Annotated in this window: 43 protein-coding genes (2 of these 43 running past the window's edge); 25 read left to right on the forward strand and 18 right to left on the reverse strand. The window is 45.2% G+C overall.

What is annotated here, in order from left to right; all coding sequences use genetic code 11:
- From AAFP11_RS00340 to AAFP11_RS00350, 3 genes are all read left to right on the forward strand, one after another.
- Nucleotides 1-1,314: the 3' portion of an FAD-dependent oxidoreductase gene (locus AAFP11_RS00340; RefSeq protein WP_341735210.1), read on the forward strand. It extends 339 nt beyond the left edge of the window; only the last 1,314 of its 1,653 coding nucleotides appear in the window; the start codon falls outside the window, past its left edge; its stop codon occupies nucleotides 1,312-1,314.
- Between the two features lie 218 nt (nucleotides 1,315-1,532).
- Complete coding sequence (locus AAFP11_RS00345; protein ID WP_341735211.1) at nucleotides 1,533-2,570, forward strand: helix-turn-helix transcriptional regulator; 1,038 nt, start codon at nucleotides 1,533-1,535, stop codon at nucleotides 2,568-2,570.
- A gap of 79 nt (nucleotides 2,571-2,649) precedes the next feature.
- Nucleotides 2,650-4,203 carry a CHRD domain-containing protein gene (locus AAFP11_RS00350; RefSeq protein ID WP_341735212.1) on the forward strand — a complete coding sequence of 518 codons (1,554 nt, stop codon included), beginning with the start codon at nucleotides 2,650-2,652 and terminating at the stop codon, nucleotides 4,201-4,203.
- A 478-nt stretch (nucleotides 4,204-4,681) separates the two neighbouring features.
- On the opposite strand, the gene AAFP11_RS00355 is transcribed toward AAFP11_RS00350, so the two are convergent.
- Nucleotides 4,682-5,059 (reverse strand): GxxExxY protein, encoded by a 378-nt coding sequence (locus tag AAFP11_RS00355; protein WP_341735213.1) that lies wholly within the window; start codon nucleotides 5,057-5,059, stop codon nucleotides 4,682-4,684.
- Nucleotides 5,060-5,213: 154 nt separating this feature from the next.
- Between AAFP11_RS00355 and AAFP11_RS00360 the strand changes: the two genes are divergently transcribed.
- Nucleotides 5,214-7,997 (forward strand): valine--tRNA ligase, encoded by a 2,784-nt coding sequence (locus AAFP11_RS00360; protein WP_341735214.1) that lies wholly within the window; start codon nucleotides 5,214-5,216, stop codon nucleotides 7,995-7,997.
- Nucleotides 7,998-8,196: 199 nt separating this feature from the next.
- Entirely contained in the window at nucleotides 8,197-8,652 is a 456-nt protein-coding gene (locus tag AAFP11_RS00365) for a hypothetical protein (protein WP_340519734.1), read from the forward strand.
- Between the two features lie 65 nt (nucleotides 8,653-8,717).
- Here AAFP11_RS00365 and crtB read toward each other — a convergent pair whose 3' ends face one another.
- The gene (crtB, locus tag AAFP11_RS00370) at nucleotides 8,718-9,647 is read right to left on the reverse strand and encodes a 15-cis-phytoene synthase CrtB (RefSeq protein ID WP_341735215.1); all 930 of its coding nucleotides are present in this window, start codon (nucleotides 9,645-9,647) and stop codon (nucleotides 8,718-8,720) included.
- 93 nt (nucleotides 9,648-9,740) lie between these two features.
- Nucleotides 9,741-11,114 (reverse strand): 15-cis-phytoene desaturase, encoded by a 1,374-nt coding sequence (pds, locus tag AAFP11_RS00375; RefSeq protein ID WP_340519740.1) that lies wholly within the window; start codon nucleotides 11,112-11,114, stop codon nucleotides 9,741-9,743.
- A 400-nt stretch (nucleotides 11,115-11,514) separates the two neighbouring features.
- Here pds and AAFP11_RS00380 point away from each other — a divergent pair, with 400 nt between their 5' ends.
- Entirely contained in the window at nucleotides 11,515-12,156 is a 642-nt protein-coding gene (locus AAFP11_RS00380; protein ID WP_341735216.1) for a restriction endonuclease subunit R, read from the forward strand.
- A 141-nt stretch (nucleotides 12,157-12,297) separates the two neighbouring features.
- Here AAFP11_RS00380 and AAFP11_RS00385 read toward each other — a convergent pair whose 3' ends face one another.
- Nucleotides 12,298-13,236 carry a ribonuclease Z gene (locus AAFP11_RS00385; protein WP_341735217.1) on the reverse strand — a complete coding sequence of 313 codons (939 nt, stop codon included), beginning with the start codon at nucleotides 13,234-13,236 and terminating at the stop codon, nucleotides 12,298-12,300.
- A 420-nt stretch (nucleotides 13,237-13,656) separates the two neighbouring features.
- On the opposite strand from AAFP11_RS00385, the gene AAFP11_RS00390 reads away from it, so the two are divergent.
- Complete coding sequence (locus AAFP11_RS00390) at nucleotides 13,657-14,832, forward strand: SpoIID/LytB domain-containing protein (RefSeq protein WP_341735218.1); 1,176 nt, start codon at nucleotides 13,657-13,659, stop codon at nucleotides 14,830-14,832.
- 25 nt (nucleotides 14,833-14,857) lie between these two features.
- A complete protein-coding gene (locus AAFP11_RS00395) occupies nucleotides 14,858-15,217 on the forward strand; it encodes a hypothetical protein (RefSeq protein WP_341735219.1) in 360 nt (119 codons plus the stop codon).
- A gap of 148 nt (nucleotides 15,218-15,365) precedes the next feature.
- On the opposite strand, the gene AAFP11_RS00400 is transcribed toward AAFP11_RS00395, so the two are convergent.
- A complete protein-coding gene (locus tag AAFP11_RS00400) occupies nucleotides 15,366-16,676 on the reverse strand; it encodes a hypothetical protein (RefSeq protein WP_341735220.1) in 1,311 nt (436 codons plus the stop codon).
- Between the two features lie 403 nt (nucleotides 16,677-17,079).
- On the opposite strand from AAFP11_RS00400, the gene AAFP11_RS00405 reads away from it, so the two are divergent.
- The 6 genes from AAFP11_RS00405 to AAFP11_RS00430 all read left to right on the forward strand — a co-directional run bounded on the left by AAFP11_RS00405 (nucleotide 17,080) and on the right by AAFP11_RS00430 (nucleotide 20,849).
- Complete coding sequence (locus AAFP11_RS00405; RefSeq protein WP_341735221.1) at nucleotides 17,080-17,601, forward strand: photosystem I assembly protein Ycf3; 522 nt, start codon at nucleotides 17,080-17,082, stop codon at nucleotides 17,599-17,601.
- A 152-nt stretch (nucleotides 17,602-17,753) separates the two neighbouring features.
- Complete coding sequence (gatC, locus tag AAFP11_RS00410) at nucleotides 17,754-18,035, forward strand: Asp-tRNA(Asn)/Glu-tRNA(Gln) amidotransferase subunit GatC (RefSeq protein WP_341735222.1); 282 nt, start codon at nucleotides 17,754-17,756, stop codon at nucleotides 18,033-18,035.
- 166 nt (nucleotides 18,036-18,201) lie between these two features.
- Nucleotides 18,202-19,713 (forward strand): serine/threonine-protein kinase, encoded by a 1,512-nt coding sequence (locus AAFP11_RS00415; protein WP_341735223.1) that lies wholly within the window; start codon nucleotides 18,202-18,204, stop codon nucleotides 19,711-19,713.
- A 408-nt stretch (nucleotides 19,714-20,121) separates the two neighbouring features.
- A complete protein-coding gene (locus AAFP11_RS00420; protein ID WP_325315589.1) occupies nucleotides 20,122-20,367 on the forward strand; it encodes a hypothetical protein in 246 nt (81 codons plus the stop codon).
- Nucleotides 20,368-20,506: 139 nt separating this feature from the next.
- A complete protein-coding gene (locus AAFP11_RS00425; protein WP_341735224.1) occupies nucleotides 20,507-20,647 on the forward strand; it encodes a DUF559 domain-containing protein in 141 nt (46 codons plus the stop codon).
- A 16-nt stretch (nucleotides 20,648-20,663) separates the two neighbouring features.
- Entirely contained in the window at nucleotides 20,664-20,849 is a 186-nt protein-coding gene (locus tag AAFP11_RS00430; protein ID WP_341735225.1) for a DUF559 domain-containing protein, read from the forward strand.
- A 217-nt stretch (nucleotides 20,850-21,066) separates the two neighbouring features.
- On the opposite strand, the gene AAFP11_RS00435 is transcribed toward AAFP11_RS00430, so the two are convergent.
- Nucleotides 21,067-21,216 carry a hypothetical protein gene (locus AAFP11_RS00435; RefSeq protein WP_341735226.1) on the reverse strand — a complete coding sequence of 50 codons (150 nt, stop codon included), beginning with the start codon at nucleotides 21,214-21,216 and terminating at the stop codon, nucleotides 21,067-21,069.
- Here AAFP11_RS00435 and AAFP11_RS00440 point away from each other — a divergent pair.
- Nucleotides 21,202-22,422, forward strand: coding sequence for a protein kinase (locus AAFP11_RS00440; protein WP_341735390.1), 1,221 nt, complete (start codon nucleotides 21,202-21,204; stop codon nucleotides 22,420-22,422). The genes AAFP11_RS00435 and AAFP11_RS00440 overlap by 15 nt on opposite strands.
- A gap of 106 nt (nucleotides 22,423-22,528) precedes the next feature.
- On the opposite strand, the gene AAFP11_RS00445 is transcribed toward AAFP11_RS00440, so the two are convergent.
- From AAFP11_RS00445 to AAFP11_RS00475, 7 genes are all read right to left on the reverse strand, one after another.
- A complete protein-coding gene (locus AAFP11_RS00445) occupies nucleotides 22,529-23,809 on the reverse strand; it encodes a glycosyltransferase family 4 protein (RefSeq protein ID WP_341735227.1) in 1,281 nt (426 codons plus the stop codon).
- Between the two features lie 108 nt (nucleotides 23,810-23,917).
- Nucleotides 23,918-25,576, reverse strand: coding sequence for a class I SAM-dependent methyltransferase (locus AAFP11_RS00450; RefSeq protein WP_341735228.1), 1,659 nt, complete (start codon nucleotides 25,574-25,576; stop codon nucleotides 23,918-23,920).
- 27 nt (nucleotides 25,577-25,603) lie between these two features.
- On the reverse strand, nucleotides 25,604-30,907 hold the full coding sequence (locus AAFP11_RS00455; RefSeq protein ID WP_341735229.1) for a glycosyltransferase: 5,304 nt from the start codon (nucleotides 30,905-30,907) through the stop codon (nucleotides 25,604-25,606).
- Nucleotides 30,908-30,961: 54 nt separating this feature from the next.
- A complete protein-coding gene (locus AAFP11_RS00460) occupies nucleotides 30,962-32,503 on the reverse strand; it encodes a methyltransferase (protein WP_341735230.1) in 1,542 nt (513 codons plus the stop codon).
- Nucleotides 32,504-32,517: 14 nt separating this feature from the next.
- Nucleotides 32,518-33,933, reverse strand: a complete 1,416-nt coding sequence (locus tag AAFP11_RS00465; RefSeq protein WP_341735231.1) for an ABC transporter ATP-binding protein — start codon at nucleotides 33,931-33,933, stop codon at nucleotides 32,518-32,520.
- An 80-nt stretch (nucleotides 33,934-34,013) separates the two neighbouring features.
- On the reverse strand, nucleotides 34,014-34,853 hold the full coding sequence (locus tag AAFP11_RS00470) for an ABC transporter permease (RefSeq protein WP_341735391.1): 840 nt from the start codon (nucleotides 34,851-34,853) through the stop codon (nucleotides 34,014-34,016).
- 244 nt (nucleotides 34,854-35,097) lie between these two features.
- Nucleotides 35,098-35,661: a hypothetical protein gene (locus tag AAFP11_RS00475; RefSeq protein ID WP_341735232.1), complete on the reverse strand. Its 564-nt coding sequence runs from the start codon at nucleotides 35,659-35,661 to the stop codon at nucleotides 35,098-35,100.
- A gap of 71 nt (nucleotides 35,662-35,732) precedes the next feature.
- Between AAFP11_RS00475 and ruvB the strand changes: the two genes are divergently transcribed.
- Nucleotides 35,733-36,848 carry a Holliday junction branch migration DNA helicase RuvB gene (gene ruvB / locus AAFP11_RS00480; RefSeq protein ID WP_341735233.1) on the forward strand — a complete coding sequence of 372 codons (1,116 nt, stop codon included), beginning with the start codon at nucleotides 35,733-35,735 and terminating at the stop codon, nucleotides 36,846-36,848.
- Between the two features lie 206 nt (nucleotides 36,849-37,054).
- Here the strand turns inward: ruvB and AAFP11_RS00485 are convergent, their stop codons facing one another.
- Nucleotides 37,055-37,255: a hypothetical protein gene (locus AAFP11_RS00485; protein ID WP_341735234.1), complete on the reverse strand. Its 201-nt coding sequence runs from the start codon at nucleotides 37,253-37,255 to the stop codon at nucleotides 37,055-37,057.
- Between AAFP11_RS00485 and recN the strand changes: the two genes are divergently transcribed.
- From recN to AAFP11_RS00515, 6 genes are all read left to right on the forward strand, one after another.
- Nucleotides 37,254-39,029: a DNA repair protein RecN gene (recN, locus tag AAFP11_RS00490; RefSeq protein ID WP_341735235.1), complete on the forward strand. Its 1,776-nt coding sequence runs from the start codon at nucleotides 37,254-37,256 to the stop codon at nucleotides 39,027-39,029. The genes AAFP11_RS00485 and recN overlap by 2 nt on opposite strands.
- 647 nt (nucleotides 39,030-39,676) lie before the next feature.
- The gene (locus AAFP11_RS00495; protein WP_341735236.1) at nucleotides 39,677-42,922 is read left to right on the forward strand and encodes an adenylate/guanylate cyclase domain-containing protein; all 3,246 of its coding nucleotides are present in this window, start codon (nucleotides 39,677-39,679) and stop codon (nucleotides 42,920-42,922) included.
- 427 nt (nucleotides 42,923-43,349) lie between these two features.
- Nucleotides 43,350-43,895 (forward strand): inorganic pyrophosphatase, encoded by a 546-nt coding sequence (locus AAFP11_RS00500; protein WP_341735237.1) that lies wholly within the window; start codon nucleotides 43,350-43,352, stop codon nucleotides 43,893-43,895.
- Nucleotides 43,896-44,091: 196 nt separating this feature from the next.
- Nucleotides 44,092-44,604 carry an inorganic diphosphatase gene (locus tag AAFP11_RS00505; protein WP_340521403.1) on the forward strand — a complete coding sequence of 171 codons (513 nt, stop codon included), beginning with the start codon at nucleotides 44,092-44,094 and terminating at the stop codon, nucleotides 44,602-44,604.
- A 287-nt stretch (nucleotides 44,605-44,891) separates the two neighbouring features.
- Nucleotides 44,892-45,800 (forward strand): MBL fold metallo-hydrolase, encoded by a 909-nt coding sequence (locus AAFP11_RS00510; protein ID WP_341735238.1) that lies wholly within the window; start codon nucleotides 44,892-44,894, stop codon nucleotides 45,798-45,800.
- Between the two features lie 72 nt (nucleotides 45,801-45,872).
- Nucleotides 45,873-46,439, forward strand: a complete 567-nt coding sequence (locus AAFP11_RS00515; protein ID WP_341735239.1) for a diheme cytochrome C — start codon at nucleotides 45,873-45,875, stop codon at nucleotides 46,437-46,439.
- A 90-nt stretch (nucleotides 46,440-46,529) separates the two neighbouring features.
- Here AAFP11_RS00515 and AAFP11_RS00520 read toward each other — a convergent pair whose 3' ends face one another.
- Nucleotides 46,530-46,754 carry a hypothetical protein gene (locus AAFP11_RS00520; RefSeq protein WP_341735240.1) on the reverse strand — a complete coding sequence of 75 codons (225 nt, stop codon included), beginning with the start codon at nucleotides 46,752-46,754 and terminating at the stop codon, nucleotides 46,530-46,532.
- Between the two features lie 121 nt (nucleotides 46,755-46,875).
- Here AAFP11_RS00520 and AAFP11_RS00525 point away from each other — a divergent pair, with 121 nt between their 5' ends.
- Nucleotides 46,876-47,544, forward strand: a complete 669-nt coding sequence (locus AAFP11_RS00525; protein ID WP_341735241.1) for a Uma2 family endonuclease — start codon at nucleotides 46,876-46,878, stop codon at nucleotides 47,542-47,544.
- Nucleotides 47,545-47,908: 364 nt separating this feature from the next.
- Here the strand turns inward: AAFP11_RS00525 and ppc are convergent, their stop codons facing one another.
- Together ppc and AAFP11_RS00535 are read right to left on the reverse strand one after the other, a co-directional pair.
- Nucleotides 47,909-51,013 carry a phosphoenolpyruvate carboxylase gene (gene ppc / locus AAFP11_RS00530; protein WP_341735242.1) on the reverse strand — a complete coding sequence of 1,035 codons (3,105 nt, stop codon included), beginning with the start codon at nucleotides 51,011-51,013 and terminating at the stop codon, nucleotides 47,909-47,911.
- 130 nt (nucleotides 51,014-51,143) lie between these two features.
- Complete coding sequence (locus AAFP11_RS00535) at nucleotides 51,144-51,368, reverse strand: hypothetical protein (RefSeq protein ID WP_341735243.1); 225 nt, start codon at nucleotides 51,366-51,368, stop codon at nucleotides 51,144-51,146.
- Between the two features lie 686 nt (nucleotides 51,369-52,054).
- On the opposite strand from AAFP11_RS00535, the gene AAFP11_RS00540 reads away from it, so the two are divergent.
- A complete protein-coding gene (locus tag AAFP11_RS00540) occupies nucleotides 52,055-55,582 on the forward strand; it encodes a hypothetical protein (RefSeq protein ID WP_341735244.1) in 3,528 nt (1,175 codons plus the stop codon).
- Nucleotides 55,583-55,914: 332 nt separating this feature from the next.
- Here AAFP11_RS00540 and AAFP11_RS00545 read toward each other — a convergent pair whose 3' ends face one another.
- A complete protein-coding gene (locus AAFP11_RS00545; protein WP_341735245.1) occupies nucleotides 55,915-56,076 on the reverse strand; it encodes a hypothetical protein in 162 nt (53 codons plus the stop codon).
- Between AAFP11_RS00545 and AAFP11_RS00550 the strand changes: the two genes are divergently transcribed.
- Nucleotides 56,063-57,671, forward strand: partial view of a zinc-dependent metalloprotease gene (locus AAFP11_RS00550; protein WP_341735246.1) — the 5' portion only. The gene runs 1,196 nt beyond the window's last position; 1,609 of the gene's 2,805 nt are visible here — the first part of the coding sequence; the start codon lies at nucleotides 56,063-56,065; the stop codon falls past the right edge of the window. The two genes, AAFP11_RS00545 and AAFP11_RS00550, sit on opposite strands and share 14 nt — an antisense overlap.

A 57,671-nucleotide genomic window follows, 5' to 3' on the forward strand; every position in this document is an offset into this window, starting at 1 on the left:
ACCCGCGGCGGCTTAGGCTACGTCGATTTAGATAAAATCCCCGATTGGTACAACCAACCCTACGCCCAATGCTTCCGGGAATTCTTAGACAAAGCGAAAGTTCCCGAATCTTGCATAGAACCAAAAACGGCAGATAAAGCACTGAAAGATATGCTTTCAGAGGCAGATGTTCAACTTATTTCCAACTCCACTCTTGTTCCCCACGTAGTCGATCGCAAAATTGAATATGCCGAAGTAAAAGACAGTGGAGTTAAAATCAAAGCTAACTCTTACATAGACGTAACTCAAGATGCCGAATTCGCCAGAAAAGCCGGATTATCCTATTATACAGGATATGAATCGCAAAACATCAAATCCAAAAATGAAACCTTAGCGATATCCATAGTTCCGACAATTACCGGCTTAACGATGTCCGACCTCCGCAGAATGGAAGATGACATTCTTTACAACACCCCTTTAGTAGAAAAAATTAAATCCAGCATTACCAAATATAAAGATGATGCCAGTACCGAATTTTGGATGAGGAATTTCCTAAGCACGATTTATCAAGCCTACCGAGACGGCTACAATATCAGAAGCGTAGCCCTCGGAGCGGCCTATCATGTAGACAGAAATTTGCCCTTTACTCAAGACAAAGGCTTCTTTTTTGACAAAGCCAATATTTGCGTTTATCAAGACAATTCTATGTCATGGAACGGCTTCCTATTTAAATATCAAGTTGACCAACTGATAAAGATGGAAGCTAACGACAGAAAACCGACTCCTGAGATGCTAAAAGAAATGTCATATCTGCAAGAATGGCTACAAAAAAAATCGGGTAAAGATGTGAGAGTATTTATTCCAGATGAAGCTTACATCAGACAAACTTTGAACGTTCGCGATGTGGTAGCACCGCTGACAGGACAGGAAATTATTAAAGGAGGAACAGAGGCCGAAAAGTCGATCGGCAGTTTTTCCTACGATTTCGATTTACGAGGCGGAGTCAAGGATTTGTCATCCAGAATTCCACCACTGCCGATGTATAATTTTGGCATAGAAAGTGCATTGGCTAGCAAAGTGAATAATTTGGCGATCGTCGGGCGATCTTCAGGGTATGTTGGTATGGCAGTATCAGTCGGGCGCATTGCGACAGTGAATATTTATCAAGGACAAGGTGTGGGCGTGGCGGCCGGTTTGGCTAGCAAGTTGGGGGTACCATTGAATACAATTACTTCTGCTAAAACGAGAGCAACTTTGGAGACTTTGACGGGGAAAACTACTTATTTGTCGGGGAGAGATACGAGTTATGGGGTGGATTATAAGGAAGTGAAGTAATCGAGGTGAAGAGTTAAGAATGAGAGAAAATAAATTCGTAGGGGCGAAGCATTCGGGCGATAATCATGGAAATATACGCAAAATACTAGACCCGAATGCTTCGCCCAACCCAACACAAAACCCCCATGTAAGGATAATGGCCATGCAAAATTTCCAGGCATAAATTTCGATAATGCGGTTGATTCGTGGGGCGGGGCGAAGCATTTGGGTCATGATTTATGCACACCGTATTAGATTTTTTGCCAAAATGCTTCGCCCCTACAGTTGGTGAATTTTATGCTGTATATCTTATATTATTATTATGGTGGGGTATCAACTATGACGATTTGATTATGGCCTGGGATTTGAATATTGAAATCAACGATCCAGAGATCTATATTAAGCAACTACCGACAATAACTAAACATATTCCCCATTCCAAAGATTACAAAATTCAATGGCGACTTGCGAAGTTAAAGAACTTCGAGCTCCTGAATGTTGTTTGGGAAGCTGGGAGTACATATACCGCCGGATATACTTTTCCTGGAAAAATAGTTTTCACATTTTTTGACGGCGATCATGTATTCAAAGTTGGGTCTAACGAATTCCTCGTGGACGATCGACATCTGGGGATAAGTGAGCCGGGAGGCGAACTAATCCGTCTTCAGCACTCACCCAAATACAGTGCAATCTCAATTTATATAGATGAAGCTCGATTTTTAACTGAACTGAGCAAGTATCTTGACAAGCCGATCGATCGTCCCAAGCTGATGCCAATTGTCGATCGTACCACTGTTTACGGTCGATCGCTATATCAAATGGTCATGACGCTGTGGAATTTGATTGACACGAACGGACATCCACTGGTAATTGAAAATTTAGAACTTGCTGTTTTCTCAACCTTAGTCCAAGGTTCATCTTACAACACTTTAGATCCACCAATTATTAAAGTATCTGAAATTTCGATCGCCCGCGTGCGAGAGGCTGCCGAATACATCCGGGCTAATATGAAAAAAGAGCTGACAATTGCACAAATTGCGATCGCCATGAACTGTAGCAGTCGTTCTTTGCAAACTGCTTTTGCTCGTCATTACGGTGTTTCTCCCAGTCAATTCTTGCGAACTGCTAGACTTGAAGCCGCTCGTATGGAGTTAATGGAGAGCAATAAAACGATTACAGAAATTGCTTTTGAATATGGTTTTTACAATCCTGGTCGCTTTACAAAATACTTCCAGCAGCACTTTCAGAAAAAGCCTTCGGACATTTTGCGAAACTAATCTTTCGCAATTTGACTAGCGCAACCAGGCAGCAGCAAGTTATAAGTTTTACTAGGAATAAATTAACTTGTATCGAACTATGAACTTATCAGCAATCGACACGGGAATACCTTTTGACATCGGTCTAGCGACTGAAAGCAGCGATGTATTTTTCTTCAATCAACTACCCGCTAACCAGATTAGTACACTTTCTAATTCTCTGGGAAAGGACGTGATTATGCTCCTAGGAGGTGACGACTGGGTAACTAATAACGAAGAGAGTCGCACTTATTACGGCATGACGGGAAATGATACCATTATCGGGTTGGGAGGTAACGATATCCTCTTGGGTAATGCAGGAAACGATTTACTCTGTGGCAATCAAGGCGACGACACGCTTTCGGGGGGTCAAAACGAGGATTCGCTCCTGGGTGGTAAAGGTAACGATATCCTGAATGGCGACCTTGGTAATGATGTTTTATTAGGAGACTTAGGAGATGATGTTCTGACAGGCGGAGCTGGAAATGATACATTAACTGGAGGCAATGGTGGAGATATTTTTGTTATATCTAAGGGTGAAGGATTCGATCTAATAACGGACTTTCAAAACGGCGTTGACTTTATCCAACTTAATCCCTCTCTCAGTTTCAACAATCTCGCCATTACGACAACAAATTCAGGTCAAGTATTAGTTACAGATAAGATTGCCAATCAATCGCTATTGTTGATCAATGGTATTGCAGCCAAAGATTTAACTGCCGCCGATTTTATTACAGGCACTTCTGTAGGTACTCCCGATCCTTTCGGAGAGCGATCTGCTACTAAGTATGAAGCATTTCTCAGCCCTCAACAAGAACCTGGGGAAGCAATCGAATCGGACGCTAAAGGATATGGTAAAATTACTTTTCCTAAAAATCTGAGCTCCGCCAAAGTTGATGTTCAAATATCTGGTGTCGATCCTTCAGAGATTACCGGATTTCACATTCACTGCGGCCCTCCTGGTGTACTTGGGCCTATTGTGCTCGATTTGGGGCAATTCGGAACCTTTGACAAGACGATCGTAGATGGTAAACTTTCTGCCACAATCTTGAATAAAAATATTACTTTAGTCGATTCTCCACCCGATTTACCCGAAGGTGTGCCTCGTATTCCTGATGAAGGTTTGACTCTTCAGAATGGTCAACCTATTGGAAAAACTTCTGCAAATACTGCCCGCCAATCTTCTCATTTAGGTGAAGATCACAGCCAAGATCCAAGTTCGTCTCAATTGAAGCAACTTCCCGGACAAACTCCTGTAAATCCTCCTAGCTTACCTACAGCTTTACCTCAAGTTACGAATCAAAGTTTGCCTCAATTAAACCAAATTATTGGCAACATTCCTAACAATACTTCTGGACTACCTACTAATTTACCTCAAGGTATCTCTCAAATTCCCAATCTAAGTTCGCCTCCATCGGTTGAAGATATTCAAGTTCCTGACAATATTCCTCGCTTACCTGAAGGTTGTCCGGTGGAACTGGGCCTTCCGGGTCAAGTCAATACTGTTGCTGGAATGGAAGCAGTAGCGCGGCGGGGTGCTCTTTATTTCAACTTGCATACGGAAGAACATTCGTTCTATGGTGAAATGAGAGGTCAAGTTTATCCAGCGAAGTAGAATGAAGTAGAATAAGAGCGATCGCATCTAAAGTGCGATCGCTTTTTGTTTGCTTGTAAAATTCAAATAAGATCTGAAGAGGATTTTACCACAGAGAGCGCAGAGAGCGCAGAGAGGGGAGGGCTGAGAGGTTTTTTTACGACATCAAAAACCCTCGCAACACTCTTCCCTCTGCGTCCTCTGCGCCCTCTGCGGTTCAAAACTCTTCTCTTGATGGAGTGGATTATAAAGAGGTGAAATAGCTCTGAAGAGGATTTTACCACAGAGAGCGCAGAGAGCGCAGAGTGGGGAGGGCTGAGAGGTTTTTTTACGACATCAAAAACCCTCGCAACACTCTTCCCTCTGCGTCCTCTGCGCCCTCTGCGGTTCAAAACTCTTCTCTTGATGGAGTGGATTATAAAGAGGTGAAATAGCTCTGAAGAGGATTTTACCACAGAGAGCGCAGAGAGCGCAGAGTGGGGAGGGCTGAGAGGTTTTTTTACGACAGGATGATGCGACGGATTCCTTCTTTTAAAAAGCGGACATTAAAGTTGATCAGAAGGGCTAGAGGATAACCAGTCATTTTGAGGTAGGAGATAACTTGAGCTTCATGGATAGGAAGTATAGTTTGGACTGACTTTAATTCAACAATGAGAGTGTTGGCAACCAGCATATCGTATCTGCCTTCCCCAACGACAACACCCTTGTAAAAGACATTTACCGTAGGTTGAGGATCAAAAGGAATTCCCCGACGCGATAGTTCTTCACGCAACGAATTCTCATATACCGCTTCCAAAAACCCCGGCCCCAACTCCTTATGAACTTCCATCGCCGCCCCAATCACAGCGTAACTCAATTCATTAAGATCCTCTGTCAACTCCCCTCTCCTTTTTCAAACCAATATCAAAATCATAACCCAAAACCCTCGCAACACTCTTCCCTCTGCGCCCTCTGCGCCCTCTGCGGTTCAAAACTCTTCTCTTCCCTCTCCTGTGGCACAATCTTAATATAAAACCTGCACCCTCTCGCCAATGACCGCAAACCTACCACCCCAATACGACCCCAAAGCCACCGAAGCCAAATGGCAAAAATACTGGGAAGACAACCAAACCTTCAAAGCTGACCCAGAACAAGGTGGCGAACCTTACTGCGTAGTCATCCCACCGCCCAACGTCACCGGCAGCCTCCACATGGGACACGCTTTTGAAGAGACGCTGATTGATGTCCTCGTGCGCTATCAGCGGATGACAGGGCGCAATACCCTGTGGTTGCCGGGAACGGATCATGCTAGCATCGCAGTTCAAACTATTCTGGAAAAGCAACTTAAAGCTGAAGGCAAAACTCGCTACGATTTAGGCCGAGAAAAATTCTTGGAAAAAGCCTGGGAGTGGAAAGCTGAGTCTGGCAATACTATTACTAATCAATTGCGCAGTTTGGGCGTGTCTGTCGATTGGTCGCGAGAACGCTTTACGATGGATGAAGGCTTATCCGCTGCGGTTTTAGAAGCCTTTGTTCGACTGTATGATGAGGGGCTGATTTATCGCGGCAATTATTTGGTGAATTGGTGTCCCGCGAGTCAGTCTGCTGTGTCGGATTTGGAAGTTGACCAGCAGGAAGTTGACGGGCATTTGTGGCATTTCCGCTATCCTTTGACTGATGGTTCGGGTTATTTGGAGGTGGCGACGACTCGGCCGGAAACGATGTTGGGCGATACGGCTGTGGCTGTGAATCCAGAGGACGATCGCTATCAACATCTTATCGGTAAAACTGTCACTTTACCCATTGTGAATCGGGAAATTCCGGTGATTGCGGATGAGTTTGTCGATCGCACTTTTGGCACTGGTTGCGTTAAAGTCACTCCCGCCCACGATCCCAATGACTTCGAGATGGGTAAACGCCACGATTTGCCGTTTATCAACATCATGAACAAGGACGGCAGTTTAAATGAAAATGCGGGAGAGTTCCAAGGACAAGATAGATTTGTTGCTCGCAAAAATGTGGTAAAGCGGTTAGAAACAGACGGATTTTTGGTTAAAATCGAAGATTACAAACATACAGTTCCCTACAGCGATCGCGGTAAAGTCCCCGTCGAACCTTTACTTTCTACTCAATGGTTTGTGAAAATTAATCCTCTTTCTGAACGCGCTTTAGCAGCCTTAGATGAAGAGAATTCACCAGTGTTTGTGCCGGAAAGATGGACAAAGGTTTATCGGGATTGGTTGGTAAAGTTGAAAGATTGGTGCATTTCCCGACAATTGTGGTGGGGACACCAAATCCCGGCTTGGTATGCTGTTAGCGAAACTCAGGGAGAAATTACTGACACGACTCCATTTGTGGTGGCAAAAAGTGAAGCTGAAGCTAGGGAAAAAGCTGTGGCTAAATTTGGGCAAGATGTCGATTTAGCAAGAGATCCAGATGTTTTGGATACTTGGTTTTCTTCTGGGTTATGGCCTTTTTCTACTTTGGGATGGCCGGATGAAACTAAGGATTTAGATTTTTATTATCCGACAACGACTTTAGTTACGGGTTTTGATATCATCTTTTTCTGGGTGGCTAGAATGACGATGATGGCAGGACATTTTACGGGAAAAATGCCTTTTGATACTGTTTACATTCACGGTTTGGTGTTGGATGAAAATGGTCAGAAAATGTCTAAGAGTAAAGGGAATGGTATCGATCCGCTACTGTTGATTGGTAAGTACGGGACTGATGCTTTGCGCTATACTTTGGTTAAGGAAGTGGTAGGGGCTGGTCAAAATATTCGCTTGGAATACGATCGCAAAACTGATGAGTCTAAATCAGTGGAAGCTTCGCGGAATTTTACTAATAAGTTGTGGAATGCTGCGCGGTTTGTGATGATGAATCTGGAGGGACAGACTCCGCAGCAATTGGGGAATCCTTACCCCCAGCCCACCGTAGGGGCGGTGCCCCCGTGCCCGCCCTTGGAATTGTGCGATCGCTGGATTCTTTCTCGCTACTATCAAGTAGTGCAGCAAAGCCGCCATGATTTTGAAACTTACGCTTTTGGGGAAGCGGCGAAGGGACTTTATGAGTTTATTTGGGGCGATTTCTGTGACTGGTATATTGAATTGGTCAAGTCTCGCTTACAACAGGATGCTGAACCGAATTATAAGAAAGCGGCACAGCAAACTTTTGCTTTTGTTTTGGAAGGTATTCTGAAACTTTTGCATCCTTTTATGCCTCACATTACTGAGGAGATTTGGCACACTCTGACTCAAACAGGTGAGGATGAATGTCTGGCTTTGCAAAGTTATCCTGAAGTGCAAGCATCCCTAATCGATTCTGAGTTAGAACAGCAGTTTGAGTTGTTATTTGGTACGATTCGGACTATTCGGAATTTGCGGGCTGATACTGATATCAAGCCTGGAGTTAAGGTGACGGCGATTTTGCAAAGTGAAAGCGCTAAAGAACGCCAGATTCTCTCAGATTGCGCTATCTACATTCAGGATTTGGCCAGGGTGGAAAACCTGACGATTGCTGCTAGTTTGGATGCGGAACCCCCCCTTAATCCCCCCCTTGGTAAGGGGGGGCAGGGGGGGTCAATTGCTGGAGTTGTGGGTACTGTACAAGTATTGATTCCTTTGGCAGGAGTTGTGGATTTGGTGGCTTTGCGTGCTAAGTTAGAGAAAAAGTTGGCTAAGATAGAAGGGGAAATTAAGCATACTTCGGCGCGTTTGACTAATCAGAAGTTTGTGGAAAAGGCAGATCCACAAGTTGTTCAGGTGGCGCGAGATGGTTTGGCGGAGGCCGAAAAACAGGCGGAAATTTTGCGCGATCGCCTTAAGTTATTCTAATCGATATCTCCCATAATTATTGTGGAACAGGCCCTCTGGCTTGTTCTTCACAGGCTTTTTGGCAGATGTTAACCCGAAGGGCCGGGGCGGGTTTTTGAGATATTTAGTTTTGGGCAGAGATTGTTGGTAAAACCCGCCCGTACCAGATCGTAAATCAAACAAGTAACCAATAACGAATAACCCCTAACTAATAACCGTCATGCTATATTTAGCTCAAGTAAAAAATCAGGAAGTTTTAGGCGAAGCCTCTCTGGAATTGTTGGCTTGTCAAAATGCTGATGATAGTTGGGCGATTCTTTCTGAACAAAAGGTATTGACGTTACCTAAAATTTTTGCTGAGGTGTCCAATAATTTTGTAGGTAATATCTTGAATGAAGGTGTTTTAGTATTAGCAGATATTGGGGAAAATAGCGAAATTGTGAATCTGCGATCCGCTACTAACTGGGTAGTGGAATTAGTTGATAAGTATCTCAAAAATGGTATTACACTTGAATTTTTGCAGCTAGAAGCCGAGAAAGCAGAAGAATGGCGGCAATCTCTGACTTTGCAAAGTCAAGAATTATCTCGTCGTTTGATTGAAGTAGAAGCGCGTCGGGAACAAATTCAAAATTTAGAAGCAAAATTCCAGAAAACAGCAGTTGAACCCGCCGAATAAAATTCTGATACTGCACAAACAAAGTCCCAGCAGACTGGGACTAAGATATCAGCAATATCATTGGGCTAAAGAATTTTGGATTTCAGCCAAGCGGCGGGGAGACACTGCAATTTCTGAAAATTGGTAACGTAGGCCCGCTTCTGGAACACATCGTACTGATTGCGTTCGATCGCATTTAAGATTCTGCTATAGAGCATGGTAGCAGCCCACACAGTCCAGCGGATATCGGGACTGAGCACTTTGATTCCCGGTTCGGCGCTAGCATATAATTTGCGAGCTCGCTGAATCTGAAAGCGCATTAATTCTCGCCAGCGGTTGTCAATTACGCCGTTGAATAAGTCTTCTTCGGTGTAGTTAAACAGTGCTAAGTCTTCTAGGGGAATGTAAATGCGGCCGCGGCGGGCGTCTTCTCCGACATCGCGCAGAATGTTAGTTAACTGTTTGGCGATACCAAGGGCGATGGCTTCTTCTTTGGGAATTTTATTACCCCAGTGCCAATTCCAGTTAGCAGCGGGATTCGATTCGTCCACACCCATCACAGACATCGACATCATCCCGACAGTACCGGCTACCCGATAACAGTAAAGATTGAGCTCTTCAAAAGTTTCGTACCGGCTGCGGTACAAGTCCATTTGTTGGCCGGCAATCATCTCTCGAAAGGGTTGAATGTCGATCGGGAAACGAGACAACGTATCTACCAAAGCTACGTCGTAGTCGTCGTGGGGGTGGCCGGCAAACACTGATTCTAGGCGTTTTTCCCACAGATTGAGGGTTTCAGGGGTTGTTGCATCAGAACCGGGCCCGTCTACGAGTTCGTCGGTGCGGCGGCACCAGACGTAAATCGCCCAAATCGCCCGACGCTTGGCTTCGGGCATGAGTTGAGTGCCTAAATAAAAATTTTTGGCATAACTCGCCGTGACTTGGCGGCACAGTTCGTAGGATTCATCCACAGAGGCCAGAGTTCTCATGCACTGGAGTTTTGACAGTTGCAGCATCCGAGAATAAGAAATTTAAAGATTAGAACTGACACTCCCCCGTCTAGAAAAACGGGAGATTCTTTTACGTCTTTATGAAAAATTCTTAATTTTTCATTTTTTATTTGCCGTTGAAATAGCCTGCGCTGTCAGCTTACCAGAAAGCACGGCACCTTCCATGCTCGCAAGATAACGCTGCATCGTATAATCCCCCGTTAGATAGAAATTGCTAATGGGAGTTGTTTGTGAGGGACGGCAATCCTGGCGGCCGGGGGTGGCTTTGTAGACGGAACGAGGGGTTTTGACTACGTGATATTTGAGCAGTTTAGCGGGTGCTGGGATTTGATCGGGAAAGAGTTTTTCTAACTCGACCATTGTGGCTGCGACGATATCTTCGTCAGATTTGCCGATCCAGTCTTTGGCCGGTGCTAAAACCAGTTCCAGCATTGATTTGTCTGGGTTGGCATATTCGCGGCAGGTGTTGCTCATGTCGGCGTAGACGCTTAGCAAGGGCGATCGCGAGAACAGCAAGTGATCGATGTCGGTTAATTTGCGATCGAACCACAAGTGTACATTGATTACGGGTACTCCCTCTAAGCCTTCGAGCTGTTTGAAATAGTCCATTTTGCCCCAAGGTTCCGGCATCATCAGCTTCAGGGGGTCTACGGGCATGGCAGAAACGTAGATATCGGCTGTCAGAATTTCGGACTCTGCCCCTTTTACCCCGCGAATCTGGAAGCCGCGCACGGTGTTGTCATCGTTGAGCAAAAACTCCCCGATTGGTGCATTCAGCCGGACTTCGCCACCGCGCTCAGTTATGTAGTCTACCATTGGCTGACACAACCTCTCCGTGGGGGAACCGTCTAAAAAGGCCATTTTCGAGCCATTTTTCTCTTGCAAGAAGCGGTTGAGGGCTGTCAGCAGTATGGTTGCGGATATTTCGTGGGGATCGATGAAGTTGAGCGCCTTGGACATGGCGATGAATACTTCTTTTTCGACTCTGGGGGGGACGTTTTGCTTTTTCAGCCACTCGGAAAAGGAGTATTTGTCCATTGCTTCGACGTATTTTTGACCCTGAAGCATCGCCGGAATTAAGCCGATGCCAAAGCTGATTTTTTCGGGCCAGGTGAGCATATCGTTGTTGCCCAGGATGGCTGCTACGCCGTTGAAGGGGGCGGGGATGTCGGGAAAGTCAAAGCGGGAATAGGTTCCGGGGGTTTCTGGTTGATTGAAAATCATGCTGTGCTGTTTCCATTGCAGCCTGTCTTCAATATCAAGTTCTTTGAAGAGTTGGAGCATATTGGGGTATGCGCCGAAGAAGATGTGGAGGCCGGTTTCGTACCAGTCACCATCTGCATCTTTCCAGGCGGCTACTTTGCCGCCGAGTACGTCCCGACTTTCTAGGACGATCGGGGTGTGGCCCGCGTCGGTAAGATATTTAGCGCAGGAAAGTCCTGCTAAGCCTGCTCCGGCGATCGCAACTCGCATTTGATATTACTTGGCCTCTGTGTTCGCTTCGGTTTAATTATACTTTACAACTCGTTACATTTTTTTGGGGAATTGGGCCCGGTGGGCAGGGCTGTTTCATTCTCGGAAAAACCGCGATTTTGTAGGGGTAGTGCCCCGTGCCTACCCCCTCACCAACCATCAAATCAGCGTTTCAGACCTCTGGGCGGGCACTCTTGGCACCGCCCCTACTGAGAATGAACTAGATTCTGTAGAAGATTTACCAATAATTCAGAGGATACTAGAACTTGAAAAGAGAGTTTCCGTGTTGGAAATCAAGAGCTAATAGATACAGCAATTAGGTCATTCCCATCTATTCTATAGGTGGGTAATGACCACTTGACTGCACAATCTGTACAGACTTTAAACTTAGTGTAAAACGATGGTACAAACAATTCAAGCTCGCAATATTGCGCTGAACGATTTGGAAACCAACTTCAAAATTGAGTGGATTGAAGATGACCAATTCTTTCGCGAGTGGCAAGATGATTTACCAGAAATCTCGGAAGCTGAAAAACAACGATTAGACAGAGTGAAAGCAAGTTACAGGAATTTGCTCAAACGTCCCACGCTACTGGAAAATACAGTCAAAATGGTAGTGCTGTCTCCGTTGTTGGATTTAGCTGATTTTTATCTTGCTCCTTTTCATGTTACTTCAGAAAAGTCTGTAGAAATCGTTGACGAAGATGAAGGAATGATTGTCAGGGGACAGTTGGATGTGTTGGCTTTGTTTCAGGAGTTTTGGGTAGTGGTTATCGAATCCAAGCAAGTGGCGTTTTCTTTGGAAGTAGGGATTCCGCAGTTGCTGGCGTATATGTTAGCTAATCTCAATAGCGATCGACCTACTTACGGATTGCTAACGAATGGGGCAGATTTTCTGTTTGTAAAGTTAGTTAAGCGAGAAACAACACAGTATGCTTTTTCTCGGAAGTTTTACCTTTTTAATCCAGGGAACGAGTTGTACAGCGTACTGAGTATTTTGAAGCGTCTCGGTGAGTTGAATATTGGCAATTTGGCTGAGTAGGGGGTTCAGAAACCGGGTTTTTTTACGAAAATATTGGGTTTTCATCGGCAGATTCCGTAAAAAACCCGGTTTCTTTGCTTGGAGTGCATAAGTCCTGAGATAGATGATTCCAGGTTCTCCCAGATTATGCTGAGTTCCCGTCTAGTTGGAAACTGGTCTGGGTACTTCGTAGGTCAAAAAGTCATAGGCCATTTTTGTATTCGGAAAAATAGCCTGGGCTTCCTTGAGCAAATCATCTAGGACGATGGGATTTCCCGGAGCGTAACGGGGACTAAAATGGGTCATAATTAGCTGTTTCGCCCCAGCACTCAAAGCCACTTGAGCAGCCATTGTCGAAGTTGAATGGAGGCGATCGAAGGCCATTTGAGCATCTTGATGAGCAAAAGTAGCTTCATGCACTAACAAGTCCGCATCCTTGGCTAATTCCACAGCACCGTCACAATAAACTGTGTCCGTACAATACACAAACTTCCTACCGATTTGATCGGGCCCACAAAAATCAGTGCCTTTAAACTCCCGCCCATCCGATAACTTAACTGTTTTTCCTTGTTTTAATTGACCGTAAACAGGCCCGGAAGGAATACCAACTGCCTTCGCTTTTTCGACATCAAAATGTCCGGGACGGTCTTTCTCGGTTATGCGGTAGCCAAAAGCAGTAACTCGATGCTTCAAAGGGCCGCAACTCACAATATATTCGTCATCTTCATAGATGACTCCTGGATGACTTTTGTGGACTTTCACTGGGTATGAAAAATGGGTTTGGGAATAGCGAACTCCAGCTTGCAAATATTCTTCAAGTCCCGGAGGCCCGTAAATATCGATGCGCTTGACATTCCCCGCTAAACCGCAGCTAGCCAGCAAACCCATTAAGCCGAAAATGTGGTCGCCGTGTAGGTGGGTGATGAAAATGCGGGTGAGTTGGCTGACTTTGAGCTCGCTGCGGAGGAATTGGTGCTGGGTTCCTTCGCCGCAGTCAAATAGCCAGAGTTCTGCTCGCTGGGGCAAGCGGAGGGCGATGCTGGAAACGTTGCGCGATCGCGTGGGTACGCCTGAGCTAGTTCCGAGAAATGTAATCTGCAAGAGTCAAATCACCTCAATTAAAGTTAAAAAATATGTTACATATATCCAGAGTGCGGCTAATCCGACCTTCAGGAAATGCCGATCGACAGGAATTGGGATAAATCGCTGTTCCTGGGCAGGGCTGTTTCATTCTCAGATAAATCATCGTTTTGTAGGGGTAGTGGATGGTGCGTGCCTACCCGCCCCCACCGACAATTTTCCGTCATTTCAGGCATTGGGGCAACCACGGGGGGATTGCCCCTACAAAGAATGAAACAGCCCTGTGTTCCTGGGAGGATCTACTCGCTCAAATCATTTTTGACGCGCGCAGAGAGTGTTAAACCCAATTCTAACGTTTTCTTTCTGCTATTCTCTTGCTTTTTCCAGAACCGAACCATCTCGAACTTTAAAATTTGTACATAACAGGAGGAAAATTATCAAATGCAGCCAGGAGTGTTCTTTGCTTCCTTTGTTTCGACATTAGGAAAACGCTATTTTTGGATTTCGCTGTTGTTTTGGCTGGTAATGGTAGCCCCAGCACAGGCGGCGTTGATCTTGCGAGTGGCAATCCAAGACGGGGCAAGTCAGGTAAGAGTTGGCAGTTCCACTAAGGCTGCAATCCGGGATGGTAGTGGCCGTAATTTGGGTGAGTTGACGGCAAACAGTGCTTTGTCTGCTCAATTTCGATCGGGAAAAGTGACCATTGGCTCCTGGGCTGCCAATCAAATTTGGATCGAGCCGACGGGGAACGGTTATGTTTGGATTGGCGATCGATGGTATCGGGGACGCACCCTTGTGAGTCCGCAAAAAAATGGCTTAACTGCCGTCAATTACGTTGATATCGAACAGTATCTCTACAGCGTTCTCGGCGCTGAAATGAGTGGCAATTGGCCTCAAGAGGCTTTGAAAGCCCAAGCCGTCGCCGCCCGTTCCTACGCTATCCACCAACGCCTCAAAAGCGAAACCGACCTTTACGATGTAGATGCGACTCAATCTTCCCAGGTTTATAAAGGACTGCAAACAGAATCTTCGGGTACTTACTCTGCCGTGGATGCCACCACGAGTCAAGTTCTTACCTACAACAGTCAAATTATTTTAGCGGTATTCCACTCTGCTTCTGGGGGACATACTGAGAATGTTGAGGATGTTTGGACAGAAGCGTTGCCTTATCTGCGGGCTGTTCCCGATTTTGACCAAGGGGCACCGGTTTACCAGTGGAAAGAAAATTTTACACAGGCTCAAATCAGCAGTCTGATTTCTGGCGTTGGTAATGTGATCTCCATGAAGCCTGAACGCACGACAGCCTATGGTAGCGTGATTACGATGAAAGTAGTCGGAGATGGTGGTTCTAGGGTGATGACTGGTGCGGATCTGCGTCGGGTGCTGAATTTGAGGAGCACTCGCTTTACGGTGATTCCTCAGTATGGGGGGATTTTTAGTGGCAGAAATAGCGGTAAGCCTCCGACGGGGTTTCAAATTGCTGGTAAAGGTTTCGGTCATGCTGTGGGCATGAGTCAGTGGGGCGCGTACAATTTGGCAAGGCAGGGATATGGCTACCAGCAGATTTTGCTGCACTATTATCGGGGTGCTTCTTTGGCTAGAATTGCGGTGCAGTAATTGGTAGGAATTGGTTAGTGGTTGAATGACTAAATACAGGATTTATATGCAGAAGTGGGAGTATTTATTGGTGGATGCTAATATGTATCCTTTTGGTAATAAATTGATTAGTTTATATGTCAATGGTGAAGAACAACAAGAGTGGAAACAAGGATTTTTACATTTATTTATTAATGAATTGGGGGATGAGGGCTGGGAACTTGTGGCTCTCCGTCATGACTCGAAGTATGACCAGAATAGTTTGATTTTTAAACGCCCTAAAGTGGTTAAAAAATTGAGGAAGATGCCAGATTATTCGGCGGTTGAAACCGCGACTAAACAAACAAAGGAAATTCCGGCGGTTGAAACCGCGGCTACACAAACCAAGTCCACCTCCGTGGACTAACTAACAAAAAATTTGGAAATTCCGGCGGTTGAAACCGCGACTACACAAACAAAGTCCACCTCCGTGGACTAACTAACAAAAAAATTGGATAGTTTGCGTAGTGTTGGTAAAAAATCTCGGCTTCTCTTCGCCCAGGCTACTTGATTGATTACAAATTTTCCGATCGCCCAATCCGCTTTTGCCACTCCGCATCTATCTTAGCTGACTGTTCTAGTTCTTGCGCTGTTAATTCGGTTTCTGTGGTATAAGCTAAATCTTGTCCATTCAAAATGTTTTCTGCTGCAAATTCGCTGGCATAGGCAAGTTTTTTTTGTAAGTTAGCATCGGGTTGATTTAATAACATTGCTCGCTGCTGCCGCTCTTGATTGCGGGCTGCGATGCTGCTATTTTTCCACTGAATCCAGAAGTAGCGAATTAGGGGAATTGTCAGAAATCCGACACCGTAAATCAGCAGCATTGGATAAATAGTGGCTACTAAACTGAGCAATCCACTGCCGATCGCACTTTTAGTCAATAAACTTCCCAAAAATAGGGCACCACCCAAATTAACCACTCCCAAACCCGCAGCCAGCATGATTTGTCCAGAACTAGCGTGGCTGAAACGCCACAACATTTCTCGCAAATAAGCTGCTACTGGTTCAGAATTTCTCTCAGTCGCGGTGGTTTGCAATTGCGGGAAATGATAGACTATTTGCCCTTCGGGACTGACTTCGGGACGGCCGTCAAAACGGGCTAGGGCTGGTAACATATACTCTTCGTATTCAAAGGCGTATCCCTGTCCGAGGTTGTCGAGATAGGGCGCAATTTGTTCGGCTGCGATCGCACCTTGGTTGTTGCGAATTACGGTGGCAATACTGCTCCACTTACGATCTTCTAAATTATAATTGGGATTGCCATCTCCAAATAGAAAGGAGAAAACTGATTCTAGAAAACTCATTTCGGGTTTTTGGCTGGTTAAGCGCGATCGCCTTTGGTAGTAAGGTTCGTCTTGATTCCAGTAAAATAGCCAAATTAAGTCGTTCGAGAAGTAGGGAAAGAAGGAAAAGCCACCGCCGCTGTTGCCCCCTCCGCCTCCACCTCCATCATTGTTGTCGTTATTGCTCAAAACCGAAATTGCGACGAATATCGCCACAAATATTAAGATGATAGAAGCTACTAAAACTATGCCAAAAGATATCCGAATCAGGTAAAATAGAACCCGCCAAATTTTTTGCCACCATTCCTCTAACTGCAACCGTAAAAATTTGTTGCGTAAAATATCTTGAAAGTTTTTGGGAAATAGGTAAGCAATATCGCCGGATTCTGCTACTTGCAGGTGGCCACCTGCTTCCGAGGCTAGGGTTAAGAGTTCTCGTTCGGCAAAATTGACATCTAGTCCAGCTTTTGCCGCCACGTCTCCAACCGTAACGCGGTAGCCAAGTTCTGTGACGGCTTGCATAACCTTGGGATTTGGGGCCATGTCTTTCTCTTTGTGAAAATTACCCGGTTATTTTCAATTATAGGTTGCCAGCCTTCAAACTGGTTTATACCAGGAGAATTCAGGCTGTTTGGAGGCTGACCTTGACTTTGGTGCAAAATGTTGGTAGTGTTTGGGCGCATGAGTTTTGAGTAGTATCAAACATTAGTTGAACCTAGAAAAGTTAATAAAAGTTTAAATAAGTCTAAAAAATAGGTTTTTTGCAATTTTTGCAAGAGTTATTTAAAATAGATAGGACTTCCCCGTGTTTTCAGGTTTACAGTTGAGTCTCAAAAGTCTTTTGAGACTCATCGGTGCTAATATAAACCAAAATAGTGCCACAACTCTTAATAGGAAAACTTTACCGACTAATTTTTCCGATTAGTCATCAACCAAACAATCACATATGCCAAGAACTCAACGCAACGATAACTTTATTGACAAAAGTTTCACGGTAATGGCTGATATCATCCTCAAGATTATGCCAGCCAAGAAGCAGGCGAAGGAAGCTTTTGCTTATTACCGAGATGGTATGTCGGCTCAATCTGATGGCGAATACGCTGAAGCTTTGGACAATTATCAGGAAGCGCTGAAGCTGGAAGAAGATCCTTACGATCGCAGTTATGTTTTGTACAATATGGGGCTGATCCATACCAGCAACGGGGAACACGACAAAGCTTTGGAGTATTACAGCCAAGCTCTAGAACTCAATCCCAGAATGCCCCAAGCCCTAAATAATATTGCTGTGATTTATCACTATCAAGGGGAAAAAGAAAAGGAAGCTGGGAATCTGGAAGCGGCGGAAGGGCTGTTTGATAAAGCAGCCGATTATTGGAAGGAAGCTATTCGCTTAGCACCGAACAATTACATTGAAGTGCAAAATTGGCTAAAAATCACAGGTCGATCGCAGATTGATGTGTATTTTTAACTATGATTGGGCATAGGGCATAGGGCATCGGGCCTTGGTAATTGCTAATAGTTAGTAGTTAGTAATTTTGCTAATAACAACAAATAATCAATGCCCTATGCCCTATGCCCTATGCCCTATGCCCTATGACCAATTCCCAATTCCCAAATTTTATGATTGATAAAGAAGAAGTTCGGAAAGTAGCAAAGTTAGCGAGATTGGAATTAACTCCTGAAGAAGAGGAGCAGTTTACTGGTCAACTCAACGGTATTTTGGATTATTTCGAGCAGTTGAGCGAACTGGATACAAGTAAGGTAAAGCCGACAGCACGGGCGATCGATGTTAGTAATGTGATGCGATCGGACGATTTGCAACCTTTTGCCGATCGCGAAAGTATCTTAGCTGGATCTCCCGATCGCGATGGGGAGTTTTTCAAAGTACCTAAAATCATGTAGGGCTTAACAATCCCAAAACAGAAACCGGGTTTTTGCGACAATACTTAATTGCAGCCCAAAATTTCGGAAAAAACCCGGTTTCTCAACACCCCACGAAAGCCCTCAACCAAAATTCCCCCATCTCAGCTATAATCAAAACCATCCTCTTCATCCCCACAAACCCGCCATGAGGCACTGGTCCCCCGGACAACAACTGCACCAAGGCAAATACCTAATCGAAGAAATTCTCGGCGGTGGCGGATTCGGTGTCACCTACCGCGCCCAAAACCCCAAAGAAGGCAAAGTAGTCGCCATCAAAACCCTAAACGCCAACGTTCAAGGTAAACCCAACTTTCGCGAATACCAAACCAAATTTGTCAACGAAGCCTTATCTTTAGCCCGATGCAGCCATCCCCACGTCGTCCAAGTTTACGAAGTGTTTCCCGAAATGGCAGGAAATATCGAATTGTGGTGCATGGTGATGGAATTAATCGACGGCACTAATTTAGCAGAATATCTCGAAGATAACGGCATTTTGTCCGAAGCCAAAGCTTTGCCAATGATTCAACAAGTGGGCAGCGCCCTGAGTTTTGTGCACCAGCAAGGATTTACTCACCTTGATGTTAAACCGCAAAATATTATGTTAAGAACCCCCCCCAGCCCCCCCTTGGTAAGGGGGGGAGTAAGAGAAAATACGGCATTTTCTTCTCTTAGTAAGGGGGGAGAAATCTCTTCTTCCCCCCTTAGTAAGGGGGGAGAAATCTCTTCTTCCCCCCTTAGTAAGGGGGGAGAAATCTCTTCTTCCCCCCTTAGTAAGGGGGGCCAGGGGGGTGCAGTTTTGATTGATTTCGGCTTGGCGCGGCAGGTAACAGCGCCGGGGAAATTGAGGACAAATAGCAATTCTGGTACTGAGTGTTACGCACCGATTGAGTTATTAGAAAAACGCGCCGAACTTGGCGCTTATACTGATGTTTATTCCCTCGCAGCAACGCTTTATGTGATGTTGACTGGTGAGTTGCCGTTTCCGTCGCAATTCAGGAAGCAAAATATTCCTTTAACTCCGCCAAAGCAATTTAATTCTGAGATTAGCGACAGGGTGAATGCGGCGATTATCAAAGGGATGGAGTTGGAACCGCAAAATCGCCCGCAGTCGGTGCAGGAATGGTTGGATTTGCTGATACCAAAACCAGTGGCGGCTGAGACTACGCGGGTGATTTCAGCCGTGGGGATGGATTATATAAACTTGCGAAATTTATTGGCTGTTAAAAAGTGGAAAGAAGCCAATGAGGAAACGGCGAGAGTGATGCTGAAGGTGGCGGGTAGGGAGGAAGAAGGATGGCTGGATACGAAAAGTATTGATAAATTTCCCTGCGAGGACTTGCGAACCATTGACCAACTTTGGGTAAAATACAGCGATGGGCGCTTCGGCTTTAGCGTGCAGAAGCGCATCTATCAAAGTTTGGGGGGAACTAGGAAATATGATGGTAAAGTATGGGAAGCGTTTGGCGACAAGGTAGGTTGGAAAAAAAATAACTCATGGCTGTACTACAACGACCTCACTTTTTCAGAGAAAGCACCAGAAGCTCACCTCCCGGGGGCTGTGGGGTTTCGGCAGGATAATGGGGGTTTTTGGGTGGGGGGGTGTGCGTTGTGGGTTGGGGTGGAACTCTTCTCTCGCGTCGAGACTTGTAAAGTGTAACATCTAAGCGTTTCAGGATTTCATAAAGATTTATAATAAAGCCCAAAACCACGAAGCCTTGCCTAGTCTACATTTGCGACGGGGTTGTCGGGACATAACGAGCAAATAATCAAAGTAAAATCAATCCCAGAAACCGGGTTTCTGCGATAATTTATGTATCATCACCCAGATTCAGGAAGAAACCCGGTTTCTACCTCCCCACCAACAGCTTCCAAGAATCGAAGCAAAGCCAAGAATACTTACAGGAATTATGCACTACGTCCAAAGAAACCGGGTTTTTATTGAATCTGTGACGGGAACGATATATTGTTGTAAAAAACCCGGTTTCTGAACCCCCATGCGTTCTGGACTATAGCTGTTCATGTTATGATATATTGAAAAAGCAGATTTTTACTGAGAGGTGAATCGATGCCAACATTAACATTCACATTAACCGATGAGCAAGTAATTGAATTAGCTCAAGAATTACCCGATCGCAAAAAACACGAATTATTAAAACTATTGCTAATGCAGCCTTGGGAATCTTGGGCAAAGTTAACCCATGATGGCCCAGAAAAAGCGCGACAGGCTGCTGCACAAAGGGGAAAAGACTGGGATGGAATGACAGAGGATGAACGGGAAGAATTCATTGATGAATTATTGCATGAGGACTAACTCTTACTCCCCCCCCTTAGCAAGGGGGGGCTGGGGGGGGTTAAAATACCAGCAACCAACAATAAAATCCTATATAACAATGACAAAACTCTACAACAGAAGCTCTGAGAAATTTAAGCGACAGAAGCTTCGCGCAGAAATGACAGAAGCAGAAAAGCAGCTATGGAAACGTATCAGAAACAGACAGCTTGAAAATTGTAAATTTCGCAGACAATATAGTGTAGCAGCATTTGTGCTAGATTTCTATTCACCAGAAATCAAGTTAGCACGCTTAAGTTGATGGTGACAGCCATTTTGTGGATGGCGCTGTAGAATATGATGCAGAAAGGCAAGAGTTTATTGAGTCGGCAAGAATTCATTTTTTGAGGTTTACTAATGATGATGTTTATCATAATTTGGATGGGGTTTTAGAGGTGATTGTGGAGGGGATTAAATCGTTGAGAACATCGGGTGTTTTACCCCCCCCAGCCCCCCCTTGGTAAGGGGGGGAGTAAGAGTTAGCCCTTTGTTAAGGGGGGAGCAAGAGTTAGGAGGGTAGATTAAATTACATCGTTTATTGCATCAACTCTTTTACCCCCCCCCAGCCCCCCCTTGGTAAGGGGGGGAGCAAGAGTTAGTCCTTTGTTAAGGGTGCGGAGCAAGAGTTTCGAGCATCCAAATCCAAAATTGAATAATCCAAAATCTATAATCTATATGAGTTCAAAAGTTACCCTCACCATCACCGCAGGTAATCTCAAAGGCCAATAATTTATCTTTGACACCCGCACTACTTGCATTATTGGCCGCGCTAAAGATTGCTACCCCAAGATTCCCGATGACGACAAACACCGCACCATTTCCCGCTATCATTGTTTGCTAGATATCAATCCTCCCGATATCCGCATCCGCGATTTTGGTAGCAAGAATGGTACTTTTGTTAATGGCAAAAAAATTGGTCAGCGAGAAGCTCATCAATCTCCTGAAGAGGCGGCTCAAATTCAATTTCCAGAGTATGATTTGGGGGAGGGAGATGAATTTACACTCAGCGATACTTCTTTTCGAGTTGCTGTTGCCCTTGACCCGGAAAATGCCAAAACAGCCCAACAACAATCACCCCCTACTATTCCCTCAAATCAAGAGAATCTGTGGGAAATGCTCAAAGCTTTTTTGTTGAAAGCTGTGGGCGGTCAAAATAATATTGGAGTTCTCGGTGATTATGTTTTGCTGAAGGAGTTGGGTAGGGGAGGTTTTAGTTTAGTTTATTTGGCGCGACACCAACAAACTAATGAAGAAGTTGCGCTGAAGGTGATGTTACCAAAAGTAGCTGCGAATCAGCGGGCGGTTAATTGGTTCATGCGGGAAATTGAAAATACGAAATCTTTAAAACATCCTCATGTGGTAGGATTAAAAGAGTCTGGTTATGCTGATGACACTTTCTTTTTTACTATGGAATACTGCGAGGGTGGCAGTGTTGTCGATCTGATGGTAAAACGCGGTGTCAGCACTTTGCCGATCGCGGAATCTGTAGCTATTATTGTACAAGTCTTAGATGGTTTGACTTATACGCACAATGCGGAAATTCCGAATGTCAGATTGGCTGATGGTAGTTTTGCGAAAGGACGGGGTTTGATTCACCGGGATTTGAAGCCGGGGAATATTTTTCTGGCGAATATTGGCGGGAAACAAGTTGCTAAGATTGGGGATTATGGGTTAGCAAAGGCTTTTGATCAAGCGGGTTTAAGTGGTCAAACTATGACGGGTTCTCAAGTGGGTACGCCGTATTTTATGCCGCGACAGCAAGTTCTTGATTATAAGTACGCGCAACCGGAGGTTGATGTGTGGGCTGCGGCGGCTTGTTTGTATGTGATGTTGACGGGATATTCGCCGCGCAATTTTGTGGGATTAGACCCGTTTCGGGCTGTGTTGGATAATGATGCGGTTCCTATTCGCGATCGCACTTCCTCGATCCCTCAACCGCTAGCTACCGTAATCGATCGCGCTTTAATCGACAATCCTGAAATTTATTACAAAAGTGCAGCAGATTTTAAACAAGCTCTATTAAACACTATATCATAAATTACTGATAATAATCCTTCCGATGTCAGTATTGTTAGCAATCCATAATTTGAAAAACCGTGGGTTCAACACTTAGTTCAAACCCAGGGTATGACATTACAAACGATTAAATTCTCACCGCAAAAGATGCTGCCAATTCCCGTTCCGGTTCCATACCAACCGTAGGTGGCATTGAACGATTTGCAACCTGCTCGATTAATCGTAGATGTTGCGGCAACATTTTAGCTAAACTGTAGCGTTCCAAGGCTGTTTCACGGGCTTTGACGCGAACTTCTGCCATGCGAGTAGGATGGTCTAAAACTTCATCAATGCGATCGGCTACTTGTTTTGGCGAGAAGTAATCGACTAACAAACCGTTTTCTCCATCGCGAATCACTTCTCTGACTGGCCCGGTGTCGGAACCGATGACTAAACATCCCGTTGATAGAGATTCAATCATTGACCAAGATAGCACAAAAGGTCTGGTTAAATAAACGTGTACATCCGATGCTTGAATGACTTTTAAATACAGTCCATAGGGTAGTGGCCCAACAAAGTGAACTCGCGACAAATCTAGCGGGACTTTTTTGAGCATATAGTCTTTGTAAGACTCACCATTAGGTAAAGAACGCCCGTAACAAACTCTGTCGGAACCAACAATTACGACGTGACAATTGGGGCGGCGTTCTTGTACATAGGCGATGGATTCAATAAACTCTGGAAATCCTCGGTAAGGTTCCATTCCTCGCGATACATAGGTGACAATTTCATCAACGCCGGACAAATCTAAGTTAGGCAAAACCAGTTTAGCACCGGGGTCTGGTTTGAAGTAGTCTGTATCTACGCCGTCGTGAAGTGTGGAGAGTTTTTGTTGTAATTCTGGCGGAAATTGCGATCGCTGCCAATAAGTGGGCGACAAGCCCCAATCGCAAGAGTATAAATCCACTAAAATCGGCGCATTCTTAATTCTAATTCTCGCCATATCGTCCACTGTTAAAGGTTCCGCGGGGTCGAAATCTGCGTCGGAACCGATCGAGTGATAAAACCACTCGAAGTAGCATAAAAGTGGCGTATTTGGAAAAGCTTCTTTGACAAACAATGTCGGCCCCCAACCGGAATGACCGCAGATAATATCCGGTACAAAACCATCGGCTTTGAGTTGTTCAGCCATTCTAAATACCGCTTGTCCGTAGATGACAGCACTTTCTAAGGGGCGAACGTATTGGTGAGTCTGGGCGTTGGGTTCTCGGCTGGGTGTAAATGCAGCTTTGCGAACACCGGGAATGTTCCATTCTGGCCGCTCGTTTTTAGTTCCAAAAACTATATCGTTTTTGGGGTCTGCGCCTAACGCCGTGATAATGTGGCGGTATTGGGCCGGAAAGTTGGGATGGAGAAATAATGCTTTCATTTTAGAAGGAAGAAGGAAGAAGGAAGAAGGAAGAAGGGAAACGGCATTGCCATTTCCGAATTTTTACATTAGTCCACGGAGGTGGACTTTGTTTGTATAGTCGCGGTTTCAACCGCCGGAACTTACTAATGGCGCTTTGCAGATCCAGACGCAATCGCGTGGTACTGAAGATGTATTTTTCAGGATGATTTCATAGTTTAAATGGTTGAGAAATTTTTCCATAATTGTATCAGTCATCACTGAAAATGCCGTACCATCTCTGCGTCCTAGCAAGTTTTTATCCCACTCGTTGGTGAATTTTTCCCAGCCTAATTCGCTGAGAATGTTCCCGTGGTGAAAGACGCAAATGCGATCGCCTCGCAGCAGTTTCGGAATGCGAGTTAGGTAGTTGAATATATCCACTGGTTCTACGTGCACCATTGTATCGTAACAAAAGCAGGCATCAGCCGATTCTGGGGCGATACCATCTAATGTTAAACCGTTAAGTTTTACATAGGAAACGCGATCGTCTCCCAAGCGCGATCGGGTTGCTTCCAGCATTTGACTAGAAATGTCAGCACAAATTAGTCGATCGCAATATTTTAGCAGCAACGAACTGGTTTTTCCGCCACCGATGCCAATTTCCAACACCCGATGTTCTTTTTTGATATAAGGCGCAATAAATTCCTGTTCTATCAAAGATTCATATTCTGATAGTGAATTAGCCGCACCGGCACCTTTTCCGATCCATTCATCGCCCAAATAAGCAAGTTCAGGATTATTCTCTTTCCATTCTTGGGCGTAGCTATCCCACGCTCTTTCGTAGTCTATTTTAGGCGGTGTTATTTCCATTGTTTTTGGTTTTTTATGTCTCAGAATACACAAACAAAAATCACTTGATAGTCCTCCCGGCATCTCCATTAAGATTTTTTCAATCTCAAGCAATAACTTGACTATCGTTTCACTCTTGGGATCTCCGTCGGAAAGTTGATAGTGATCTAACAAAGGGTAAAGTTCATGAAGTAACCCTCCCCCGGCCGGATTCAAAACTTCCACATCAAAGTAGAATTCTAAAAAGGGCAGTATCAGCTTTGACCGGACTGCTTCCGAAGGGTCTTTCGCGAACACTCTCTCAATACTTGGACTCGCAAATATTTCAGTTGTTCCCGACCTCAGCGTGTAGTGAAAACATTTGTAGATGCGATTAATCAAAGCCTCTTGATTTTGATTATATATATTGTAGCAATCTCCTATGTATTCATTGACAATAAAATATCCATCGGGTTTTAAACATTTGCGAACAATTGACAAACATCTTTCTAGTTCTCTGACGTGATGCAGGGAACCCGAACAAAAAACTAGATCGTATTTCTTACTATCATCAATGGTAAATATATTAAAGTCATCTTGATAAAAATTAATTTCTACTCCGGCTGCGGCTGCATCTTTTCTAGCAATCTCTAAAGAACTTTCGGAAAAATCAAAGGCATCAATTTGAGTAGCCAATCCTAATTTAGCCATTAAAATCTCGTGATTCCCGACACCGCAACCAATAGACAACAGGCGCTCGAACCGTTGTTTTTTGAAAAATTTATTAGCTAACCAGCTTAACCAATAACCATTACCCTTAGCACCTGAAAGTCTATGGTTGATAGCAGCTTCAATAATCGGATTAGATAACCAGTAACCTTGCTTTCCAATGGCAGCAGTGGGGTTAGTCTCCCAATAATTTTTAGCCGTTAATCCCTCGGAGGTGTTATCTTCTATAGGTCGGGAATTTGACTGCATACTTTTTCACCCTTTAATTTTCAACTGTTACTTTTTAGTAAAATAGGCTTCTCGAAAAATCTGACCGTAATCTTGAGTCATTTCTTCAAAAGTATTCAATGACTTTAACACATATTTAGCATTTTCTGCTAACCGCTGACGCCAAGATTTATCCTCCAACAAAGTATGCAATGAGGCCGCTAGTTCTTCTGGGCGATCGGGGGTGTAAAATAAACCGTTAATTCCCGGTCTAACTTGTTCTTTAATCCCAAAAACCGGCGTTGTAATAATTGGTAAATCCCACGCCATCGCCTCTAGAATCACCCTGGGAAAACTTTCAATCCGAGAAGTACAAACAAAAATATCGGCGGCCTGGTAATATTTTCCCGTCTCCGAAGTTTCGGGGACAATAGTCACCCTTTGCCGTAATTTTTGTGGCAACTCACCAACCAATTCGGCTAATTTGTTGCTGTAAATACTAGGGCGATCGCCCACAATAAAACACCTAATTTTGTCGTGCCATTCTTCCGCCACCAGCGCCAGCGCCTTGACTAAATCCTGTTGACCTTTTCTTTCACATACTGTTCCCAGCACCAAAATTACCACATCTTCTGGCTCAACACCGAGACTCTTTCTCGCCAATTCAGGATTGTCCGAATTATCCAATCGACTCAAGTCTAAACCATTGTGAATGACTGTAAAATTGTGGTGGCTATTCAGAGGTAAATATCTATCTCGCGTTGCATCCGCCACAAAAATCACCTTGTAAGGAAACCGAAAACACTCTAAAGCTCGTGCCGCAATCTCTGAACCGAACCTGTTAAAATAAGTTTGCCAAGGTTCGCTTTCATGGACGTTCCAGACTGTCGGAATTCCGATTTGCTGCGCCGCATCAACTACAAAGAAATTTTCTAAAGTATTAGCATAAATCGCATCTACTTTGAGTTTCTTAATTTCTTGGCTAAAATTCTCGATCGCCTCATCATAAGCATCACGCTGGTAGATATGTTCCAGAGGATTATCATAAATAATTACCTCAATGCCCTGCTGTTCGTAAGTTTGACGTAGTGGCCCATCGGAAACACAAAAGATGATGGGCTTAATCACACCCAAAGCAGCCAACTTCACGGCGATTTCATATTGATGTAACGGCGCACCGGTGAAATCAAGGGAATTACTACACATCAACAATTTGACAGGCTTAACTCCGTCGAAGGGCTTTGTTTGTACCGCGAGCTCTTCGACTTCGCTCAGAGGCTTATATTCCTGCATAAAAAATCGGACTGGTTGAATCCGAAAATATTCATCTTCCAAAGACAAGTGAGGACTGTAACAACTATCTTTTTTACCCGCATACTTGCGTCGAAATGCCGCTACTTCTGTTGGATTGTCATTAAAACCCCTAGAAGCTCCCTCTTTGTGTAACAGTTCCGCATCGGGACAATATACGCAGCGATAGCCATTTTCTAACAATCGGTATCCGTAATCGGCATCATTGTAAGCAACAGCAAAATTAGCCTCATCAAAACCGCCCAATTCTAAGAACAATTGACGGGGAGTTAGCATACAAGCAGCAGTCACCGCCGAGTAATTTCGCGTCACCATCGCCTGAGAAAGATAGCCTCGATTATCGCTACTCATCAACTTAAAAGCGTGACCAGCTAAACCATGATGGAGTCCATGAATTATGCCCGCGTGCTGAACTCTATTATCGGGATATAACAGTCTCGCGCCGACAGCACCCACCTTCGCAATTTGTGCGTATCCCACCATCTGACTCAGCCAGCGCGGGTTTATTATCTCAGTATCATTGTTCAAAAACAAGACATATTGGCTGTCACATTGTTCGACAGCGCGGTTGTTAATTGCTGCATAACTAAACTTTCCTTGCTCATTTTTGATTTGTAAAACTTGGTGTTTTAACTTTTTGAAATATTCGATGGCTTTGGGGTCATCGCTTTCGTTATCGATGACGAGAATTTGATAATTTTTGTAAGTGGTAGCCTCCAGAGAATCCAGACAGGATTTAAGCAATTCTTGCTGATTTTTAGTGGGAATAATAATTGTCACCGACGACCCGGTATCGGGGAAGTTTTGAGCGAAGATTCCCAAATTTTCTTTGATTGCCCAGGTGTGCTGAGCAACTTCTCCTTGGATTTGTTGGCGGTTTAATGCGTCTTGAATTGCTTTTTGACCTGCTAAAAAACTGGCTGGTTTCGCGGCTCCAGATATGGCGGTAGAGCCTGGGGCGGTGCGCCAGTGATATAATACCAGTGGCAGATGGGCGACGTGGCGAGAAATTTCCGTTGCTCTCAAGGCAAAATCGTAATCTTGGGAGCCTTCAAAACCTAATCGCATACCCCCTACTTGTTCAACAATCTGCTTTCTGACGGCGCACAAATGACCTAGATACATATAGGAAAGTAGCAATTCTGGCGACCATTCGGGTTTGAATTGTGGCGAAAATCGGCTGCCTTTGGTGTCAATTTTATCGTCGTCGGAGTAGAGAAAATCCGTGGTGGGATTGGTGGCAAAATATAAGGCAACTTCTCCTAATGCGTCGAGAGTTAGTTCGTCGTCGTTGTCCAAAAATACGATGATTTCACCTGTGGCGATGGCTAGGGCGCTGTTGGTGGCGGCGCTGATGTTGCCGTTTTCTTGCCGAAAGGTAAGCTGAATTCGAGTGTCTTTTGTTGCCCAGTTTTTTAAAGTTTCAATGACTGTTAAATCGGTGCTGCAATCGTCGGCAATACAAAGTTCCCAGTTTTGATAAACTTGATTGCACACGCTGCCGATCGCACTTGACAGAAATTCTACTTCCGGGTTGTAAACTGGCATTACCACCGAAATTTTTGGCAGTGGCACCTGACAAGATTCTAAACGAGAAATCAAGTAACTGCGCGATCGCTCATTCCACTGATTCACCGATAGCCAAGCATCATACCTATCAATGGGTTGCGGCACAACAAAACCCGCAGGTGGTAGCAATTCCCCTGGCGCAATAAACTGTTGTTGCTGGCTATAAATCTTGGCAAACTGACGCACCACAGACAGTATTTCCCAAGGCATCGGTATAATTCTACCGAGACGTTGTTTTCTTTCCTTCGCCCGTTGCCGAATTGCCTCTATAAACCTCGACAATTCCTCAAATTTATCAGCACTTCTGCGCCAGATATCATAAGGTTGAACCTTCAATATTTGCGACGCTTGAAAAGATAAAATTTCTCCAGTTTCTAACTCTGCGTCTAAAGAAACCAGCCATTCTCCCACCGGCACATTCACCAGGGCTTCAAACCCACTTTCCGAACTATTCACCCATTCGGGAAACACTTCACCGACATCCTTTCGTCGCAAACCATAGGCGCATTCTACAGAAGTATCACCACAGACAAGGGTTAATTTAACAATTTTGCGATCGTGGTGACAACACCAACCGGCAAACAAAACCTGACCAGGCCGCTGTTCCCAAACTATGGGCGTATCAAAGGATGCTTGAATTGTGGACACAAACAGCGGATAAACTGACAAAAGATGCCATTTACCCTTAGCATCTTGCACTTCCAACAGCACTTCGTGCCGTCCCGGTGGGGCGGATAATTCAATCCTAAAACCTGAATTTTTAGCGGCACTAATATTAGAGTGAGCTTCCGCTACATCACTTCTTTCTATGCCACAAAAACCTGTAAAAATTGTGTTTTTAATTTTAGCTCGCACAGATTTAATGCTAAATTGACTGTGAAAAGCCCAGCCACTGATTACTAAATCTGAATCGTAAATATGCAAATTGTTTGCACCGTCTATCGAAAAAATAAATCTCGGAAAAAAATCGCGAACTTGGCGTTTTATTTCTAAAATATTTTCTCCGATTCTCCACCAAAGAGAAGATTTTATCTGGGCAAGTTCCCGGTGAAGTGGTTCAATTTCTTGGCGCGATTTTTCGAGGTTAATGACCGAAGTTCTGAGGTTTTCCTGAATTTCTCTGGTTTCGGTTTCCAGTCGGAGGAACTTCGCTGCTTTCTTCTTTAACTCTAATTCTTTTTCTTCTATTTCTGCCTGTTTTTCTCCCAATTCTGATTCTAAAATTAGCACTTTTTCTAAGGCTATTTTAAATTTAGATTCTTGACCGGCTAACTGTACTTGAGTTTGCCCTAATTCTGTTTCCAATTCTAGGAGTTTGGCTAAAGCTTCTTGAAATTGCGATTCTTTGCCGGCTAATTGTACTTGAGTTTGCCCTAATTCTGTTTCCAATTCTAGGAGTTTGGCTAAAGCTTCTTGAAATTGCGATTCTTTGCCGGCTAATTGTACTTGAGTTTGCCCTAATTCTGTTTCCAACTTCAACAGCTTTTTTAAAGCGTCTTCAAATTGCGATTCTTTGCCAACTAATTGTACTTGAGTTTGCCCTAATTCTGTTTCTAATCCCAAGACTTTTGTCTGAGCTTTTTGAAATTCTTCTTGCCATTTTTTGACTTCAGATGTGCTGGTTTTTTGCTGTTTTTCCAGTAAGCTAATTTTTAGCCAATCTTGGAGTTGTCCCACAGCAGGTGTAGGTAAACTGATGATTGTATCTGGGGATAAGCTGGTCTTGCTGCTTAAATCTTGGGCCTGGGATTCTAAGATTTGATAAATTTCTACAGCTTCGGGAAAATAATGTTCTATCAGGCTATGTCTATGGCTGTTTTCGAGATCGTTGACTAATAGAGATTTGTCAAAATTGTCGGTGGGGATAGCACATAAATTAACCTTAAATTTTTGATTGACTTGATTGATGAAAAATTCGGGATGATTCCCGATCGGGTAAACGTTGGCTAGCAGACAGCGATCGGGAAAACGTTCGTAAAGTTCTAAAACTTGCTGATTGTAGTGAATCCACATTTTTACTGCCATTTCGGGATTGTTCAGCAAGCTGACATCGGTGCCACGACGGTACAGGGAATCGACTACTTCCCAGGGCGATCGATAAACGCAGATAAAATTAGCTTCGGGTAGCAGATTTAACCAAAAATTACTGAAAAGTGCTGTACGCGGGTCTTTCCAGCCCCAGTGTTTGTCTGTTTGTTGATTTTCGGCAATTAATTTTTGGGCGATTTCTACAAATTTGGCTGCTACGGGAATCGTTTTTTCCGAGGTGCAGCCGAGTTCATCTATGCCCTGCGATCGCAAAATACTTTTGTGAAACTCCACAAAATCCACATTCTCAAAATGACCCTTAATATTTCCATCGGCAGGCCCGACTAACTTTTTACCAATATCAACTCCGACTTTCTGAAACAAAGAAGCTGTCAAAGAAGTACCGGAACGGTGCATTCCAGTTACAATAAAAACCGAAGATTTGCTGTCATTATTTATATTCACGTTTTCTCTCCCTCGCCCTAATTCCCAAACCTATTAATTTTATTCTACCTTTGTTTACTCTCCGGCTAAGCCTAGGGCGCGCCTGACTTGAAACCAAGCCGATCTGAGTCTCCAAAATTTGCTGCTTTCCATTGCTAGAATCCGATTATGCGATCGCTCAAATTCTGCTTTGACATAATTTAGCGATTTTTCTGTTTCTTCTAACTGCCCTTTCACAGATAGTAAATGAACTTCTGTCAGCTCAAAAATCCTTTTAACCTCAACCAATTTAGCTTCAGTTTCTTGCAGCTTAGCTTCAGTTTGTTGTAACTTAGCTTCAGTTTCCTGCCCCAGGGTTTTAGTAGAAGTTAATTCATTTTTAGTTTGCTCTAATTCTATTTTAGCAGCAGCCAACTGAATTTCAACCAAGTTAATTTTGTGATGGGTAGAACTCAACAAAGACTGCGATAACTTCTGGCTGACCAGGGATTGAACTGTGCAATTTTCAACGATCAATTTCCCGCCACAGTTATTAATCAATTTCACAGTTAATACATCCTGCGCAGAAATAGTATCTTTCCCTAAATAACAGTTCCAGCCAGACTGCAAAATCGCATCTTTCTGAAAATGTTGCTCCAGATCCAGGCGGTCGTAAAAAGGCTCTGTTTTCTGGACAAGCTTACCATTTACCAACACTTGAACCTCATCAATTATCCCATCCTGATTGACATCTACAGCCCACCCTTCCAAATACAAACTACCCTTTTTGGTAAAAGTAGCAACATCAACATATCCCTCCGGGTGATGATTGAATTGCCAGTTATAAAAATCTTTAACCAGGTGATTTGTCACAATATACAAATCCTGAAATCTACATAGACCTTTTTCTATGCGATGCACAAATGCTTTGCCATCACTGACGCGATGCACAATTTCTCGGACAAACTTTTCAGTTACATAAGTTGTGCCGTATTCTTGCTTATTCAAGGACTCAATTTCGCTGTTGGGGCTGAACAAAAGACCTGTGGCTGGCATTTCTGTACCAGGTGCCCGCAAACACTCATCGTGAACGCTAAACATCAAAATGCCATTAGGATTCAACAAATTATACAAATTTTGCAACCAGCCACCAAAGGTTCTTTCTGGCATATGGCTGAAAAAAGAATTAGCGACAATGCAGTCAAACTTTTGGTCAATTAGATAATTTTCTGGATTTCCCGTAGAGACAATACCGTTAACACCGAAGTATTCTGTTTGAAACTTGACAGCCTGGGTAGAGATGTCAGACACCCAAACTCGTTCCGGTGGCATTTCCTGAATCAAAAAGCGGGTAAAGCGACCGTAACCGCAGGCGAAGTCGAGAAAAGATGGCACATTTTCAAAATCGCCAAAATGCCAATCTACAACTTGTTTAACTGTATCCATAATCCGACGACCGAGGGAATAATAGCGCACCAAAGCCCGATCGCTGTCATTTTTTACATTCCTCAGAGCAAACAAATACATTTCATCGTCTTCGCAAATATTCTGTTTAAAATGTTCGGGAAACTTAGCTTGCTCTCCAATTAATGCTTTAATAACAGAATTTTCCACCATATCTAGATTAATGTTGCTCATTATTTCCACAAAATTTATCTGATGACCTCGCTAGACACTTCTGTTACCATTGAATCAGAATTGACAACAGTTAAACACGGTTCAATCAGCAAGTCAACAATACCGTTGCCACAGGATTCAGTACAAGACTGAACTCTAAACATTGCCACATCTACACAGCGATCGAGATAAGTCAAATCTTCATCTACCGTTCCCACCACCCCGGCATTCAAAAAATAAACCCCAGGATTTAGCAAACATTTAAATTGAAATTTGACTACCATTGTCGTTCCTGCTTCCACATACTTAATTGACTTGCTAGAAGCCTTCAAAGAAGCACCAGCCAACTCAAAGCCGCTAATGGTTTTAATTAACATTCCAAACCTCACTTTGGAAGTAGACTTCGAGAAAGTGACAGAGTAAGTGTAAATATAATCTTGACGACCAATCAAGTGATTTACCACATTTCCCTTCAGCGTAGTGATGCAGGGATTAATAATGGAGGCTCCCCTAGACGGATACCTCACCGTATTCGAGGGTATCATGCCTGGATCGTAATACTCTTCGTAATAGTCCTTGAATTCTGGAATGGATGGCTCTTGTTTAATTTCTCCAGTTGTGCTTTCTGTGGTGACATCCTGAAGGTCTTCTTCCGCTTCCTGCTTGGTCAGCTTATTCAATACTCGAATATCTTCCTTTAACCCCAAAACTTGATCTGGATCGGCATAAATCAATTTTTGATACTTAGATATGACCACCTTGGGCGTGTGAGCGAGCAGTAATTCCCCGCTATCCATTAAAATTGCCGAAGTACAAAGTTGCACCACAGAAGTAGCTGCGTGAGAAACAAATAAAATTGTTCCCCCACTTTCCTGAATTGACTGTAAACGAGCAAAACACTTACGCTGAAAAGCTTCGTCACCGACAGAAAGTGCTTCATCAACCACCAAAATATTTGGCTCAACGCTAGTCGCCACAGCGAAAGCCAGCCGGACAAACATACCGCTAGAATAGGTCTTGACTGGCTGTTCGATGAAATCTCCAATATCAGCAAAAGCTGCTATTTCATCAAATTTTTCTTCGGTTTCTTTTTGATTGAATCCCAGGATTTGAGCGTTGAAAAATACATTTTGCCGTCCGGTAAATTCTGGGTTAAAACCACTGCCGAGTTCCAACAAAGCTGAGACTCGCCCTTTAACTTCGACGCTACCTGCGGTTGGTGTTAGCGTCCCCACAATTATTTGCAGGAGGGTGCTTTTTCCCGAACCGTTGCGACCGACAATTCCTAGAGTTTGTCCTTGAGAAATTTCCAGATTGATGTCTTGTAGTGCCCAAAATTCGTCAGCAAGTTTTTTGCTGGGATAAATTATTTCCTTTAAGCGGTCTCCAGGGCGATCGTACCGTTTAAAACATTTGGAAACATTTTTGAGTGAAATTACAGTTTCTGTCATTGGATTTTAGATTTTAGATTTTAGATTTTAGATTGACTTTAGATCTAAAACAAATTTACAGTATCCTATCTAAAACCAATTTACAGCACGTCAGCAAAAGCCGGACGCAAACGTCGGTAAACAATTAAACCTCCACAAAATATAGCAGCAGAAATTAATGTGGCTACACCCCATTCGCCCCAGTGTTTCACTTCTCCAAGCAGTATGAGGTCGCGGTAAACTTCTGAAATTGCGGCCATTGGATTCAACCAAAAGATCAATCCACGCCACTGTTCGGGAATCACCGATGCTGGATAGACGATCGGCGTCAAATAGAACCAAAAATTTAGAATAACACCTAAAGTCTGAGGAATATCTCGCAAAAATACCGTTAAGCCTGCGGTTAAATATCCCAAGCCGGCAGTTAGCAGCAACTGAGGCATCCAAACCAGGGGCAGCAAGCACAGTGTAGCGTTGAGCTTTTGCGATGATACTGCTACTATGACGATTAAAGCTGCTAGACCCAGAGAGCTTTCAATAAACGCTGTCAAAATAGGTACTAGCGGCAGTAAACCGAGGGGAAATACCACTTTTTTCACTAAATTTGGCTGCCCTACTACGGATACTGCCGACTTAATCAAACCACTGGTAAAGGCACTCCAAGGCAGTAAACCTGCAAACAGCCAGACTCCAAAGGTAATGTCGCTGTTTTCTGGGAAGCCTGCAAGGTTGAGTTTTACCTTGAGGACGATGGAAAACACGTAAGTGTAAATCAGCAATTGTGATAGCTGATTCAGCAAAGGCCACAAATTGCCCAGAATTGAGCCTTTGTATTGAGATTCTAAATCGCGGCGCACTAATGTTGCCAGCAAATTGAGCTTCGCCCGTCGCCCGCGGCTAACCGTTCGGGCTTTGTGGGCAAATCCTTTGACCGATCTCAGCAATTTTTTTGCCCTCGTTCGCTACCTTCACACCTAAATCAACTCAAGCTGCTTGATAGCAGCTTTTGTTAAACCGCAATTATTCCACAGCCTCGCTACTTTGATCAAGGGTTTGTGGGCTAGCTGCACCCAGAGGAATTGTTTGTCAACTACCCATCATCAAGCGGAGTACCGCTATGATGTGGGCTTGTATCAGGACTCCTGCTGTCTTAGTTGAAGCCAGAAGGCACTTATGGGCTGTTGATTAGCCGATCGCCTCGCTGAGTGCCGAACCGATCGCCACTTTTTGCTCCCCATCATAGCCCCAGCGATCGAAAAACTGCTCATATTCCCCTTGTCCAGTCCGCAAATTTTCTAGCATTTGCTCCGCTAGAGTTTGACAAGCAGGTATTTGCAGAGTTTGAATTAGATGGCGCGATCGCCCTTGTACTCTCTGTGAACCCGCGGCCATTTCCGGCTTGTGATGACGCGAGTGATAGACAACCATTGCGGCCGACATTGCCAGATTTTTGACCAGCAGTTCTGCTACGATCTCAGGAGCCTCGCGCAGTGCATCCAGCACTCCAGGAGACGGTTCATCTGCAAGGTGTCGATCGTCCGTCAGATAGGTGACAAAAAACCCTCTGGCACCGTTGTGTGTGTTCACCAGAGAAGCCACTGCTTGCTGAATCTGGGCCTGTGAAAGTCGTGAAGCGTAGCTATCCCGTAGGGAATCGGCTTCAATTTCCGACAATAAAGATTGAGTCAGCGCGATCGCCCCTTCAAAAGTTATATTTTCCGATGCTAATAAATCCGACGGTATACTCATAGCCAACTCAATAATTCTCAAGACTATTTTAATAATTGTAAACAATTTCCCCAGTTCGCTCGCAGATTAATATGGCAATTATCTCCTCCAAACAACAGCCTCCCGATCCAAATCTACCCGAACACATTGCCGCAGCCACCCCCAAAAAAACCAAAAATAAAGCTGTAAAACCCCAGACAGAATCGCTGGTAGAGCCCCAAGAACTAGCCGACGAAACCAACAGCAAACAAGACGACAAAATCCGACCTCAACGATTAGCTGAATACATCGGCCAGAAAGACTTGAGAGAAGTTTTGGCGATCGCAATTCAAGCAGCCAAATCCCGAAACGAACCAATGGATCACCTGTTACTGTATGGGCCGCCAGGGTTAGGTAAAACCACAATGTCGCTAATTTTAGCAGCAGAAATGGAAGTTGAATGCAAAATCACCACAGCCCCAGCCCTAGAAAAACCCCGCGATATTGTCGGATTGTTAGTCAACCTCAAAGCAGGAGACGTGCTGTTTATCGACGAAATTCACCGCTTATCAAAAGTAACAGAAGAAATCCTCTATCCAGCGATGGAAGATTGCCGCTTAGATATTACGATTGGTCAAGGCAAAAGTGCAAAAATTCGCAGTATTCCCCTCAAACCGTTTACCTTAGTAGGAGCAACCACAAAAGTTGGGTCACTAACAGCTCCCTTGCGCGATCGCTTCGGACTGATCCAAAGATTACGCTACTACGAAATAGACGAACTCAGTTTAATTGTCCAAAGAAGCGCCCAAGTTCTCGACACTCCCATCACAGCAGAAGGAGCCACAGAAATTGCCCGCCGAGCTCGTGGCACACCCCGCATTGCTAACCGATTGTTGCGGCGAGTTAGAGACTATAGTGAAGTCAAACAATTAAAGCCGATCACCGCCGAAGTTGCATCGGTTGCCTTAGAATTATTTAATGTCGATCCGCTAGGTTTGGATTGGACCGATCGGTGTCTGTTGACAGCAATGATTGAAAACTTTAATGGTGGTCCAGTGGGTTTAGAAACCCTGGCAGCTTCCACAGGAGAGGATACTCAAACGATTGAGGATGTGTACGAACCTTATTTGATGCAAATTGGATTTTTGCAAAGAACAAGTAGGGGTAGAATTGCCACCATTGCTGCGTATAAACACTTGGGTTTACTCGAAGTGGGGAATAGGGAATAGGGAATAGGGAATAGGGAATCGGGAATGCACTGGTGCACTGGTTCCCAGGCTCTGCCTGGGAACCCAGATCCAGAGGCTCTGCCTCGATGGTATGGTTAAAGGCGAGGCAGAGCCTCTGGATCTGCGTCCCTAGGCAGAGCCTAGGGACGAGGGATAACAAACAACCAATAACCAATAACCAATAACCAATAACCAATAACCCATAACTAATAACCCATAACCAATAACCAATAACCAATAACCAATAACCAATAACCAATAACCAATAACCCATAACCCATAACCAATAACCAATAACCAATAACCCATAACCAATAACCCATAACTAATAACCCATAACCAATAACCAATAACCAATAACCCATAACCAATAACCAATAACCAATAACCAATAACCAATTCCCCATGTTACTATCCCTGAGAATCGAAAACTTTGCCTTGATTGACTGTCTAGACCTAGAATTTGGCCCTAGTTTGAACGTATTTACAGGGGAAACAGGAGCTGGGAAATCGATTATTCTAGATGCGATCGATGCAGTCTTGGGTGGAAAAGTCGATCGCCGAGTGATTCGCACAGGAGCAGCGCGGGCAATATTGGAAGCTACGTTTGAATTGGACAAAGCTGCGGCATTGTGGCTGGGCGAGCAAGAAATTGAACCCATTGATGGGAATTTAGCGGTTTGCAGCCGGGAAATTATGGCCTCTAGCGGTACTCTGCGGACGAGATCGCGTTTGAACGGAATTTTGGTCAACCGCCCCTTGATGGAGCAACTGCGCGATCGACTGGTGGAAATTACTGCTCAAGGTCAAACCGTCCAACTAGGACTAGAAACCCTCCAGCGAGAATGGCTAGATCTCTACGGTGGTAAAACTATTTTGCAAGGGCGATCGAATGTCGCCGCAGCATGGCTTGTCGCCAGCCAAGCCAAAACCGCCCTCAACCGCAGACGTCAGTCAGAACAGCAGCGCCTGCAAAGACTTGATTTGTTAGAATACCAAGTTCGAGAGCTTAGCCAAGCCCATATCGAAGACGCGACTGAATTGGAAAACCTCGAACAAGAATCAATCAGGCTTAGTCACGTTGTGGAATTGCAGCAACAAAGTTACCAAGTTCATCAAGCTCTCTATCAAAATGACACTGATGCCGCCTCTGCTGCTGACTTGTTGAGCAAAGCTGAGGCAACTTTAAGCGACATGGCTGTCTACGATGTTCAGTTGCAACCAATTCTAGAAATGGTCAGCGATGCTCTAGCTCAAGCTACAGAAGCCAGCCGCCAAATTAGCAGCTACGGCGAACAATTAGAAGCAGATCCGCAAAGACTTGAAGAAGTAGAAGAGCGAATTCAGGAACTTAAACAAATCTGTCGCAAATATGGCCCGCTTAAAGAAGCGATCGCCTATTATCAAACCATCCAAAACGAACTAAATGAACTTTTAGCAGGAGGCGAGTCCATGGAGGCATTAGAACTCGCCTATCAAGCCTCTATGGAGCAATTAAATGATGCTTGCAGCCACCTCAGCGCCCTGCGACGGGAAACGGCTCTGAAACTCGAAGCTGCTTTAGTGGCAGAACTCAAGCCCTTAGCCATGGAAAAAGTACAATTTCAAGTGGAAATTGCAGCAGTTACCCCAACAGCAAATGGTGCCGATCGCATCGCCTTTTGTTTCAGTCCGAATCCAGGGGAACCTCTGCAACCCCTAGGTGCGATCGCCTCTGGGGGAGAAATGAGTCGCTTTTTGCTCGCTATCAAAGCTTGTTTTTCGCAAATAGAAGGTGCTAGCACTCTGGTATTTGATGAAATTGATGCCGGGGTGTCTGGGAGAGTGGCTGGGGCGATCGCCAAAAAACTCCATCAACTTTCGGAAAAACACCAAGTCCTTTGTGTGACGCACCAACCTTTGATTGCTGCCATGGCGGACTGTCACTTTCGTGTCAACAAACAGACGATCGGCTCTGAAACAGGCACCAAGGAAGATCTAGCCAACCCTGAATCATCGGAACGTACAGTGGTCCGTGTTGTGGCCCTCAACAGCCAGCAGCGACGGGAAGAACTGGCTCAACTTGCTAGTGGGCGATCGGAAACAGAAGCCATCGCTTTTGCTGAATCTCTCCTAGCTCAGGCTGCTTCTTTGCGTCAAATTCATTCTCAAAAAACTGAAGTTGACCGCAATTATTGTTAAGATTTAACAACTAAACAGGGTATTTATGTCACAGTTAGCTGTGACAGTCGATGGCAAGCAGATATTACTATCACAGTTGTACCAGTCTCAGCAACTGTTTTAGTGGCGAAGTTGACAGAAATTCTATCTAGAAACCACAATTGTAGAGATGAGCACACATAATTAGTTAGTAGTGGTGTCACAATGGCGGCTAGTCAAACTTTAGTCCGCATCCATCGACCCCCTGACAGCCCAGGGCTGTTTCATTCTGGTGACAAATCATCATTTTGTAGGGGTAGTGCCTTTGTTTGCCTACCCTCCCCGTCCACTCCTATATTTACAAGAGATTGCAGTCCGCCCAGGCGATCGGACGTTCGGAGTCACCGAATCTAGTTACACTTAGTAAACCTAATGTCAAAATCCGATACCATACCATTTAAAAAAGATTCGCGACCTGTGAGCACCGTGGACTAATGCCCACAGCGCTCTCAATCTCCCACGGTTCTCCCCCAAACGGCCTTTCCTTGCCATCGGTAGGAAGTTCTGTAAACTGGGAAATAGTTTGACAAATACTTTTACTCTACTCTTGTGCAACGCTCCGGGCGATCTACTTGCCAGATCTGCTACCTGAGAGACCAAACCTTAAACTTAAGCTTCTCTAAAGGTCTATGAATTATTCTGCATCTTCCAATCTGTCATCCCTAGGTAATGTGACTATAGATGTCACTCCTATCACTGAAAATCATCAGGAACAGCAATCTCACTATCCCTCTAGCAGTGGTCAAATCGTCACAACCCAAGGAAACTTCTCCAGTTTCCTCGCACCCCTAAACAAGGATAGTTTTAAAGGAGTTGCCAAGGACGTAGAGAACAAACTGAAGGTTGTCAATCAAACCTTGGGAATGCTCGACAACCTCTTAGACAGCCAAGGGTTTGACGCTATCCTTAACGAAATGTTGCAGTCGATTACCCAGAAAACCGGGGAATTGCTCAATGCCGATCGCAGCACTATATTTTTATTAGACGACGAAAAAAATGAACTCTGGGCAAGGGTTGCCAAAGATGAACATGGCAACAACCTAGAACTCAGATTTCCCGCCAATGTGGGCATTGCTGGAGAAGTCGCCACCGGCAGAAAAGGGGTGAATATTCCCTATGATTTTTACAACGACCCGCGATCGACTAACGCCAAAAAAACTGACGAAAAAACAGGATATCGCACCTATACAATGCTGGCGATGCCTCTGATCAATGAAGACACACAAGAGTTAGTAGCAGTCGTTCAACTGATTAATAAACTCAAGGCAGATCATCATAATTACGACCATTTAGACGCACAGATCGATCGGCAAGGATTTACCCAAGAAGACGAACAAATATTTAGAGAATTTGCCCCGTCCATTCGCCTAATTTTAGAATCTTCTAAATCTTTCTACGCAGCAACTCAAAGGCAGCGGGCAGCGACAGCGCTGATGAACGCCGTCAACGCTCTTTCTCAAAGCAGTCTAGACTTAGAAGACACTCTCAAACGGGTGATGGATCAGGCTCAAGAACTGATGCAAGCCGATCGCAGCACCCTGTGGCTAATTGACGAAGATCGAGATCAACTATGGACAAAAATCCCGATCGCAGGTCAACTTCAAGAACTTCGCATACCCAGAAGCGCCGGTTTTGCAGGTATTGTCGCCCAATCCGGCGAACCGCTGCTGATTCCCTTTGACGTGCACGACGACCCCCGCGCCGAAACTTCCAAAAAAACAGACCAAAAAACTGGCTACCGTACTTGCAGTATGCTCTGTATGCCAGTATTTAATGCCGACCACAAATTGATTGGAGTCACCCAGTTAATTAACAAAAAAAAACAAGGAGAATACCCCCCATACAATCCAGAAAACTGGCCTGAAGCCCCCGAACAGTGGCGAGCGAGTTTCAATCGCAACGACATGGAATTTATGAAAGCGTTTAATATCCAAGCAGGAGTAGCCCTGCAAAACGCCAAACTATTTGCCGAAGTCAAACAGCAAGAACAAAGACAAAAAGATATGCTGCACGCCCTGACAAACGGCGTCATATCTACAGACCAAAAAGGCCATATAGTCGCTACGAATCCCAGTGCCAAAAAATTGCTTGGCGTTAGCGATGCCCGCTTGGCAGAAGGTCAATCTTTGCGCGATCTAATTAACTTGGAAAAAGGTGATTTTGCCAAGTGGTTCGATCTGGCATTGCACCCTACAGACGACAAACACCGCCAGCAGTATTACCCTGACCAAGTATTGAAGCGCTCGGAAGGAGAACCATTGAAGCCCTCGGAAGGAGAACCATTGAAGCCCTCGGAAGGAGAACGAGCGAAGCCCTCCGAAGGAGAACAGCAGAGCATAAATTTGTCGATCAATTCCATGACAGATGCTACTGACCCCAAAAAAGTTAACGGAGCATTAGTTGTGATGGAAGATATCAGCAGCGCTAAGCAAGTCAAAAACTTGATGTACCGCTACATGACCCCAGCAGTAGCCGAAGCGCTGCTGGCTTCAGGAGATACAGGATTGGGAGGTAAACGCAAGCACGTTTCGGTGCTGTTCTCCGATATTCGCAGCTACACCACACTTACGGAAAAATTGCAAGCCGAACAAGTGGTAGTGATGCTCAACAAATATTTTGAAGTGATGGTAGATTCCGTATTCAACTACGGAGGTACTCTCGACAAATACATCGGCGACGCTCTGATGGCAGTTTTTGGCTCTCCAGCACCCCTAGAAGATCATGCCTGGTGCGCCATGCAAGCGGCAGTGGAAATGCGGGCAAAATTGAAGGAATTTAATCAAGAGCGAATTGATAATCGCGAGTTACCGATCAGTATCGGTATGGGCATCCATTCCGACGAAGTTGTCAGTGGTAACATCGGCTCCAGCAGACGGATGGAACTCACTTCCATTGGAGATGGGGTGAATCTCGCCTCTCGCTTAGAAGGGGCCAGCAAGCAGTACGGCACTGACTTAATCATTAGTGACAACACCTACAAAGAATACAAAGAGCGACTGGAAGTGCGGGAACTAGATTTCATTACTGTTAAAGGCAAAAGCGAACCAGTCATCATTTACGAACTTGTAGCTATCAAGCCCGGTTACTCCTCCGTTAGCAGGGATCTGACTGAAACAGAGAAAAAAATTGTGGAACACTATAACGCAGGACGCGAATTTTACAAGCAACCTGTTACTCAAATACTAGATAAGGGTGAGGTGGAAAAAATCTTAAAAGATGTGGCGAAAATGCCCGAAACAGAACTAAAAAATCTCTCCTACACGGTCGATGAACAGTTAGAACGTGAACTCAAAAAATTGTTATATCAACTAAAAAAAGAGCCTGAGTACGATGTAACAAATCAGTCACCAGCCCATAAAATATTCGAGTCAGAAATTAAACTCCTGAAATGGGAAGGTATCAAAAACCTCTCGGAAGATGAAGCCAGACTCTTGATAAAATCTAAGATCGGAGAGTTATTACCAGACGAAATTAAGGAATTGCAAGAGGGCGATGTCAAAAAGATTTTGGAAGCAGATATCAAAGACCCCTCAAATCGAAAAATCAAGCGCCTGAAATCCTCACATATCAGACAGTTATTGCAGGCGAAAATTAAAAGCCGGGCCGAAGAAACAGTAGTAGAGAGGTTAGATGAGGAATTTGTCGAAAATCTGACCCTTGATGGAGTGAAAAAGGTACTGAGCGAAATTAAGACAATGTTAGAACCGAAAGCTAAGAAATCTTTTAGACAGGCACTGGGCGAATTTAAGGAGGTTTTGCTCGTCGATCCCAAAAACAAGGCGGCTAAATTGCACGTCGAACGCTGTATGCTATTTCAGCACAAATTCTCAGATGTACTCAACTGGGATGGGGTGTGGAACCTTACAGAAAAATAGGACTCCCCCGCCCTAAGTCCTGGGGTAAATGCTGCACCAGCGCCCCTCTGGCTGGCGGCCGCGACGAACCCGGAACCTTAATATCCGATGGAGCATCCTGATTTTGTAATGGCCATGGCATGACCGCAGACAATTTATTAGTGATAACCAGAAATTTACAGCGGTCATGCTATGGCCCCTACGAATCTATTTGCCAAACACAGATGCACCCATATCCGATTGGGGTGTCAAACCGCAAATTAATTTATTGACAAAACTACCCATAGCTGAATGTTTGGGGAGTTTTTATCCTGCCAAGCTTTTTCTAACATCACTGAGACGGTGATTTTAAATCTGCTCCAACAGGTATGATTGTTGTATGAAAGATGCTGAAAACCACAGCTACTTAATGTTCTGGTCTTATTATGGAAAACTACTAGCGTCAGTTATGAATAATTGGAATTCGCAGTCGGGAGATATTGAGTGGGTAGATCAGGTTTACCAACTATTGCTAGAGATTGCTCGGAACTCCTTGTCCGATATCCCCAGAATGCCGCAAAACATTACCCAAAAGGCTCTACCTCTGATACAGAAGGTACAAAGCATTCAGCAAAGACGAGATGGACAAGTTTTCAAATCGGGTTCCTTTTCGGTAAACGATCGCGAATGGGTCGATCAAGTCTGTCAACTACTGGTGGAACTGACAGGCGCGTCTTTGTCGGAACGACCGAAAATGCCGGAAAACCTCGCAGGTAGAGCTTTAACCCTGGCAGACAAGGCGCAAAATATCAAAGAAATCATCGAAGAGAATGCTTCCCTGGCCCCAGCAGATGATGAGGAACCCTTACCGTCTCCAGAGGCGCTGCTGAACCTCTTGCACCACAGTTTGAAAACTCAGCGTGCTAAAAGCTACAAGCCGGATGCTCCCGAATGGCAGCAAGTCTTGAGCCTGATCGACGTAGTCCAGTCAATTTACAAGGAAATTCAACGTTAGATTGATTCTTCGATCGGCGTGTGCCTGATTTTGTGTCGATCGCGTTATGTCGTGGGTCAGCGCCAAAAAATCAATCCGAGGCGATCGCTTTATATCAATCTTATGCAGCCGTTGGGCCCGATCGCTCCTAAAATGCTATGAAAGGGGTTTGACAAATAGCAAAACCCGGATCATCTGTTAACTTGGAGATATTATTGTGGACTTATCGCTAATTCCGGCACAGCCGAAACCAGGACTGCTCAATGTCCTGATCGAAATTACCGCCGGTAGCAAAAACAAGTACGAATTTGATAAAGACTTACAAGCCTTTGCTCTAGATCGGGTACTCTCTTCCTCAGTCCAATATCCATGCGACTATGGCTTCATACCTAATACCTTAGCTGACGATGGCGACCCCCTCGACGGCATGGTGATGATGGACGAGCCCACATTTCCGGGGTGCGTGATTGCAGCCCGTCCCATCGGAATGCTAGAAATGATCGATGGAGGCGATCGGGACGAAAAATTATTGTGCGTTCCCGACAAAGACCCACGCTACGCTCACTATAAGTCCCTCAAAGACGTAGCACCCCATCGCTTGGATGAAATAGCCGAATTTTTTAGAACCTACAAAAATTTGGAGAAAAAAGTGACAGAAATTCTAGGGTGGCAAGATGTGGATCTAGTAATGCCATTAGTGGAAAAGTGCATCGCAGCCGATCGCAAATAAACCACTAGCCCGCATTCTTGGACTACAACCAGAATCACATACTCCCACACCAAATATGATTTATGGTGTGGGCAGACTAGATTCCAATTTAAAGATATATTTGATTTCATTTGAGGTACTCCGACTGTTTCCCTGTCAAACGTTTTGAATGTTTCCCTGTCAAACATTATGATAACGATCGGGTTCCCGGTCCCACCTCACTGCCTGAAGGCTCAATGTTTTTTTAAACTCTCGAATTAAAAAATAAAATCTCAACTCCCAAGTTCCTGCGCGTAAAGCTAAAAAAAATGCCTGATTCCCAAAAGTCCGCAGCCATTCCACAGCCTTCTGATGGCAAAACCACTAGCTCAAGCAGCCCTTTGACCGAGTTTGTCGTTCAGTTTTGGGGAGTCCGGGGCAGCATCGCAACTCCCGGTAGCAAAACCATTCGCTATGGAGGTAACACCTCTTGTGTAGAAATGCGGTTGGGCAAACAACGCCTGATCTTTGACGGTGGCACTGGTCTGCGAGTCCTTGGTCTTAACTTGCTGCGACAGATGCCAGTGGAAGCCCATATGTTTTTCAGCCACACGCACTGGGATCACATTCAAGGGTTCCCTTTTTTTACCCCTGCCTTCATTCCAGGGAACTGCTTTCACATTTACGGTGCGATCGCCCCCAACGGCACTACAATTAAACAGCGTTTGGCAGACCAAATGCACCACCCCAACTTCCCAGTCCCGATCCAGGTGATGCAGTCAGACCTCAAATTTAATGACTTGACTCCGGGGGATATCATCGAACTCGACGATGTAAAAATCGAAACAGCGCTGCTCAATCATCCCAATACCGCGATCGGATATCGTGTTACCTGGGAGGGACACAGTGCCGTCTACTGCACCGATACAGAACACTTTGCCGATCGGTTAGACGACAACATAGTACACCTAGCTCGCGACGCAGATGTGTTGATTTACGATGCGAATTACACCAACGAAGAATATCATGACTTCAAGTCGCCCAAAGTCGGCTGGGGACACTCCACTTGGCAAGCAGGAGTAGAAGTAGCCAAAGCAGCGGGAGTCAAAAAAGTGGTAATGTTTCACCACGATCCAGGTCATGACGACAACTTTCTCGATCGAGTAGAAGCAGAAGTCCAAGCAGTTTTCGCCAATAGCTGCTTAGCACGGGAAGGCATGAGCATACCAGTGATTTAAGAAAAAATCAACGCAGGCTCCAAAAAACCCGATCGTTGTGGCAAAAATTAGAAGACCAAAGGCAGAAGCAAAATGAAGCACCAAACACCCCGCCGACTTCCTAGGCGAACCTGGCGGGGACTTTACTCAACTTTGCTAGTGTTGATCGTGTTCTGCTGTACCTGCGGGGGATGGGTAGCCGCCCAGACAGCCGATGCTCGCACCCCCGCACCACTAGCTCAAGTATCTGGAATCGAAAATATCGGCACTGTCGATCGCATTCCCGATCGCTACCAACTCGGACAACAACTGTACCTCGAAAACTGCGCCACCTGTCACATAGGTTTACCACCGCAAGTCTTACCAACAGAAACCTGGCGCAGATTGCTGCAAGATTCCCAACACTACGGACAAACCATCAAACTCCTAGTAGATCCACCGCGCCTGCTAGTCTGGAACTATCTACAAACTTTTTCTCGTCCCCAAACGAAAGAAGAAGAACTGGCTTATCGAGTTGCGAGTTCTCGCTATTTCAAAGCTCTGCACCCCAAAGTTAAAATGTCACAACCTGCAAATATCAGCAGTTGTGTGACTTGTCATCCCGGCGTATCTCAATATAATTTCCGCAAGCTTACCGCCGAGTGGGAAAACTCTCCGTAGGGAATGCAGGTCAGATTGATCATCTCAACTATCCCTAAATTTAGGAGACACTTCAAACGCCAACTGTGAACGATAAAAACAGACATCAAATTAGCATTTCGCATTTTCTTTTGTTTCTTCTTGTTCTAATAAACTCATTAGTTTCTGGGCCGCATCACCATAATCATAAGGCGACAAAACACGATAAGCCGCGCCATTATCCAAGGGTTTTAACATTTCTTCTTTCGCCAATTCAGCGATTAAAAACTGCATCATTTGAAACTTCTCAGCACAGGATAACTGCCGAAGTTGGTCTAATAATTCAAGATTTGACATAAAACAACCTTGAATTCATTTTTCAATCTTACCACAACCTTAAGGTTTAAACGACTACAAAATATCACTCTCAATGCGTAATTAGTTATAATGAAATTTAGAAGTTTATGGTGCCATTCAAATGACTCCTCAACTACAAACTCAGCCACTACCAACGAAACAACCAGAAAAAGTCCTCTATCCAGATAGCGATGGACAGCCTATGTCAGATAATACGCTTCAATTTGCTTGGATTGCCAAACTAAAAGAAGGATGCGAAGCCTTATTTAAAGACAATCCAACTGTATTTGTAGCCGGGGATTTACTCTGGTATCCCGTCGAAGGCGATAATAAGACGAGGCGCGCGCCCGATGCTATGGTGGTATTTGGTAGACCCAAGGGATATCGAGGTTCTTACCAGCAATGGCTGGAAGATAATATCACTCCCCAAGTCGTTTTTGAGATTTTGTCACCGCGAAATACTTTATCGGAAATGGCGCTGAAGTTGCAATTTTATAGCCACTTTGGTGTAGAAGAATATTACCTCTACGATCCACAGCGTAACGATTTAACTGGATGGCAAAGAGACGAAACAGGACTAATTGTAATTGAATCCTTGGATGGGTGGGTAAGTCCACGTCTAGGGGTCAGATTTGTGTTTGCAGAACCAGAGTTAGAGGTGATTCGTCCCGATGGAAAGCGGTTTTTGTCTTATGTAGAGTTAATGGAACAGCGGGATGAAATCGAGCAACAGCGCGATCGCATGGCGGCAAAACTGCAAGAATTGGGTATCGATCCAACTCAGCTTTAAGTGATAATCAACTGATTTGAACTACCTGCACTAAATCGAAGCGATTTAACTGGTTCCCAGGCTCTGCCTGGGAACCGATATCCAGAGGCTCTGCCTCGTCGAAGAGAAGGAATAAAGGAAAATAGGAGGCAGAGCCTCTAGATCTGCGTTACCAGCCACAATTAACTGGTTCCCAGGCTCTGCCTGGGAACCGATATCCAGAGGCTCTGCCTCGTCGAAGAGAAGGAATAAAGGAAAATAGGAGGCAGAGCCTCTAGATCTGCGTTACCAGCCACAATAGAAGGAATAAAGGAAAATAGGAGGCAGAGCCTCTAGATCTGCGTTACCAGGCAGAGCCTGGTAACGAGTAATCAACTCAAAATCATCAACCGGTATTCCGCATCCCCGCAGCAATACCATTAATCGTCAACAGAGCTCCCCGCAACAATTCACCTTTGCTGTAACGCGAGTGAATTACCCCCGGCACAGCACCACTACCATGTTGTCGCAAGCGTTTGAGCAGTGAAACCTGCAATAAACCCAAAGGTACAATGGTGGCATTTCGCAACTGCACGGAACGCTGCAATGCCGGATCTTCGTCCAACAAACGTTGGTGTCCGGTAATAGTTAAAACCAAATCGCGAATCAGGTGATATTCGCAAGAAATTTGTTCAAACAAAGTCTGAAAACGCGCTCTATCCTCTGGAAGAGATAACTCTCGGACGTAGTGTTCGGCAATCTGCAAGTCTACTTTGGATAAAGTCATTTCCACCTTAGAAATCACCATTCTAAAAAATGGCCATTTCAAGTAAAAATACTGCAAAAGTTTCAAATGTTCTTCCGGTTCCTCTAGCAAAAATTCTTGTAGAGCCGTACCCACACCGTACCAGGAAGGGAGCAAAAAGCGGCTTTGAGTCCAGCTAAATACCCACGGAATTGCCCGCAAACCGCCGATATCTTTCTTGCCACCACGACGGGCTGGACGAGAACTAATTTGCAACTGACTGATTTCTTGAATCGGGGTAACATGATGGAAGAAATCGACTAAATCTGGCTGTTCGTAGATTAAGTTACGGTAGTGCGATCGCGATTTTGCAGACAACTCCTCCATAATCTGATTCCAAGGGTCGATGCCATCGAAACCTGTGTGCAGCAAACTAGCTTGAATCACTGCTGCGGCCACAGTTTCCAAGTTGTAAAGTGCTAACTCTGGCAAAGAATACTTAGAAGCCAAAACCTCCCCTTGTTCGGTAATCTTAATTCGCCCGCTAATACTCTTTCCTGGCTGAGCCAAAATTGCCTTATAAGCAGGCCCGCCACCGCGGCCTACAGAACCGCCCCGGCCGTGAAAAATTCGTAATTCCACACCGTAGTTTTCAGCAACTATTTGTAAAGCTTTTTGAGCTTTCTGAATTTCCCAATTGCTGCTGAGGAAACCCGAATCTTTATTACTATCTGAATAGCCCAGCATCACTTCTTGCAAGGAAACAGCCGGGGAAGAATCGGACAGTTGCTGAGCCTTGGCAGCAGCGTAACCTCCAGCTAGTAAAGCGCGATAAAGTGGTAGTTCAAATACCTGCTGCATCACGATCGGTGCTTTTTTCAAATCTTCCACTGTTTCAAACAGAGGTACCACTTGAACGCTGCTAATTCCTGTTGCTGGATCGTAGATGCCCGCTTCTTTTGCTAATAGTAAGACTGCTAGCAAATCGCTGACATCGTGACTCATGCTGATCACGTAAGTTTCGCAAATTTCCGGCCCAAACTCCTGGTGCATTTGCCGCAAGACTCGGAAGGTATTAATTGTCTCGCAAGTTTTGGGAGAAAATGGTAATTCTGCGGGAATTAAAGGGCGACGAGTTTGCAGTTCAGTTGCGAGCCAAATAGTTCGCTCTGATTCCGTCATTTGATTGTAGGGCGTTGGCAAAATTTGCAGGTATTCAGCAATTTCGTTCAAAGCGTCCGAGTGTACGGTGGACTCTTGGCGAATATCTAGGTAAGCCAAATTAAATCCGTAAATTTCTACTTGACAAAGCAGATTTTCCAAGTCTCGGCAACTCAAACCTGTTTCGACCAAATTGTGCTGGATTAGCTGCAACTCCGCCAAAAATTCTGTGCCCGATCGATAAAGACCGGTCATGCCAGCATTTCCTGACAAAGCTTCCCGTTCCCGCTGCAACTCGTCTCCTTTGTAGAGTCGCCAATTACGATCGCGCGTATTTTCCAGTCGCTGAAGCACGTAAGCCAGCTTCAGTCGATAGGGTTCTTGGCGGTAACGAATTGCCCACTGCTCGTAAACTTCCGGGAATTCCGATTTGTCGCGATCGAGAGATTCTAGTAATTCCGGCAATACGTCGCTCCAGTGTAGCGACAAACTCAACAGCTCGTTGAGGCGCTTCACGGCATTGATGTACTTACACAGCACTAAATGGCGCTGATAGCAAGCCGTTTGCCAAGTAACTTTTGGAGTCACAGAAGGATTGCCATCTCTGTCGGAACCCACCCAAGAACCAAACTTGCAAAAGTTGTAACTCGGTGGTTTCAGGTAAGGGAAAGAAGCGTGTAGAGCTTGCTTGAGCCGGTGATAGAGTTCGGGAATCGCATCAAACAGCACTTCATCGAAGTAGTGCAAAGTGTATTCCACCTCGTCAAGCACAGTCGGCTTAAACTGGTGCAGCTCGTCAGTGCGCCACCACAGGCGAATTTCTTCCATCAATTGCTCTTGCAGAGCGCAAGCTTCCCAGGAAGAGACAGCGTAGGGACTTTCAGAGTCTGTGCCCACCAGCGGAAATTTCTCATCAACTTGGTCTAACTGTTGCAGAATCTTCGCCATCCGTCGCTGCTTGGTGCGGATCGTGTTGCGGACAATTTCCGTCGGGTGGGCTGTAAATACCAAGCGGATGTCTAACTGATCGATCAAGCGCTGAATTTGCTGGCTAGGCACGTTCAAGCGCAGCAGCATGGGGAACAGTTGGTGAAAAGTTCCTGCGTCTTTGCTCACAAGCTCGGTTTCCCTAGGGCCGGGAGTTTGTGGAGACGGGCCTTCTCGGTGTCGCGGGCGATCGGGCGCATCCATGGCGTTTCCCGGCAACTTAGAAAACGTCCGTTCCCCAGCACTGTTGCTACCGACATAAGCTAGCTGTTGGTCTCGCTGTTCGTAGTGCTGTTCGACAATATTGATTAACTGAAAATAAAGTGCAAAAGCCCTAGCCGCGCGAATGGCGGCGTTGAGGTCGAGCTTTTCAATGAGCTGCAAAACGTTGGATTCGCGAAAGTGAGTGGCTTGTCCCTCGGAGGAATTCACCGATCGCATTTGGCCTAGCAAGTCTACCAATTCCTGCCCGCACTCTTGTCGCAGCACCGATTTCCACAGGTCCTCTACTATTTTGAGGCGATTGCGTAGAAACAGGTCTGATTTTGAGTGGGCAAGAGAAGGGGAAATAGATGTGGAATTAATAGCCTGTTCTGAAGACTGGAGGAGTGAACTCATCGGGGCTGTTCCTCAATAGCTGCGGGTGTCTAAAAAATTGTATGGTTTAGTCTTACCGAAAACACTTTTTTTTGCGGTCAAATACGAGACAACTTGATTTTACTTAGAGAGCATGGACACTTTCAGCTTTCTACTCCTTGGCGTAGGGAAAGTTAAGCTGGGGGAGGCGAGAGCCCCGAAACACTTCTTCGCTTTCAACGCCGAGGGAGCTAACAAACTCTGCTGTAGCCTTAGCAACGAGCAAACCACCAAGCAGTGGGACTGTCACCAAGCTCAAGACCAGATCGGATGGAATTAGGCAATTTTGACCTTGAAGTGTTTGGGTTTTTGGTAAATCTGGGTTTTCCGACGGCATAAATCCCTCCTGAGTTTTCTTTTACCCCAGTTTACAACTTAACAAAATACTGTAAATATAGTAGCTGGCTGTCCTCTTCCTTGAGACAGCTATCCGCTAAACACTGGACAAAAGTGGACGAGATAGCCAGTCTAAGTCTTTAACTAGGCTACGTTAGTAAGGTCACGACACCTACGAGTGCTTTCCAGCTTGTAGCTATGTCGCCGGAGATTAAACATCTCTATTTAGCTAAGGAAGTGTTTCCGGCACGACAAGCCTCGCTAACATTGACGAGGAAAACATTACCGGAGAAATCCGAGGGGGATTTATCCCCAAGAAACGCCCCATTGAGGCGGGTCTTCACAGAACAATATCAATAGCCTCTATCCTGTGATGCCAGCAGGTATGCCAAAAAGAATGACCACTTTTGAGGTGCCAAGGTTTTCTTTTGTATGCTGAGTCCACGTTTGTCCAATTAATTGGCGATTAGAGGCGTAGCGATCGGCAGTCGGGAATTCAAAATGCCTATGCAGACGGTTTGCCGGGGATTGAAATTGCTCAATAAGCGTCAATGTCGAAATCCCGTAAGGGAGTAACTAGGAAATCTAAGAAGTGATTCTTAGAAGCTCTGTACCTTCAGGTGGGAGTGATGTCACTGAATTCTTTAATCTAAAATCTACAATCAGAAATCTAAAATCGGTAGCCCCATGTTGAATGCGAACGGGAGCATATTGGCAGATAATCGATCGGCCGCGTCGCAATGGGCGCAAGCAGCTTTGGGGCTTCCCGAAGTTCAGTTACAAGTGCGGTTGCGAGGCAATCACCTGCACATTTTGTGCGAAGCAGCGCTCTGTCCGTCCCAGGAATTGGTGACGGCGAGATTCACATCGGCGATCGCCCAAACAGATTTCACTCGACTCCTAGCGCCCGATCGACCAAAAATTTACCAATTATTTCTGTGCGGGCGCAAACTCGGTTCCCGCCAAAATGATTGGACAGTCAGGCTCGATTGCAGCAGCCCCCAAAAACAGGAAAATGACGCAACCGTTGCGGAACCACCAGCACCGACAATTCCCCCCGACGAACCGCCCACAGAGGCTCCAAAAGGAGGATTTTTCGGGAAATTCCGCAATCAAAACCGCAAACTCAAACAAATCTCCAATCCTGTCGCACCCCCCACCACCGCCCCACAGTTGCGGGAAGAACTCGAATTTGATGCGGAAACTCCCGCCAAAGCCTCCGGGATTGAATACCGAGAACTGTTTGAAACTGCTCCTGTGACGATCGACACTTCAGCCAGTTCTAGTTTCAGTCCCCCCGTGGCAGTACACGGACATGAAACAACCCAGCAGCATGAGAACCGTGGCGCAGTAGCCCTGATTCAATCCCCCCAACCAGCGATCGGCGACACCGCCAAGACATCAACGCTGACACTGCCGGTGGAAAGTTTGGCGAAGCGGGGCTATCCAGATGCGATCGCCAGTTATTTGAGCGAAATTCTAGGACCGATGGGAGTTTCGGTCAAAGTTAGCATCCGCGAAAAAGAACTCCCTGACAGCCCCGAAACCGATGATTCCGAGACACGGGAACATCTCAAAACCATCGACAGGCGACTGCTGGTGCTATGCGAATCAGGATACAGCCCCGATCCATCCTTGCTAGCAGAACCCACCGCCGGCAGGCTGCGGAAGCTCAAACTAGAAAATTTCCGAGATGCGGTAATTGTCAGCCAAGTCAGCGGCGAAGCCAAGCCAGACTGGATGCTGCGGGTAGACTTAACACCACCAGACAAAATTCTCAAAGCCTGGGCCCGCTGGGGAGATGTCCAGTCGATCGCCAAACTGTTAAACCTACACTTGGCACCATCGCAAGTGGAAGTGCGAGCAACCCTGAAAGAATCAACCCTACACCTGTTTTGTAGCAAGGCTGTCGGCAAAGGGCAAAAGCAGAAAGCACCACCCTACCCAGACAAACAGCAAACAGCCGACGCGATCGCCCCCATGCTTGCCTCCTTCGCGCCCCAGGGCATTCATGGAGCCACTCTCTACGGTGTTAAAGCAGTCAGCGATAGCAAAGCCCAGCCAGATTCCCCAGGGTGGATAGACTGGGTGGACTTGCCGGCGGCTCATCATCCAGACTTGGCTCCAAGCCCCAGAACTTTAGCAGCCGAGGGCGATCGCTCAGCCCTGACTTTTTTATTAAACAGGTTGCTCAACCCCAATCTCAAACGTAAGTTAGAAACAGGCGGTATCCGGGCTGTCGTACTCCAAAAAGACGACGTACTCCACATCATGACCGAATCTCTGACTTGCCCTTCTCAGTCCAAGGTGGGCCCACCAGTGGTGAAGTTCTTGCGGGAGTTAAAAATTCCCGGAGTAGCAGGAGTGCGAGTCTACGGGCGTCGCGCGGGCCAAAAAATACCTTTGTGGCGTTACGGACTCAATCTCACAACGGCGACTAGCCAGGAATCAGCACCCACAGCAGCCTCCGTGGACTCCCAACTGGTGGTGTTTGAAAAAGAGCCGGTGCCGGAGTTCGCTACATCAGCCACCGATGGGACTTTTTCGAGTTTGGGCGAAAATTTAGTGTTTCCTGGGGATGCCAAACCCTCTGGCTGGCATCGGGGCTTAAAAATCCGACTCCCAGGCTACAACCTAGGGGAGCGATTAGTTCCAGCTTTGGTACAGCCCCTTGTGGCTTCCGGTTTATTTGTTCCCAATGATGGTTTGTCAACTTCTGTGGCTGGTTCTACCAGTGTCAGAGCCGATCGCGCCGCGGGTATTGCTTTGGTTTGGGCGATCGCTGGCTGTCTGTTGACTTTCAATAGCGATTGGTTACTTGGTCAATTTGTGAAATATACGACGGTCAGTGCAGCTCCTAGGGCGATGTTGGCGTGCAGCGACCAAAATTGTCAAAATTCAAGTGTCAAGCCTGAGAGCGACGTTAAAACCCCTGTGGTGAGTCCAGCATCCCCCGTGGCTCCCCAGTCTCAGGAGGTGAATTTGCCTCAAATACCCTTGGAACCCTCGCCCTTGGCGAAGGGGGAAGAGGCTTTCAATGGTTCTGGGTTTACCAAGCCAGGGAAGATCGCCGTTCCTGTAGTTGAGGCCCCTCCTGCTATGGTTTATCCTACTTTGAGGAGCGAGCAGCTAGACGCTCAAATAGCTCGATATCAAGAGTATATCCGTCAGCATCAAAGACCGCCGGATATCTTAATTGTGGGCAGTTCTAGGGCGCTGCGGGGCATCGATCCGGGAGTTCTGGAAACCGCTTTGGCCGCTGGGGGCTATCCGGGGCTCAAAGCTTACAATTTTGGGGTGAATGGGGCGACTCTTCAGGTTGTAGATTCGATCGTGCGCCGGATTTTGCCACCACAACAATTGCCGAAATTGCTGGTTTTAGCCGATGGGGCGAGGGCTTTAAATAGCGGTAGGCCTGATTTGACTTTTAGTGCGATCGCTTCTTCTGAAGGCTACAGACAATTAGCCCGTGGTAGTTTTCTGATCCGCACTAATCAATTAGAAACGGAAGTATCGAAGGAAGTCACGAATAATCCGGTGGCGGCTGTCGCTGCATTGGCTCACAATTTCGAGCAGAGTCAAGCTAATGTTCAGCAATTGGTTAATCAAAAGTTGGTGGAGACTTCTGCAACTTACAAAAAGCGCGATCGACTCAAGGACTTTTTGCGATCGCTAGTCAATCCATCGGCCAGGGCCTTAATCAATAGCAACGAAACCGAGACACCCTCCAACCAAACAGCCGAAAATCCCCAGAAAACTCCTGTTGAGCCCAAAGAAATCAGCGATTTTAAACCAAACGGCTTTTTGCCGATCGATGTCCGTTTCAATCCCGATACTTACTTTGAGAAACACGCCAGAGTATCGGGGTATTACGACTCTGACTATCAAGACTTTAAATTAATCGGCGAACAAACTGTAGCACTCAAAAATCTGCTCGAATTTACCAAAGTTCGCAACATCAATCTGGTGTTTGTGAATATGCCTTTAACCGAAGATTACTTAGACCCGGTGCGGACAGCTTACGAACAGGAATTCCGACAACATATGCAACAGTTAGCAGCTCAAACAGGATTAATTTTCCGAGATAATAGTTTATTATGGCCGCAGGCACGGGAATCTTTTTCCGACCCTAGCCACCTCAACCGCTACGGGGCGATCGCCGTTTCTAAACAATTAGCTCAAGATCCAATGATTCCTTGGCCTGTTAAAAAGTAGTTTATCAATCAGGAAGGAAGAACCCCCCTACCCCCAAAGCTGTTTCATTCTCTTGTAGGGGCCGCAAAGTGGCTGCCCCCCAATCCCTGAAACACATTCAAAATCGTCTGTGAGGGGGTACGCACAGGGGCACTACCCCTACAAAACGATGATTTGTCTCAGAATGAAACAGCCGGGCCCTTGGCGGGGGGGTGATATTAATTCCGGTTGTATCGGAATGATTAAACCTTACTAGGACACAGAGGACACAGAGAAAGAGAAGAGAGAAATAATAATTCCGATGTCAACGGATTTGATATGACTTCTCCCTGAATTTCCCCCCTTGGGGGGGGTTATTCTTCCTTCTTCCTTCTTCCTTCTTCCTTCTTCCTTCTTCCTTCTTCCTTCTTCCTTCTTCCTTCAATAACAAACATGAAAAATCTGACATCTACTAAAAACAGCACAAATCCACCACCTAAAAATCCCCGAAAAAATAGGCCTTTGATATTTTTCATACTATCCCTAGCATTTTTCCTATTCAGCTTATATCAAGGTTTATTTTTACCCTATTCCCTATCAGCACCAGGGCCAGGAAAAGAACAAAATAGCGAACAATCCTTGCAACCCTTCGATGAAGTCATCAAAGACACCAAAAAATCCGAAGGAATGTTTACCCTATATACCAACAAAACCACAGATAAAGTCTATCTAGAAATTAAGCCAGAACAACTAAATAAAAAATTCCTCTGCTTTGTCACCCTAGCTTCCGGCTTAGGAGAAGCAGGAATTTTGAGTGGACTTCCCTTCGGAGACTTCTTATTTCAACTGCGAAAACTCCAAAATAACGTACAATTTGTAATTCCAAATATCAACTTTCGCACCAGTCCTGGCGATCCACAAACAGGTTCCGTAGAACGAGCATTTAGCGAGTCGATCCTGTATTCTTTACCCCTCAAAAGCATTCACCCCCAAAGACAAACTCTGCTGATAGACTTGGGTGATTTGCTGATGAACGAAAAGCGTGACTTGCCAGGGGTAAAATCATTTTTACCGATGATTTTAGGTGCATCTTATTCACTAGATGCTGACAAATCTTACTTTAAGGAAGTGAAAGCCTTTCCCTTAAATGTAGAGATTACTTCTGTCTACGGTTTTTCCAGCGACAATGACAGTTCCGTCAACTATTTACCATCAATTCCTGACAGTCGAGCTTTCAATCTTCGCATTCACTACAGTTTCTCAGAAGTGCCATTAAATAATGGCTATCGCCCCAGATTCGCGGACGAAAGAGTTGGTTATTTTATCACAGCATATAAAGACTTTTCTGACAATAGCAGCCGGGAGCCTTTTGTGCGCTATATCAATCGCTGGCATTTACAAAAACAAATTCCCACTGCTCCGATTTCACCGCCAGTGCAGCCGATCGTCTTTTGGATTGAAAACAATGTACCTCTGGAATACCGCAACGCTATCCGTGAGGGCATTTTGGAATGGAATAAGGCTTTTGAAAAGGCGGGATTCCGTGACGCAATTCAGGTCAAACAGATGCCGGATAATGCGAAATGGGACCCGGCTGATGTTCGCTACAATACTATTCGCTGGTCGAGTTCCTTCGATCCTGAATTTGCTGGTCTGGGCCCCTCTCGCACTAACCCGCTGACTGGAGAAATTTTGGATGCGGATATTTTGTTAGATGCTAATATTGTCAGACAAATTAAACAGGGCTATCGGTCTTTGGTGCAACAAAATCGCTCGGTGGCTAAGAGTTTTCAAGGGCAAAATGGCTCTAACACAAATCCTTGTCAGTTCGGGATGTATTCTCGCTATTTGAGAGTGCTGGGAAAGGATAATTTAGGCACTGGCAATAAAGAAAATTCGACTGGTGAACTGGTTGATGATTTACCAACTTTGGTGGAAAGATATCAACAGCAAAAGCGATCGCCTGTGTCGCGGTTGATGTCGGATTCTGATTTGTGCTTTGGGTTGGAATCGGGCCAACAATTTGCCATGGGTGCAATGTCCATGTCTCTGTTGGGTAATGGGACACCTAATAGTTCGGAAATTGAGGATTATGTGAATCAATATATCCGATTTTTGACTGCTCACGAAG

This window comes from Microcoleus sp. CAWBG640 (assembly GCF_020883015.1).
In the GTDB taxonomy this organism is placed as follows: Bacteria; Cyanobacteriota; Cyanobacteriia; order Cyanobacteriales; family Microcoleaceae; genus Microcoleus; species Microcoleus anatoxicus.

Coding starts and splice junctions, on each gene's coding strand:
- AAFP11_RS00345 (WP_341735211.1), top strand. CDS start 1,533: ATGCACACCGTATTAGATTTTTTGCCAAAATGCTTCGCCCCTACAGTT.
- AAFP11_RS00350 (WP_341735212.1), top strand. CDS start 2,650: ATGAACTTATCAGCAATCGACACGGGAATACCTTTTGACATCGGTCTA.
- AAFP11_RS00360 (WP_341735214.1), top strand. CDS start 5,214: ATGACCGCAAACCTACCACCCCAATACGACCCCAAAGCCACCGAAGCC.
- AAFP11_RS00365 (WP_340519734.1), top strand. CDS start 8,197: ATGCTATATTTAGCTCAAGTAAAAAATCAGGAAGTTTTAGGCGAAGCC.
- crtB (WP_341735215.1), bottom strand. CDS start 9,647: ATGCTGCAACTGTCAAAACTCCAGTGCATGAGAACTCTGGCCTCTGTG.
- pds (WP_340519740.1), bottom strand. CDS start 11,114: ATGCGAGTTGCGATCGCCGGAGCAGGCTTAGCAGGACTTTCCTGCGCT.
- AAFP11_RS00380 (WP_341735216.1), top strand. CDS start 11,515: ATGGTACAAACAATTCAAGCTCGCAATATTGCGCTGAACGATTTGGAA.
- AAFP11_RS00390 (WP_341735218.1), top strand. CDS start 13,657: ATGCAGCCAGGAGTGTTCTTTGCTTCCTTTGTTTCGACATTAGGAAAA.
- AAFP11_RS00395 (WP_341735219.1), top strand. CDS start 14,858: ATGACTAAATACAGGATTTATATGCAGAAGTGGGAGTATTTATTGGTG.
- AAFP11_RS00400 (WP_341735220.1), bottom strand. CDS start 16,676: ATGGCCCCAAATCCCAAGGTTATGCAAGCCGTCACAGAACTTGGCTAC.
- AAFP11_RS00405 (WP_341735221.1), top strand. CDS start 17,080: ATGCCAAGAACTCAACGCAACGATAACTTTATTGACAAAAGTTTCACG.
- gatC (WP_341735222.1), top strand. CDS start 17,754: ATGATTGATAAAGAAGAAGTTCGGAAAGTAGCAAAGTTAGCGAGATTG.
- AAFP11_RS00415 (WP_341735223.1), top strand. CDS start 18,202: ATGAGGCACTGGTCCCCCGGACAACAACTGCACCAAGGCAAATACCTA.
- AAFP11_RS00420 (WP_325315589.1), top strand. CDS start 20,122: ATGCCAACATTAACATTCACATTAACCGATGAGCAAGTAATTGAATTA.
- AAFP11_RS00425 (WP_341735224.1), top strand. CDS start 20,507: ATGACAGAAGCAGAAAAGCAGCTATGGAAACGTATCAGAAACAGACAG.
- AAFP11_RS00435 (WP_341735226.1), bottom strand. CDS start 21,216: ATGATAGCGGGAAATGGTGCGGTGTTTGTCGTCATCGGGAATCTTGGG.
- AAFP11_RS00445 (WP_341735227.1), bottom strand. CDS start 23,809: ATGAAAGCATTATTTCTCCATCCCAACTTTCCGGCCCAATACCGCCAC.
- AAFP11_RS00450 (WP_341735228.1), bottom strand. CDS start 25,576: ATGCAGTCAAATTCCCGACCTATAGAAGATAACACCTCCGAGGGATTA.
- AAFP11_RS00460 (WP_341735230.1), bottom strand. CDS start 32,503: ATGAGCAACATTAATCTAGATATGGTGGAAAATTCTGTTATTAAAGCA.
- AAFP11_RS00465 (WP_341735231.1), bottom strand. CDS start 33,933: ATGACAGAAACTGTAATTTCACTCAAAAATGTTTCCAAATGTTTTAAA.
- AAFP11_RS00475 (WP_341735232.1), bottom strand. CDS start 35,661: ATGAGTATACCGTCGGATTTATTAGCATCGGAAAATATAACTTTTGAA.
- ruvB (WP_341735233.1), top strand. CDS start 35,733: ATGGCAATTATCTCCTCCAAACAACAGCCTCCCGATCCAAATCTACCC.
- recN (WP_341735235.1), top strand. CDS start 37,254: ATGTTACTATCCCTGAGAATCGAAAACTTTGCCTTGATTGACTGTCTA.
- AAFP11_RS00485 (WP_341735234.1), bottom strand. CDS start 37,255: ATGGGGAATTGGTTATTGGTTATTGGTTATTGGTTATTGGTTATGGGT.
- AAFP11_RS00495 (WP_341735236.1), top strand. CDS start 39,677: ATGAATTATTCTGCATCTTCCAATCTGTCATCCCTAGGTAATGTGACT.
- AAFP11_RS00500 (WP_341735237.1), top strand. CDS start 43,350: ATGAATAATTGGAATTCGCAGTCGGGAGATATTGAGTGGGTAGATCAG.
- AAFP11_RS00510 (WP_341735238.1), top strand. CDS start 44,892: ATGCCTGATTCCCAAAAGTCCGCAGCCATTCCACAGCCTTCTGATGGC.
- AAFP11_RS00515 (WP_341735239.1), top strand. CDS start 45,873: ATGAAGCACCAAACACCCCGCCGACTTCCTAGGCGAACCTGGCGGGGA.
- AAFP11_RS00520 (WP_341735240.1), bottom strand. CDS start 46,754: ATGTCAAATCTTGAATTATTAGACCAACTTCGGCAGTTATCCTGTGCT.
- AAFP11_RS00525 (WP_341735241.1), top strand. CDS start 46,876: ATGACTCCTCAACTACAAACTCAGCCACTACCAACGAAACAACCAGAA.
- ppc (WP_341735242.1), bottom strand. CDS start 51,013: ATGAGTTCACTCCTCCAGTCTTCAGAACAGGCTATTAATTCCACATCT.
- AAFP11_RS00535 (WP_341735243.1), bottom strand. CDS start 51,368: ATGCCGTCGGAAAACCCAGATTTACCAAAAACCCAAACACTTCAAGGT.
- AAFP11_RS00540 (WP_341735244.1), top strand. CDS start 52,055: ATGTTGAATGCGAACGGGAGCATATTGGCAGATAATCGATCGGCCGCG.
- AAFP11_RS00545 (WP_341735245.1), bottom strand. CDS start 56,076: ATGAAAAATATCAAAGGCCTATTTTTTCGGGGATTTTTAGGTGGTGGA.